The sequence below is a fragment of the Streptomyces sp. NPDC044002 genome, from assembly GCF_056434525.1.
The window spans coordinates 1-56,236 of record NZ_JBWKEZ010000046.1; the positions used below are offsets into that span (position 1 = coordinate 1).

Genomic DNA, 56,236 nt, shown 5'->3' on the forward strand with positions numbered 1-56,236 from the left:
GGCACCCGGCACCCGGCACCCGGCACCCGGCACCCGGCACCCGGCACCCGGCACCCGGCACCCGGCACCCGGCACCCGGCACCCGGCACCCGGCACCCGGCAGCGGGAACACCAACCCAGAACTACCAAGAAGGCGGCAGCACATGGGTATGACGACTCCCCAGGTCGTCGTCCACCGGGACAAGGAGCTGATGGCCCAGGCCGCAGCGGCCCGGCTCATCACGAAGATCGTGGACGCGCAGGCCGCCCGCGGCAGCGCCTCGATCGTCCTGACCGGCGGCCGCAACGGCAACGGCCTGCTCGCGGCCCTCGCCGCAGCCCCCGCACGGGACGCGATCGACTGGTCCCGGATCGACCTCTGGTGGGGCGACGAGCGCTACGTCCCCGCCGACGACCCCGAGCGCAACCACGTCCAGGCCCGCGAGGCGCTGCTGGACGCCGTCCCCGTGGATCCGGCCCGCGTGCACGCGATGCCCGCCTCCGACGGCCCGTACGGCGACGACGTGGACGCCGCCGCGGCCGCGTACGCCGCCGAGCTGGCGAAGGCGGCCGGGCCCGAGGACCACGGCCCGGTCCCCAGGTTCGACGTGCTGATGCTGGGCGTGGGCCCGGACACCCACGTGGCGTCCCTGTTCCCCGAGCACCCGGCGGCCCGTGAGACCGAGCGCAGCGTCGTCGGCGTCCACGGCGCCCCGAAGCCGCCGCCGACGCGCGTCTCGCTCACCCTCCCGGCGATCCGGGCGGCCCGCGAGGTCTGGCTGCTGGCGGCCGGCGAGGACAAGGCCGGAGCGGTCGCCATCGCCCTCGGCGGCGCCGGCGGGGTGCAGGCCCCGGCCGCGGAGGCGTACGGCCGCAGCCGCACCCTGTGGCTGCTGGACCGCGCGGCGGCGGCCAAGCTGCCCGCCGGGCTGTACCCCCCGGCCTCCGCCTGAACCGGACGAACGGGAAGCGCGAAGGGCCCCGCACCGGATCCTGTCCGGTGCGGGGCCCTTCCCCATGCGTCAGGCCGGGTCAGCTGCGGCCGCGCAGCTCGCGGTACGTGGCCACCAGTGCCCGCGTCGACGGGTCGAGGCTCTCCACGTGCGAGCCCTCGGTCAGCGCCGGCTCCACGCGCTTGGCGAGGACCTTGCCGAGTTCGACGCCCCACTGGTCGAAGGAGTCGATGTTCCACACCGCGCCCTGGACGAACACCTTGTGCTCGTAGAGGGCGATGAGCTGGCCCAGCACCGACGGGGTCAGTTCACCCGCGAGGATCGTCGTCGTCGGGTGGTTGCCCTGGAAGGTCTTGTGCGGGACGAGCGCCTCGGCGACGCCCTCCGCGCGGACCTCCTCGGCGGTCTTGCCGAAGGCGAGGGCCTGGGTCTGGGCGAAGAAGTTCGCCATGAGCAGGTCGTGCTGGGCCGCCAGCGCCGGTGACAGCTCCGCCACCGGGCGGGCGAAGCCGATGAAGTCCGCCGGGATCATCTTGGTGCCCTGGTGGATGAGCTGGTAGTAGGCGTGCTGTCCGTTGGTGCCGGGCGTGCCCCACACCACCGGGCCGGTCTGCCAGTCCACCGGATTGCCGTCCCGGTCCACGGACTTGCCGTTCGACTCCATGTCGAGCTGCTGCAAGTACGCGGTGAAACGGGAGAGGTAGTGGCTGTACGGGAGCACCGCGTGCGACTGCGCGTCGAAGAAGGCCCCGTACCAGACGCCCAACAGGCCCAGCAGGAACGGGGCGTTGGCCTCCATCGGCGCGGTGCGGAAGTGCTCGTCCATGGCGTGGAAGCCGCCGAGCAGGTCGCGGAAGGAGTCCGGGCCGATGGCGATCATCAGGGAGAGGCCGATGGCGGAGTCGAAGGAGTAGCGTCCGCCGACCCAGTCCCAGAAGCCGAACATGTTGGCCGGGTCGATGCCGAACTCGGTGACCTTCTCGGCGTTGGTGGACAGGGCCACGAAGTGCCGTGCCACGGCGGCCTGGTCCCCGCCGAGTCCCTCGAGCAGCCATTCCCGCGCCGAGGTGGCGTTGGTGATGGTCTCGATGGTGGTGAAGGTCTTCGAGGCGATGATGAACAGGGTCTGGGCCGGGTCGAGCCCGCGCACGGCCTCGTGGAGGTCGGCGCCGTCCACGTTGGAGACGAACTTCAGGGTCAGGTCGCGGTCGGTGAAGGCGCGCAGCGCCTCGTACGCCATGGCGGGGCCGAGGTCGGAGCCGCCGATGCCGATGTTGACCACGTTCTTGATGCGCTTGCCGGTGTGGCCGGTCCACTCCCCCGACCTGACGCGGTCGGAGAAGGCCGCCATCTTGTCGAGGACCTCGTGCACGCCGGGGACGACGTCCTCGCCGTCCACCTCGACGACGGCCTCCCGGGGGGCGCGCAGCGCGGTGTGCAGGACCGCGCGGTCCTCCGTCACGTTGATCTTCTCGCCGCGGAACATGGCGTCCCGCAGCTCGGCCACGCCGGTGGCCGACGCCAGTTCGCGCAGCAGCCCGAGCGTCTCGTCGGTCACGAGGTGCTTCGAGTAGTCGATGTGCAGGTCCCCGACCCGCAGCGTGTAGCCGGTGCCCCGGTCCGGGTCCGACTCGAACAGCTCCCGCAGATGCGTCTGCCCCAGCTCTTCCCGGTGCTTGCCGAGTGCGTGCCACTCGGGCGTCCGGTTGAGCCTCGTACGGCTGTCTGCGTTCATCTCGGACATCAACCCACTTCTTCCGTCCTGTTGTGCCCCGCCAGCGTCCAACCTAAGGGATCGGAAGGGGGACAACGCACACAAAGGGGCCCGGCCCGCGGGATTCGCTCTCCCGCGGGCCGGGCCCCAAGGCGCTCTTGAGCGCGGCGCGTCGTGTTCGGACGGGCGGGCTCAGATCTCGCCGCGGAGCTTGGCGAGGGCCTCGGCGAGGATGGCTTCGCCGTCGGCGTCGGTGCGGCGCTCGCGGACGTACGCGAGGTGCGTCTTGTACGGCTCCGTGCGCGGCGGCGCGGGCGGGTTGTCCCGGTCCTGGCCGGCCGGGAACCCGCAGCGCGGGCAGTCCCAGGTGTCCGGCACCTGCGCGTCGCTGGCGAAGCTGGGCTGCGTCTCGTGCCCGTTCGAGCACCAGAAGGAGATGCGCAGGCGCGGTGCGGATTCACCGCGCTCGGCCTCGCCCATCGGCCCGGCTCCGACCCGACTTCCACGAATCGCGTTGCCACTTGCCACGGTCGTAACTCCCTGCGTGATGGTGCCGCGGAGCGTGCGGGATGTCCGCTGCGGGCGCCCCAGTCTACGTAAGGCCCAACGCGCGTCCAGTAACCGGAGTTACTCGCTCCAGGCGCGGACGCAGGTCCTCATGATAGGCCGGGCGCGACCGGCGGGACGGCCCGAATGGCCAGAACCGTCAGGAGCCGTTGGACTTCATGAGCAGGCCGAGCGCGACGATGCAGGCGAACCACAGCAGGCCGACGACGACCGTGATGCGGTCGAGGTTGCGCTCGGCCACGGAGGAGCCGCCGACCGAGGACTGCATGCCGCCGCCGAACATGTCGGAAAGGCCGCCACCCTTGCCCTTGTGCATCAGCACGAGCAGCATCAGCAGAGCGCTGAAGACGATCAGGGCGATCGAGAACCCCATAACCACGGCTGATTCCTACTTTCTGGGCTTGCTGGGAGGAAGCGGGGGCCGGCTGCCGCGCGTACGCGGCCCCCGGCCCCCGCAAGGGTACGACGGATCGGCCCTACCGCATACTCACTGGTCGCGGAAGCGGACGATCTTGACGAACTCGTCCACGTCGAGCGCCGCGCCGCCGATCAGGGCGCCGTCCACGTCGGGCTGGGCCATGATCGCGGCAATGTTGCCGGACTTGACCGAGCCGCCGTACTGGATGCGGACCTTGTCGGCCAGCTCCTGGGAGTACAGCTCCGCGAGGCGGCCGCGGATCGCACCGCAGACCTCCTGCGCGTCCTCGGGGGTGGCGACCTCGCCGGTGCCGATCGCCCAGACCGGCTCGTACGCGATCACGATGGACTCGACCTGCTCCGCCGGGACGTCCTTGAGGCCGCCGTCGACCTGGGCCAGGGTGTGCGCGACCTGGTTGCCGGCCTTGCGGACGTCGAGGCCCTCGCCGACACAGAGGATCGGGGTGATCCCGTTGCGGTAGGCGGCCTTGACCTTGGCGTTGCAGACCTCGTCGGTCTCGCCGTGGTACTGGCGGCGCTCGCTGTGGCCGACGGCGACGAAGGTGCAGCTCAGCTTGGACAGCATCGGGCCGGAGACCTCGCCGGTGTAGGCGCCGGAGTCCTGGGCCGAGATGTCCTGGGCGCCGTACTTGATCTTCAGCTTGTCGCCGTCGACCAGGGTCTGCACCGAGCGCAGGTCGGTGAAGGGCGGGAGCACCGCGACCTCGACGGCGTCGTAGTCCTTGTCGGCGAGGGCGAAGGCGAGCTTCTGGACGTGGGCGATGGCCTCAAGGTGGTTGAGGTTCATCTTCCAGTTGCCCGCCATCAGCGGGGTGCGGCCGTTGACAGTGGTCATAGGGGTTCAGCCCTCCAGGGCGGCGAGGCCGGGGAGCGTCTTGCCCTCGAGGTATTCGAGGCTGGCGCCACCACCGGTGGAAATGTGACCGAAGGCGTTCTCGTCGAAGCCGAGGATGCGGACCGCGGCGGCGCTGTCGCCACCGCCGACCACGGTGAAGGCCTTGCTGTCGACGAGGGCCTGCGCGATCGCGCGGGTGCCGTTCGCGTAGTCGGGGTGCTCGAAGACGCCGACCGGGCCGTTCCAGAAGACGGTCTCGGCGTCGGCGATCTTCGAAGCGTACAGCTCACGGGTCTTGGGGCCGATGTCCAGGCCCTCCTTGTCCGCGGGGATCCCGTCCGCGTCGACCGTCTCGAAGGTGGCCGGGGCCTTGGTCTTCAGGTCCGGGAAGTCGGCCGAGACCAGGACGTCGACGGGGAGGACCAGCTCGACGCCGGTCTTCGCGGCCCGCTCCATGTACTCCGTGACCTTGGGCAGCTGGTCTTCCTGGAGCAGGGAGATGCCGACCTCGTAGCCCTTGGCCTTGAGGAAGGTGTAGGCCATGCCGCCGCCGATGAGGATGCGGTCGGCCTTGCCGAGGAGCTCGTCGATGACGGCGAGCTTGTCGGAGACCTTGGCGCCGCCGAGGACCACGACGTAGGGGCGCTTGACGTCGGCGGTCAGCTTCTTCAGGACGCCGACCTCGGTCGCGATGAGGTAGCCGGCCGCGTGCGGGAGGCGCGCGGGCAGGTCGAAGACCGAGGCGTGCTTGCGGTGGACGGCGCCGAAGCCGTCGCCGACGTAGACGTCGGCCAGCTCGGCGAGCTGGTCCGCGAAGGCGCCGCGCTCGGCGTCGTCCTTCGAGGTCTCGCCCGCGTTGAAGCGCAGGTTCTCGATGACGGCGACCCGGCCGTCGGCGAGGGCCGCGACGGTCTCCTTGGCGGAGGCGCCGACGGTGTCGGTGGCGAAGGCCACCTCCGCGCCGAGCAGCTCGCCGAGCCGCTTGGCGGCCGGGGCCAGCGAGAACGCCGGGTCCGGGGCGCCCTTGGGGCGGCCCAGGTGCGAGGCGACGACCACGCGGGCGCCGGCCTCGGCGAGCTTGGCGATGGTCGGCAGGACGGCGCGGATGCGGCCGTCATCGGTGATCTCACCGCTCGCCAGCGGAACGTTGAGGTCCGCGCGGACGAAGACCCGCTTGCCGGCGACGCCCTCGGCGAGCAGTTCGTCGATCGTCTTCATGTGTTTCCTACTCCTTGGGAGACCTTCGCCCGGTGGGCGAGGACGGGAGGGCCAGGCAAGCAACAGGGCCCGAACGGCGCCTCATCGCGCCGAGCGGACCCTGTGCTCACATCGTGTTGCCTATTGCCTTGCCCTACGCTTTTGGGATCTGACGGCCTTAGAGCTGACCGCCGACGAAGACGGTGAGGTCGACGAGTCGGTTGGAGTAGCCCCACTCGTTGTCGTACCAGCCGACGACCTTGACCTGCTTGCCCTGGACCATGGTCAGGGAGGAGTCGAAGGTGCAGGAGGCCGGCCAGTTCACGATGTCGGAGGAGACGATCGCGTCCTCGGTGTAGTCGAGGATGCCCTTGAGCTGGCCCTCCGCGGCCTTCTGGAAGGCGGCGTTGATCTCGTCCTTGGTGACCTCGCGGTCGAGCTCCAGGACGAGGTCGGTGACCGAGCCGGTCGGGACCGGGACGCGCATGGCGATGCCGTCGAGCTTGCCCTTGAGCTGCGGCAGGACCAGCGCGGTGGCCTTGGCGGCACCGGTGGAGGTCGGGATGATGTTCTCGGCGGCGGCGCGGGCGCGGCGCAGGTCCGAGTGCGGGAAGTCCAGGATGCGCTGGTCGTTGGTGTAGGCGTGGACCGTCGTCATCATGCCCTTGACGATGCCGAAGTTCTCGTCGAGGACCTTGGCCATCGGCGCCACGCAGTTGGTGGTGCAGGAGGCGTTGGAGATGACGTGGTGGCTGGCCGCGTCGTACTTGTCCTGGTTGACGCCCATCACGATGGTGATGTCCTCGTCCTTGGCCGGGGCCGAGATGAGGACCTTCTTCGCGCCGGCCGCGAGGTGCTTGGCGGCGTCGGCCTTCTTCGTGAAGATGCCGGTGGACTCGATGACGATGTCGGCACCCAGCTCGCCCCAGGGGAGGTTCGCGGGGTCGCGCTCGGCGAAGGTCTTGAAGGTGTTGTCGCCGACGGTGATGGTGTCGTCAGTGTGGGAGACCTCGGCCTTGAGGCGGCCCAGAATGGTGTCGTACTTGAGCAGGTGCACCAGGGTGGCGTTGTCCGTCAGGTCGTTGACACCGACGATCTCGATGTCCGCTCCCTGCTCGAGAAGAGCCCGGAAGTAGTTACGGCCAATTCGGCCAAAACCATTGATGCCTACGCGGATCGTCACGAACCGATCTCCTCGTTGGTGCGCCGGCCTGTCCCGCCGGCGAGCTGTATGGGATGTCCCCGACCGCTTACGACCCTACCTCTCTGTGAGCTTTTGAGTGACATCGGTCGGAGCCTGACACTCCCCGCTCTGCGCGGGGGACATGCCCCGGGCCCTGTACCAATGGCCGCGGCACGGGACCTCGGGGACTTTGGTCCCCGTCACCGAGAGTGAACGGGGACCGGGTCGTGGATCAGTGGTCCAGGGACCTGAGCGCCTTGCCGAGCAACGCGGCGCGGTCGGCCGGGGTGCTGACGTGCTCCAGCCCGAAGCCGAGGAGCACCGTGTCACGCGTAGTGACCGAGGCGTAGGACTTGAACAGCTCTCCGGTCCTGGACCAATCTCCCGGAACGTCGGGACTTCCGGCGGGCGCCGGCTGCGCGGTCCACGTTCCGAGGGAGCTCTCGAAGCCCTCGGCGGGCTGGTCCGCGCCGCCGACGGACACCCGCGCCTCGTCGGCGAAGACGCCGCGGCCGCCCGAGCCGGGGTCGGTGATGGAGGCGAGGGAGACCTCCACGGTCTTGCCGGCGTAGGCGCTCAGGTCGAAGGCGACCTGCTTCCAGCCGCCGGAGGAGCCGGTGAAGCTGTTCCACGCTCCGCTGCTGCCGGACGCGGTGCAGCCGCCGCCGGCGAGGGTGAGGTAGCGGCGCAGGAACGGGTGGCCGTTGACGAAGAATCCCGCCTCGCATTCCGCCGGGACTGTGGCGGAGCTCAGCCCGCCCGCGTCCGGGAGTGTGGTCCAGTCGTCCCCGCCGGCCGTACGGGCCTCCAGGACGGCGTGGTCGTAGCCCTCCTCGGTGTTCCAGTTGAGGGCCATCTTCAGCTTCGGCTGGTCGGCGGCGGTCACCTTGGTGAGGTCGATGGTGCGCGTGAGGCGCTTCCAGTCGTCGTCGTCATGGGTCGCCGACGCCATCCCGGTGCCCGCGTAGGGGGCGTACGGGTTCGTCACCCCGGCGTACTGGCCCGCCTGGGCGCTCTTGAACTGCGGGAACTGCGCCGCCGGGAGCGCGTCGGAGGTGACGGTGTAGGCGCCGGGGGCGTTCAGCGGGTTGCCCGCCGCGTCGCCGAGGGCGCCCTTGGCGCCGGCCAGGGTGCCCGCGCCGGTGAAGCCGGTCGGGCCCTTGACCGAGGCGCGGCCGTAGGCGCCGAGGTAGTACTGGCTGAAGTCGTCGGTCAGGGCTCGGCCGACCTGGGCCCGGCCGCCGGCCAGTTCACCGGCCTCGACGAGCCTGCCGCCCTCGTTGAGGAAGTCGCGGACCGCCAGCTGGACGGGGCCGCCGGGGGCGGCGGCGCCGGTGTAGTGGACGGCCGTGCGGAAGTGGGAGAGCACGCCGAGGTGGTGCGGGACGCCCTGGGCGGCCACGTCCCACACGGCGGCCGATTTCCCGTTGGCCTGCAGCGCGTCCACGTAGCCCTGGGCGTGCTGCGCCTTGGCGCCCTCCTCGGCGATCACCAGGACGTCCGCGCGCGGCCGCTCGGCCACGGTGTACGTGAAGTGCTCGCTGGAGACCTTCTTGCCTGAGCGGTCACGGCCGGTGAACCAGACCTCGACCTTGTCCCCGGGCTTCGCCCCGTCGACCTCGGCGCGGTATTCGTCGAACCAGTTGTTGTCCTCGCCGCCGTAGACGTCCCCGCCCTTCCAGGCCTTGAGCTCCTCGTCGTGCGTACGGCCGCCGTTGATGCGGAAGTTGAGCTCCTTGTCCTTCAGCGCCTTGCGGGCCGTGACGGCGACCGTCTGGTCCTCGCCCTTGGCCGCGTAGGAGGTGGTGAAGGGGTCGACGGTGAAGTCGGCGGCGCTCAGGCCGACGGCGGAGGAGGGCCGGTCGGGGTGCGCGGCGCTCTCGCCGACGCTCAGCGCGAAGGGGACGTTCTTGGCGAACTCCTGCTGGATCAGCTTCTCGTCGTCCGGGAAGTTGAACCCGGAGGCGCAGTCCTCGGGCTTCCAGGGGTCGTTCGGGTCGATCGCGGACGCCGTCTGGCAGGTGGTCATCTCCGGCGTGAACATCATGACGCCGTTGACGTTGGCCGCGTGGCCGTCCGCCTCGCCGTTGGTCGTGTACAGCTCGGAGGAGATCTGCGGGTAGTAGCCGGGCACGGCCGGGTTCTCGGGGGTGCCGGCCAGCGCCTTGTAGGCGACGTCGTCGGGGGTGGGGGTGGCGACCTGCCAGCCCACGCCGTACAGGATCAGCTCGGACGCCGAGTGGTAGTTGATCGCGTACTCGAAGCCGATGCGCTTCTCGAAGCCGTCGAGGGCGGTGGTCTCGGGCTCGGACTGCGCCTTGGGGCCGCGGAAGGTCTCGCTGGAGGGGCTCGGGGAGGAACCTTCGTTGTCGTAGCCCCACTTGTGGGCGAAGTTGCGGTTGAGGTCGACGCCGTCCACCGCGGTGATCTTGCCGTCCCCGTTGTTGTCGCGGAGGTTCTTGCGCCACAGCCGGGTGCTGTCGGAGGTGAACGTGTGGTCGTAGCCGTCGGGGTTGGCCGAGAGCAGGAACCACAGCTCGGTGGAGTCCACCAGCTTGGTGATCCGCGGGTCCTTGCCGTAGTTGTCGAGGGTGTGGTGCATCAGCCGCCGGGTCATCTCGGGGGTGATCCACTCCCGGGCGTGCTGGTTGGACATGTAGAGCACGGACGGCTTGTCGCCGTCCCTGGTCCGCTTGGCGTCCTTGGTGACCTTGAGGGCGAGGATGTCCTTGCCCTGGACGCTCTTGCCGATGGAGACGACCTTGGTGAGCCCCGGGTTCTGCTGCGCGGTCCGCAGGATCTCCTCCTGGAGTCCGCCCTTGCCGCTGTACGGGCGGAAGACGCCGTCCCCGGCGGCCTTGGCGCGGGCCAGGCCCTGGGCGGGGACCTTGCGCTCGGCGAGCTTGACCCCCTGGGCGGCGAGCTGCCCGGCCTGCTCCCCGGTGAGGAAGAGTTCGACGCGGGCGGTGCCCGTCTCCGGGGCGCGCTCGGAGAGTTCGTGGGCGTCCTGGCCCGCGGCGAGGACGAGCGGGACCTGCTCGCGGGTGATGTCGGCGTCGTAGACCCGTACCTCGTCGGCACCGGATGCCGTGCCGGACGCGGGCCGGGCGTGGGCCTGGGCGTGGGCCGCGACGGGTACCGCGGCCAGTGTGGTTCCGAAGACGAGTGCGCTTGCGGCGAGGATCGAACTCGCGCGGTGCCTCATGTGCCCCCCTGGGCGTCGTCTGACACGAAGGCTTCGGACGCAAGGCTCACGATCCGAAGATGCACATGTCAACAGGACAAACGGGAACGGAACGGGCCCGCACGCGGGTGGGCGTGCGGGCCCGTCGGGAGCGTTCCGGAGAACCGCGGGTCAGCCGGCCATGTTGTCGGCCAGCTCCTCGCTGAGGTCCAGGTTCGACTCGGTGCCCGGGATGCCGAGGTCCTGGGCCCGCTTGTCGGCCATCGCCAGCAGGCGGCGGATCCGGCCGGCGACGGCGTCCTTGGTCAGCGGCGGGTCGGCGAGCGCGCCCAGCTCCTCCAGGGAGGCCTGCTTGTGCTCCATGCGCAGCCGGCCGGCCGCGGCGAGGTGCTCGGGGACCTCCTCGCCGAGGATCTCCAGCGCGCGCTGGACCCGGGCGCCGGCGGCCACCGCGGCCCGTGCCGAGCGGCGCAGGTTGGCGTCGTCGAAGTTGGCGAGGCGGTTGGCGGTGGCGCGCACCTCGCGCCGCATCCGCCGTTCCTCCCAGGCCAGCACCGACTCGTGGGCGCCGAGGCGGGTCAGCAGGGCGCCGATCGCGTCGCCGTCGCGGACCACGACCCGGTCCACGCCGCGGACCTCGCGCGCCTTGGCGGCGATGGAGAGCCTGCGGGCGGCGCCCACCAGGGCCAGGGCCGCCTCCGGGCCGGGGCAGGTGACCTCCAGGGAGGAGGAGCGTCCCGGTTCGGTGAGGGAGCCGTGGGCCAGGAAGGCACCGCGCCAGGCCGCCTCCGCGTCACAGGTGGCGCCGGAGACCACCTGCGGGGGGAGGCCCCGGATGGGGCGGCCGCGGCCGTCCACGAGGCCCGTCTGGCGTGCCAGCTGGTCCCCGCCCGCGACGACGCGTACGACGAAGCGGCTGCCGCGGCGCAGGCCGCCCGGGGCCATGACCACCAGGTCGGAGGAGTGGCCGAAGATCTCCAGGATGTCCTTGCGCAGCCGCCGGGCGGCGATCCCGGTGTCCAGCTCCGCCTCGATGACGATGCGGCCGCTCACCAGGTGCAGGCCGCCCGCGAACCGCAGGATCGCCGACACCTCCGCCTTCCTGCAGCAGGTCCGGGTGACGGGGAGGCGTGAGATCTCATCCTTCACCGCGGGCGTCATCGCCATGGGCCGATCCTTCCATGCATCCGAAAAATACGGTCGTACGCGGCGGCCAGCAGCTCCGGATCGTGCTTCGGAGAGCCGTCCTGCCTGGCCACGGGCGCCAGCTCGACCGCGGCACCGAACCGTTTCGCGGCATCGGCGAGGGACTCGCGGTCGGGCACGGCGGCCTCGTCGGCCAGCACCACGTCCAGGGCGAGTTTAGGGGCGTGTCGGGCCAAAACCTCCAAATGACGCTGCGGAGAGAAGCCCTCGGTTTCACCGGGCTGCGGCGCCAGGTTCAGCGACAGGACCCGCCGGGCCTTGGTCTGTACCAGCGCGTCCAGCAGCTCCGGCACGAGCAGGTGCGGGATCACGGAGGAGAACCAGGACCCGGGGCCCAGCACCACCCAGTCCGCGTCGAGCACGGCGGCGACGGCCTCCGGCACGGCCGGCGGGTCCGTCGGCACGACCTGCACGGAGAGGACCTCGCCGGGGGTGAGCGCGACCGTGGCCTGCCCCCGGACGGTGTCGACCTCGTCCGGGCGCGCCGGGTCGTGGCCCCTGACCAGGGCCTGGAGCTCCAGCGGCACCGCCGACATGGGCAGCACCCGGCCCTGCGCGCCCAGCAGCTTCCCGACCAGGTCGAGGGCTTGGACGGGGTCGCCGAGCTGCTCCCACAGGGCGACGATCAGCAGGTTGCCGACCGCGTGCCCGTGCAGGTCCCCCTCGGACTGGAAGCGGTGCTGGATGACCCGGGCCCAGGTCTGGCCCCAGTCGTCGTCGCCGCACAGCGCGGCCAGCGCCTTGCGCAGGTCGCCCGGCGGCAGCACGCTCAGCTCCTCCCGGAGCCGTCCGCTGGAGCCGCCGTCGTCCGCGACGGTGACCACGGCGGTGAGCTCGCCGGTGATCCGGCGCAGCGCGGCGAGGGAGGCCGACAGGCCCATGCCGCCGCCGAGGGCGACGACCTTGGGCGCGGCCACCTTCGACGCCGCGCGGCGGCCGGCGCGGCCCGCGCCCTCCTCGCCCCGTCCGGGGGTGAGGCGGCGCAGGCGGCGCAGCCGCAGGGTGCGTCCGGTCACTCGCGCCCCATGTCCCGGTGGACGACGACGGTCTCGACTCCCTCGGAGGCGAGGCGGGCGGCGAGCTTCTCGGACATGGCCACGCTGCGGTGCTTGCCGCCGGTGCAGCCGACCGCGATGGTCACGTACCGCTTGCCCTCGCGGCGGTAGCCGGCGGCGATGAGCTGGAGCAGCTCGGTGTAGCGGTCGAGGAACTCCTTGGCGCCGGGCTGGCTGAAGACGTAGCCCGACACCTCCTCGTTGAGCCCGGTGAAGGGGCGCAGCTCGGGGACCCAGTGCGGGTTGGGGATGAAGCGGCAGTCGACGACGAGGTCGGCGTCGACGGGCAGGCCGTACTTGAAGCCGAAGGACATGACGGTGGCCCGCAGCTCGGGCTCCTCGTCGCCCGCGAACTGGGCGTCCATCTTGGCGCGCAGCTCGTGCACGTTCAGGCTGGAGGTGTCGATGACCAGGTCGGCGTCGCCGCGCAGCTCGCGCAGCAGGTCGCGCTCGGCGGCGATGCCGTCGACGATGCGGCCGTCGCCCTGGAGGGGGTGCGGGCGGCGGACCGACTCGAAGCGGCGGACCAGCGCGTCGTCGGAGGACTCCAGGAAGACGATGCGCCGGGTGACCCCGCGGGACTCCAGGTCGGAGAGGGACTCGCGCAGGGCGTCGAAGAACTGGCGGCCGCGGACGTCGACGACGACGGCGATCCGCGCGACGTTGCCCTGGGAGCGGGCGCCGAGCTCCACCATGGTGGGGATCAGCGCCGGCGGGAGGTTGTCGACGACGAACCAGCCGAGGTCCTCCAGACACTTGGCCGCCGTACTGCGGCCGGCTCCGGACATCCCGGAGATGATCACCAGCTCGGGGATGGCGGTCTCGGCGTTGTCGCCGGGCTCCACGGTCGTGCCCGTACTCACCTGTGCTCCGTCTCGGTCGTGCTCGTTCGTGTGCTCGGTCGTCTGTGCGGTCTGTGCGGTCGCGTGCTCGGTCATGGCGCGGTCCCCCGTTCGGACGATGTCTCCGCAGGTGCGGAGGCCTCGTCCTCAATGATCTCTCCTGTCGCCGTGTTGACGGCAGGACCGGCGGGAACCGCCCCGGCGAGGGCGGCGGCCACGGTCTCCGCCGTCTTGCGGCCTATGCCCGGGACCTCGCAGATCTGGTCGATTGTCGCCTGTCTCAGCTTCTTCACCGAACCGAAGTGCTTCAGCAGGGCCACCTTGCGGCTCTCTCCGAGGCCCGGGACCTCGTCCAGCGGGCCCGCCTTCAGGCGCTTTCCGCGCTTGTTGCGCTGGTACTGGATGGCGAAGCGGTGGGCTTCGTCACGTACCCGCTGGAGCAGGTAGAGGCCCTCGCTGGTGCGGGGCAGCACGACGGGGTCGTCCTCGCCGGGCAGCCAGACCTCCTCCAGCCGCTTGGCGAGCCCGCACACGGCCACGTCGTCGATCCCGAGCTCCTCCAGGGCCCGCTTGGCGGCCGCCACCTGGGGCTGCCCGCCGTCGACGACGACGAGCTGCGGCGGGTACGCGAAGCGCTTGGGGCGTCCGTCGTCCTCGGGGACCTCCCCGTCCTCCGCGTCCCACTCCCCCGTCTTGAGCTTCTCCTGGAGGTAGCGGCGGAAGCGGCGCGAGACGACCTCGTGCATGGAGCGGACGTCGTCCTGCCCCTCGAAGGTCTTGACCTGGAACCGGCGGTACTCGCTCTTCCTGGCGAGCCCGTCCTCGAAGACGACCATGGACGCCACGACGTCGTCGCCCTGGAGGTGGGAGATGTCGAAGCACTCGATGCGCAGCGGCGCGCCGTCCAGCTCCAGGGCGTCGGCGATCTCCTCCAGGGCCCGGGAGCGGGTGGTGAGGTCGCTGGCGCGCTTGGTCTTGTGCAGGGCGAGGGACTGCAGGGCGTTGCGGTGGACGGTCTCCATCAGCGCCTTCTTGTCCCCGCGCTGCGGGATGCGCAGGCTGACCCCGGACCCGCGCCGGCCGGCGAGCCACTGGCCGAGGGCGGGCGCGTCCTCGGGCAGCGCCGGTACGAGCACCTCCTTGGGCACGGCTTCGCCCTTCTCCTCCCCGTACAGCTGCTGGAGGGCGTGCTCGACGAGCCCGGCGGTGTCGACGGCCTCGACCTTGTCGGTGACCCAGCCGCGCTGGCCGCGGACCCGGCCGCCGCGGACGTGGAAGATCTGCACGGCCGCCTCCAGCTCGTCCTCGGCGACCGCGATGAGGTCGGCGTCGGTGGCGTCGGCGAGGACGACGGCGTTCTTCTCCATCGCGCGGCGCAGGGCGCCTATGTCGTCGCGGAGGCGGGCGGCCTTCTCGTACTCCATCTCCTCGGCGGCCTCGTGCATCTGCTTCTCCAGCCGGGAGAGGTAGGTGCCGGTGCGGCCCGCCATGAAGTCGCAGAAGTCCTCGGCGAGTTCCCGGTGCTCCTCGGGGGTGACCCGGCCGACGCAGGGCGCGGAGCACTTGCCGATGTAGCCGAGCAGGCAGGGGCGGCCGATCTGCGCGGACCGCTTGAACACCCCGGCGGAGCAGGTGCGCACCGGGAAGACGCGCAGCATCAGGTCGACGGTCTCGCGGATGGCCCAGGCGTGCCCGTACGGGCCGAAGTAGCGCACGCCCTTCTTCTTGGGGCCGCGCATGACCTGGACCCGGGGGTATTCCTCGTTCATCGTCACGGCGAGGGAGGGGTAGCTCTTGTCGTCCCGGTACTTGACGTTGAACCGGGGGTCGAACTCCTTGATCCAGGAGTATTCGAGCTGGAGCGCCTCGACCTCGGTGGACACGACGGTCCACTCGACGGAGGCGGCCGTGGTGACCATGGTCGCGGTACGGGGGTGCAGGCCGGCGATGTCCTGGAAGTAGTTCGCCAGGCGCTGGCGCAGGCTCTTGGCCTTCCCGACGTAGATCACCCGGCGGTGCTCGTCGCGGAACTTGTAGACCCCCGGGGAGTCGGGGACCTGCCCGGGCTCGGGACGGTAGCTGGAAGGGTCGGCCATGCCAACCACCCTACTGGCGGGGGCCGACAACCCTCCGCACCCCGGCACCATACTCAGCCCCGGCCGACACCATCCGGCCCCGCCGGCAGAATCCAGCCCCGCCGCACCCTCCAGCCCCGCCGGCGTTTGAGGCGCGGGGTCTGGGGCGGAGCCCCAGGGGGGTCCGGGCGCAGCCCGGGGAACGGTGGAAGGGCGGGTAGGGGACCAGCCCCGCAGGGCCCGCCCCACCCCGCCCCACCGCCCGGCCAGGGCACCGGCAGGGCCCGCCCACCCCGCAGGGCGGCCGGACCCCGCGGAGCGGAGGGGCCAGGGGCTACCCCCGGAGGGTGCGGCGCCGCCGGAGCAGGACGACCGCCCCGCCCGCGCCCAGCGCCAGCGCCCCGGCGCCGGCCGCGACCGGCAACCCGCCCGCACGCCCGGCCCCGGCGGGGGGCTCGAAGCCGCCGGCCCTACCCCCCTCGGCGTACGCCGACCCGGGCAGCTTGTCCCCGTACAGTCCCGTCACCCGGGCCCGGTATCCGGCCAGCGTCGTCCCCCGGTCCCCCACGGCCCGCGCCGCGTCCTCGTCCAGCGGCAGGACCCTGTCTCCCCGGGCCACGTACCAGGCGTCGATCTGCGGCTCGCGGAACACGGTCCCGCCGGGCAGTTTCTCCGCGCCCAGCCGGGCGTAGCGGAACTCGTCGTCGCCGGTGGCGATGTTCACCACCTGCCAGCCCGCCCCGGTCTTCGCGGTCCACAGGGCCGCCTTCTGCCCGTCCGAGGAGACGGCCGCGCTCGCCAGGAACTCCAGCCGCGCGACCGGCGCCCCGGCCTTCCCCGCGACGAAGTCCGGCGACAGGTAGCTCACCGGGGTCGCCTCGCCCTCGATGCGGGGCTGCGCGGCGGCGGCCGACACCTTCCCCTCGCGGGCGAAGAACCGGGAGAGGGTGGCCAGGGTGTCGGGTGCGGCGGCGGCCTCGTGGGCGGCCGCCCGGTTCTCGGCGGTGGCGGTCTGCGGCTGCGGTACGGGAGCGGCGGCGGCCTGGCCGCCCGTGGCCAGTACGACGGCTGTGGTGGCGGCGGCCGTGAGGAGCGCGGCCGCGCAGGCGCGGAGCGTCATGGCGGTCACGCCCCGATCCGGTAGAGGGAGTGGGTCCAGGAGAAGGTGCTGTTGTCCACGTACCAGGCGTGGGAGGCCCAGTTGTAGCGGTCGCTGGAGGGCCAGGGGTCGCCCCAGTAGACCCAGCTGCTGGCGGTGTCGTAGCCATAGATCACGTGCATGTGGCCGCCACCGTTGGACCACTGGATGCGGGTCTCGACCGGGCGGTCGGCGTTGATCTCGGTCTGCACGGTGGAGTACTGGAGCCAGCCGGTCACGTAGCTCCCGGAGTTGATGCCGGCCCAGCGCAGTGCGGTCTGCACGTTGCCCAGGGTGGCCTGGTTGTTGGGGCACTCGGTGCCCTGCTGGCGGTTGAAGGCGGCGTTGCAGAACTGGTTCTGGCTGTAGTTGCGGCCGAACCAGCTGGCGATGGTGTTGCCGCCGGCGGCCCAGCACCAGTTGTTCTTCTGCTGGGCCTGCATGGTGATGCCCAGCCGCTTCCAGGCCAGTGCGGTGCTCGGGGCGTCCGCGCCCGTGGCGGTGGCCGTGGCCGTGGCCGTGGCCGTGGCCGTGGCCGTGGCCGTACCGGCGGCGGTGGCGGTACCGGCGCCGCTGCCCACGGGCAGCAGGACGAGGAGCAGGGCGGAGATCAGGGCGGAGATGAGCGAGGCGGCCAGGGACGGCCGCCCTCTTCTGTTGCGCATCGCGTTCCTCCCGAATGGGGACCCGAGGTGGGGACTCGGGGTGTGTGGGGGTGGAGGAGCGCGTCCGGACGCTGTGGAGGAGCATCAGGGTGTTGTCGCGATCAGGTCAACACGCTTCAATACGCGGTGACATTGCAGTGTGAACGGTGGGGCTGCGGTGTGAACGGTTACTGCCGTTCCACCAGGTCCCCCGGCACCACCGGCCCGGCCCCCCACCCGGCGCGTGTGAACGTTCACAGAGGAGTCGCCATGCGGCCCACCGGCGACCCGCCAGACGCGCCGGACGCCGCGCAGCTCGGACGGCTGCTGCGCGGCGGCCCCTTCCACGCCGCCCTGCGGGCCGCCATCGCCGCCCGCGGCCTGCCCCTGCAGCGCCTCCAGCACCGGCTCGCGGCGCGCGGCATCAAGCTCGGGGTGACCAGCCTCAGTTACTGGCAGCAGGGCGCCCGCCGGCCCCGCCACCCCGAGTCCCTGCGGGCGGTCTCCGCCCTGGAGGAGATCCTGGAACTGCCCGGCGGCTCCCTGCTGCGGCTGCTGGCCGGCCCCCTCCCCGCCACCGGCCCGCCCCGCCCGGCCGCCCGCTCCTACCGGGCGCTGGTGAGCGTGGGCGCGGCGGTGGAGGGGCTGCTGGCCGGCATGGAGCTCCCTGCGGACGGCGGCCTGCACACGGTCGGCCACCACGAGCGGGTCCGCATCGGCCCGGGCGGCGAGCTGTGCACGCGGGAGTCGCAGCAGATCGTCCGGGCCCACCGCGACGGCGTCGACCGCTACCTCGCCGTCCACCACGGCGATCCGGGGTGCGACGCGACGCGGGTGGAGGTGGCGGCGTACGAGAACTGCCGCACGGGCCGCGTGCGCCGCCACCCGGAGGCGGGGGTGGTGGTGGCGGAGCTGCTCTTCGACGCGCGGCTGCGGCGCGGGGACACGTACGTCTTCGGCTACGGGATCGCGGACGGCACGGGCGGCCGCAGCACGGAGTACGTGCGCGGCTTCAGCTACGCGGGCGGGCAGTACATGCTCCAGGTCGCGTTCGACGAGGCGGCCCTCCCGGTCCGCTGCCGCCGCTTCGCCCGCACGGGCCCAGGAGCCCCCCGCACCGCCCTCGGCGACCTCACCCCGAGCGGCCGCCACCGCGCGGTGCACCTGCTGGAACAGGACGTGCGGCGCGGGATCCTGGGCATCACCTGGGACTGGGAGTAGCCCCGGGACCGGTCCTAGCCCGCGATCAGCTTGCCGTTCTCCACCTTGACCGGGACGGCCGGGAGCGGGTCGGTGGCCGGGCCGCGCAGGACCTTGCCGGTGGTGACGTCGAAGCGGCTGCCGTGGCAGGGGCAGTTGCCCTCCCCCTCGACGATCTTGTCGAGGACGCAGCCGGCGTGCGTGCACTGGGCGCTGAACGCCTTGTACTGGCCCTCCGCCTGGCAGCTGACGACGACCTTGCGCTCGCGGAACAGCTTCGCGCCGCCGACCGGGACGTCGGCCGCGCCGCCGAGCTCCACCGGCTCCTTCGGGACGGCCGGGCTGCCGGCGCCGCTGTTGGTCTCGGTGGAGCAGGCGGTGAGCGCCGTCCCCGCGCCCACGGCCCCGGCGAGCGCGGCGGCGCCCTTGAGGACGGTACGGCGGGCGGCGGGCTGCTGCGCGGACATGCGGTTCTCCTGGCACGAGTGGCGGGCCCCGGGTGCGGGGTCCACGGGTCGACCCGACGATACCGGCGTCCGATGGGATACCTTCCCCCGCGTGATCGTCGTCGGCGGAGAAGCCCTGATCGACCTCGTGCCCGTCGAGCGGCCGGCGGGCGCCCTGCTGCCCCGGCCCGGCGGCGGGCCCTACAACACCGCCCTGGCGCTGGGCCGGCTCGGGGCGGAGGTCGCCTTCTGCTCCCGGGTGTCGGCGGACGGCTTCGGGGAGAGCCTGCTGGCGGGGCTGCGGGCCGCCGGGGTGGACCTCTCGCTGGTGCAGCGCGGGCCCGAGCCGACCACGCTGGCCGTGCCCTCGCTGGGCCCGGACGGCTCGGCCGTGTACGGCTTCTACGTCGAGGGGACCGCCGACCGGCTGTTCGCCCTGCCGCCCGCGCTGCCCGCGGGGGTACGGGCCCTCGCGCTCGGGACCTGTTCGCTGGTGCTGGAGCCGGGCGCGTCCGCGTACGAGGCGCTGCTGCGCCGGGAGTCGCGGCGCGGGCTGCTGACCCTGCTGGACCCCAACGTCCGCCCGGCGCTGATCGCGGACCCGGAGGCGTACCGGGAGCGGTTCCGGGGGTGGCTGCCGTACGTGTCGGTGCTCAAGCTCTCGGAGGAGGACGCGGCCTGGCTGGGCGGCCGGGTCGGCGACTGGCTGGCGGCCGGCCCGTCGGCGGTGGTGCTCACCCGGGGCGCGGCGGGTCTGACGGTGTGGACCGCGGACGGTGCGGAGCACAGCGCGGCGGCCCTCCCCGTCACCGTGGCGGACACCATCGGCGCGGGCGACACCGTCAACGCGGCGCTGCTGCACCGGCTCGCCGGGGCCCCGGACGCCGGCGCCGCCGACTGGCCGGACGTCCTGGCCTATGCGGCCCGCGCGGCCGCGCTGACCTGCACCCGGGCGGGCGCCGAGCCCCCTTACGCGGCGGAGCTGTAGCCCGGCGGCTCAGCCGATGGCCGCCCACAGGGTCCGGGCGAGGGCCGGGGCGAACTCCTCGACCGGCTGGACCACGTCGGCGCCGGAGAAGTGCAGGAAGAAGGCCCGCTGGAAGCAGGCGCCGAGCAGCAGCGCGGCGGCGGCCCGGGGGTCGGCGTCCTCGCGGAGCCGGCCGGCGGCGAGCTCGCGGCGCAGCCGCCCCTCCAGGGCGTCCAGCACCACGTGCGGGCCTGCGCCGATCTCCCGGACCCCCTCGCGGTGGCGGCTGAGCAGGGCGGGTTCGGCGAAGAGCGAGGCGGCCATCGGCATGGCCTCGGCGTAGAAGAGCGAGGCGTGCCGGGCGATGGCGGTGAGCGCGGGCTCTCCCCCGCCCTCGTCGGGGTCGGCGGCGAGGGCCGCCATCAGCGGGCCGGCGTTCGGGGTGCGCTCCAGCAGCACGCGCACGAACAGCTCTTCCTTGTTGGCGAAGTGCTTGTAGAGCGCCGCCTCCGAGCAGCCCGCCTCGCGGGCGATCGCCTTGGTGGTGGCGTTGGCGAGGCCGACGGTGCGCATGAGGCTCTCGGCGGCGTCCAGCAGGCGCTCGGGCGTGGGACGGCTTGACGTAGGGGTGGGCATTCACTCACCCTAGTGGACAGAGGGGTGAGTGAGCACTCACCCACCATCCTGGACGGGGGTCCCACGATGAAGATCACGGTGTTCGGAGCGACGGGCGGCGTCGGCCGCGAGGTGGTCCGGCAGGCGCTGGACGCGGGCCACGAGGTGACGGCCGTCGTCCGCGACCCCTCCCGGCTGGACGTGCCCGCGCACGACCGGCTGCGGGTGGCGGTGGTGGCGGACCTGACGGACGAGGAGGCGCTGCTGCCGGTCCTCGCGGGGCGGCAGGCGGTGGTCTCGGCGCTCGGCCCCGCGAACAACAAGCAGGCCCGGCTGACCCCGATCGCCGGACCGGCGCTGCGGGCGATCGTCTCCGCGATGGACCGGGCCGGGGTGAGCCGGCTGTCCGCGGTCAGCGCGGCACCGCTGGCGCCGGAGCTGCCGGAGGACGGGGTGCTGACGAGGGTGGTGGTCTACCCGCTGCTGCGGAGGCTGCTGCGGGACCTGTACGCCGACCTGGCGGTCATGGAGGCGGCGATCGGCGCGAGCCGGACCGAGTGGACGGTGGTCCGCCCGCCGCGGCTGCTCAACCGGCCGCGCACGGGGGCCTACCGGCGGGCGCTGGACGCCAATGTGCCGGGCGGGAAGGTGATCGCCCGCGGGGATGTCGCGGACGCGCTGCTCAGTGCCCTGAGCGATCCGGCGGTGGCGGGCCATGCCCTTGGCGTCGCCGCCTAGGGGGTGTCCGCGGCCGGGAGTGCCGCTGCGCGGGGCCGGCCCCTCCCCGCCCTTCCACCGTTCCCAGGGGCTCCGCCCCTGACCCCGGTCCTCAAACGCCGGACGGGCTATACATAGCCCCGCCGGCGTTTGAGGCGCGGGGGTCTGGGGGCGGAGCCCCCGGGGAACGGGCGAAGGGCGGGGCGGGGAGTGGCCCGCGCAGCGGTGCCCCCCGCCCCTGAGCGGGAGCGCTACGCCTTGCGGGTGCGGGGCGCAGCCTTCTTCGCCGGGGCCGCCTTCTTGGCCGCCGCCCGCTTCCTCGCGGGAACCGCAGCCGGAGGCGCCCCCGCGTCGGAGATCCGCTCCGCCCCCAGGATGTCCCGCAGGAACTTGCCCGTGTGGCTCGCGCCCACCGACGCGACCTGCTCGGGCGTGCCCTCGGCCACCACCAGGCCGCCGCCGTAGCCGCCCTCGGGGCCCATGTCGACGACCCAGTCCGCGGTCTTGATGACGTCGAGGTTGTGCTCGATGACGATCACCGAGTTCCCCTTGTCCACCAGCCCGGACAGCACCTTGATCAGCTTCGAGATGTCCTCGAAGTGCAGACCCGTCGTCGGCTCGTCCAGTACGTACACCGTCCGGCCCGTCGACCGCTTCTGCAGCTCCGACGCCAGCTTCACGCGCTGCGCCTCGCCACCGGACAGGGTCGGCGCGGACTGGCCGAGGCGGACGTAGCCGAGCCCGACCTCGTTCAGCGTGCGCAGGTGCCGGGCGATGGTCGGCACGGCCTCGAAGAAGTCCAGCGCCTCCTCGATCGGCATGTTCAGGACTTCCGCGATGGACTTGCCCTTGTAGTGCACCTCCAGCGTCTCCCGGTTGTACCGGTCGCCGTGGCAGACCTCGCACGGGACGTACACGTCCGGCAAGAAGTTCATCTCGATCTTGATGGTGCCGTCGCCGGAGCAGTTCTCGCACCGGCCGCCCTTGACGTTGAAGGAGAAGCGGCCCGGCAGGTAGCCGCGGACCTTCGCCTCCATCGTCTCCGCGAAGAGCTTGCGCACGTGGTCGAAGACGCCCGTGTACGTCGCCGGGTTGGACCGCGGGGTCCGGCCGATCGGCGACTGGTCGACGTGCACGACCTTGTCGACGAGGTCGTCGCCGTCCACCCGCGTGTGGCGGCCCGGCACCGACCGGGCGCCGTTCAGCTCGCGCGCCAGGTGCGTGTAGAGGATGTCGTTGACCAGCGTCGACTTGCCGGAGCCGGAGACTCCGGTGACCGCCGTGAGCACGCCCAGCGGGAAGGACACGTCGATGTCCCGCAGGTTGTTCTCCTTGGCGCCGTGCACCGTCAGCCTGCGCTCGCCGTTCACCGGGCGGCGTACGTCCGGGACGGGGATCGACTTCTTGCCCGACAGGTACTGGCCGGTCATCGACTCGCCGTTCTCCAGCAGCTCCTTCAGGGAGCCGCTGTGCACGACCTTGCCGCCGTGCTCGCCGGCGCCGGGGCCGATGTCCACGACCCAGTCGGCCACCTTGATGGTGTCCTCGTCGTGCTCGACGACGATGAGCGTGTTGCCCATGTCCCGCAGCCGCACCAGCGTCTCGATCAGCCGGTGGTTGTCGCGCTGGTGCAGGCCGATGGACGGCTCGTCCAGTACGTACAGCACGCCGACCAGGCCGGAGCCGATCTGCGTGGCCAGCCGGATGCGCTGGGCCTCGCCGCCCGAGAGGGTGCCCGCGGCGCGGTTCAGGGAGAGGTAGTCCAGGCCCACGTCCACGAGGAAGCGGAGGCGTTCGTTGACCTCCTTGAGGACCCGCTCGGCGATCTTCTTGTCGCGGGCGTCGAGCTTCAGCTGCCCCAGGAAGTCGGCGCACTCGCTGATCGACATCGCGGCGACCTCGGCGATGGAGCGCTCCATCACCGTCACCGCGAGCACGATCGGCTTGAGCCGGGTGCCCTCACAGGTCGGACAGGGCACCTCGCGCATGTAGCCCTCGAAGCGCTCGCGGCTGGCGTCGCTCTCGGACTCTGCGTGCCGGCGCTTGACGAACGGCACGGCGCCCTCGAAGGCCGTCGTGTACGCCCGCTCGCGCCCGTACCGGTTGCGGTAGCGGACCTCGATCTGGGTCTTGTGGCCGTGGAGCAGGGCCTTCTTCGCCCGCTGCGGCAGCCCGGCCCACGGGATGTCGGTCCGGAAGCCCAGCTCACCGGCGAGGGCGCCGATCAGCCGCTGGAAGTAGTCCTTGGTGTGGCCGAGCGCCCACGGCGAGACCGCGCCCTCGTCCAGGGACTTGTCCTCGTCCGGGACGATCAGCTCCGGGTCGACCTCCATGCGGGTGCCGATGCCGGTGCACTCGGGGCAGGCGCCGAAGGGCGAGTTGAAGGAGAAGGAGCGCGGCTCCAGCTCCTCGAAGGAGAGGTCGTCGTAGGGGCAGTAGAGGTGCTCGGAGTACATCCGCTCGCGCTCGGGGTCGTCCTCGGCGAGGTCGACGAAGTCCAGGATCACCATGCCGCCGGAGAGGCCGAGCGCGGTCTCGACGGAGTCGGTGAGCCGGCGCTTGGCGCTGTCCTTGACGGTGAGGCGGTCGACGACCACCTCGATGGTGTGCTTCTCCTGCTTCTTCAGCACGGGCGGTTCGGAGAGCTGGATGGTCTCCCCGTCCACCCGCGCCCGGCTGTAGCCCTTGGTCTGGAGGTCGGCGAAGAGGTCGACGAACTCGCCCTTGCGCTCGCGGACCAGCGGGGACAGCACCTGGAAGCGGCTGCCCTCGGGGAGCGCCAGGACCTTGTCGACGATCGCCTGCGGCGACTGCCGGGAGATCGGGCGGCGGCACTCGGGACAGTGCGGCTTGCCGATGCGGGCGAAGAGCAGGCGGAGGTAGTCGTAGACCTCGGTGATCGTGCCGACGGTGGAGCGGGGGTTGCGCGAGGTCGACTTCTGGTCGATCGAGACGGCCGGGGAGAGGCCCTCGATGAAGTCCACGTCGGGCTTGTCCATCTGCCCCAGGAACTGCCGGGCGTAGGAGGACAGCGACTCGACGTAGCGGCGCTGCCCCTCGGCGAAGATCGTGTCGAAGGCCAGGGAGGACTTGCCCGAGCCGGAGAGGCCGGTGAAGACGATGAGCGAGTCGCGGGGCAGGTCGAGCGAGACGTTCTTCAGGTTGTGCTCGCGAGCGCCACGAACGATGAGACGGTCGGTCACGCCGGTCGCACCTTTCTTGAGTGAGCGGGGGCACGGGCCCCGACTGTCCAGGGTATGGGGGGCGCCTCTGCGATGGGATGGAGTCTGGCTTCCGAGCGTATAGCACGCACATTCGATTTACGGCACTCCCGAGACCGCTTCACCCGATCGTGTGGCGGGCCCCCGCGAGCACTAGGCTCGGAACCATGACTGATCATGTGCACGACCTGGCCTCTGTACGTGAAGCCACGGACCGGCTGCTGACCGCGGTCGCGAAACTGGACAACGCCTCCCTCTCCGAGGAGTCACACCTCCCGGGCTGGACCCGCGGCCACATCCTGGCCCACCTGGCACGCAACGCCGACGCCCTCGTGAACGTCCTGGAGGGCCGCCCCATGTACGAGAGCGCCGCCGCCCGCGACGCGGACATCGAGCGGGACGCCGGGCGGCCCCTGGAAGAACACCTGACGGACCTCCGTGATTCCGGGGCCCGCTTCCTCGCCACCACCGAGCCCGCCCAGGACTGGCAGCGCACCGTCGAGCTGCGCAACGGCGTCACCGACCTGGCTGCCAACGTGCCCTTCCGGCGCCTCGTGGAGGTCGAGCTCCACCACGTCGACCTGAACGTGGGCTACGAGCTCTCCGACCTCCCGACGGAATTCGCCGACCGCGAGATCGCCTTCCTCGCCGACCGCTGGTCCGGCCGCCCCGACGTCCCGCCGGTCACCCTCCAGTTCTCGGACGGCACCTTCGTCGCGCGCACGGGCGGCACCGAGGGCACCCCGGTGACCCTCAGCGGCTCGCGGGAGGACCTGCTCGGCTGGCTGGCCGGCCGCGGCTCCAAGGGCGCCCACCTCGCCATCGAGGCCGGGGACGCCGTGCCCGAACTCCCCGCGCTCTAGGATTCCGACATGACGTACAGCGGAGCGGTCAAGGTCGGCGGTCCGGCCGACGTGCACGAACTCGCGGACCTGATGATTTCCAAGGTCGCGGTCGGTTCCATGAACAACAACGCGTACCTGCTGCGCTGCCGGGCCACCGGCGAGCAGCTGCTGATCGACGCGGCAGCCGAGGCGAGCACCCTGCTGCACCTGATCGGCGACGACGGCATCGCGTCCGTCGTCACCACCCACCAGCACGGCGACCACTGGAGTGCGCTCCAGGAGGTCGTCGACGCCACCGGCGCGCGCACCTACGCGGGCGAGTACGACGCCGAGGGCATCCCCGTCCCCACGGACGTCCTGGTCCAGGACGGCGACACGATCACCGTCGGACGGGTCACCCTGACCGCCCGCCACCTGGTCGGGCACACCCCCGGCTCGATCGCGCTGGTCTACGACGACCCGCACGGCCACCCGCACGTGTTCACCGGCGACTGCCTGTTCCCGGGCGGCGTGGGCAACACGTGGGGCGACGCGAAGAACTTCGCCAGTCTCATCGACGACGTCCAGCACAAGCTCTTCGAGCAGCTGCCGGACGAGACCTGGGTCTACCCCGGCCACGGGAACGACACCACGCTCGGCACCGAGCGCCCGCACCTCGCGGAGTGGCGCGAGCGCGGCTGGTAGCGAGCGCCGCTGGTCGCGGGCGCGGCTCGCGGCGGCCGCGGCCCGGGGCGGCCTCCGGTCAACACCGCGGGTCCGTGCACTCCTTCCGGTCGACCTTGACCGAACGCATGTCCTGGGGGCGCGGGTTGGGGTAGTTGCTGCACCATGCAACAACACCCCTCCCCGCCCCCCGCCACTTCCCCGGCCTCCCCCTCGATGCTCCGGCTCGCCACCGCCTCCCTGGTCGGCACCGCCATCGAGTTCTACGACTTCTTCGTCTACGGCACGGCCGCCGCCCTGGTCCTCGGCCCCCTCTTCTTCCCCTCCTTCTCACCGCTCGCCGGCACCCTCGCCGCCTTCGGCACGTTCGGCGTCGGCTTCGTCGCCCGCCCGCTCGGCTCGGCCCTCTTCGGCCACATCGGCGACCGCTACGGGCGCCGCCCCGTACTGCTCGGCTCGCTGCTCCTGACCGGCATCGCCACGGTGGCCGTCGGATGCGTGCCCTCCTTCGCCTCCATCGGCATCGCCGCGCCGGTCCTGCTGCTCCTGCTGCGCTTCCTCCAGGGGCTGGGCCTCGGCGGCGAATGGGGCGGGGCCGTACTGCTGACCGCCGAGCACGCCCCCGAACGGCGGCGCGGGCTGTGGTCGAGCTTCCCCCAGATGGGCCCAGCGGCCGGATTCCTGCTGGCCAACGGCCTGACATTGGGGCTGTCCGGGGCGCTGAGCGAGGCCCAGTTCGCCTCCTGGGGCTGGCGGGTGCCGTTCTGGGCGGCCGGGCTGCTGGCGCTGGCCGGGCTGTGGCTGCGCCGGTCGGTCGAGGAGACCCCGGAGTTCCGCGGCCTCGCCGAGGCAGGCCGGCAGGCCGACGCCCCGCTCGCCGAGGTGGTGCGCGGCCACTGGCGGCTGCTCCTGCTGACCGGCGGGGCGATGTCGGTCGGGTATGCCGTCTTCTACACGGTCACCACCTGGTCCCTCGCGTACGCCACCGGCCGGCTCGGCGTAGACCGGACCGTGATGCTGGCCATCGTCATGGCGGCGGTCCTGCTCAAGGGGCTGGTCACCCCCGTCCTGGCGGTGCTCGGCGACCGCTGGGGCCGGCGGCCCCTCTGCCTGGCCGGCAGTGCGGCCTGCGCGCTGTGGATGTTCCCGTTCGTCGCCCTGCTGGACACCGCGGACCCGCTGCTGATGACGGTGGGCTGCGTCGGCGCGCTGCTCGCGATGGTGCTGATGTTCGCCGTGGTCGGCGCCTACCTGCCCGAGCTGTACGCCCCGCGGCTGCGGTGCACGGGTGCGGCCGTCGGCTACAACCTGGGCGGCGTGCTGGGCGGGGCGCTGACCCCGGTCGTGGCGACGGCCCTGGCGGACGGCGCGGGCCCGCCGTGGGGCGTGGCGGTGTACCTGACGGGGGTCTCGCTGGTCAGCCTGGGCTGTTTCGCCCTGCTCCCGGACACCCGGCCGGCCCTGGCCCGGGCGGCGAGCAGCGAGCCCGCGGTGGCGTGAGGCGGGGTGCCGCGAGAACGGCGAAGGGCCCGGGAGCGGCTGCTCCCGGGCCCTTCCCGTACGGGCGGCCGGTCAGGCGTCGACGCTCTTCGGCTCCGCGGCGGCGGCCTCGGCCTCGGCCTGCTTCTTCGAGGCGATCAGGCTGGTGATGGTGGTGATGACCAGGACGCCGCAGATGACGCCCAGGGAGACCGGGATGGAGATCTGCGGGACGTGCACCCCGGACTCGTGCAGGGCGTGCAGCACCAGCTTGACGCCGATGAAGCCGAGGATCACCGACAGGCCGTAGCTGAGGTGGACCAGCTTCTTGAGCAGGCCGCCGATCAGGAAGTACAGCTGGCGCAGGCCCATGAGGGCGAAGGCGTTCGCGGTGAAGACGATGTACGGGTCCTGGGTGAGGCCGAAGATCGCGGGGATCGAGTCCAGGGCGAAGAGCACGTCGGTGGTGCCGATGGCGAGCATCACGACCATCAGCGGGGTCAGGACGCGCTTGCCGTTGCTCCGGATGAAGAGCTTGGTGCCGTGGTAGCGGTCGGCGACGCCGAACTTCTTCTCGATCGACTTCAGGAGGCGGTTCTCCTCGAAGTCCTCTTCCTCCTCGTCCTTGCGGGCTTCCTGGATCAGCTTCCAGGCGGTGTAGATCAGGAAGGCGCCGAAGATGTAGAAGACCCACGAGAAGGTGGTGATGATCGCGGCACCGGCCGCGATGAAGATCGCGCGCAGGACGAGGGCGATCAGTACGCCCACCAGCAGGACGCGCTGCTGGAGGTGGGAGGGTACGGAGAACTTCGCCATGATCAGGACGAAGACGAAGAGGTTGTCCACGCTCAGGGACTTCTCGGTGATGAAGCCGGCGAAGAACTCCTGGGAGGCCTGGGCGTTGCCGAAGAACAGCAGGCCGAGGCCGAAGAGGGCGGCGAGCACGATCCAGACGACGGTCCAGATGCCCGCTTCCTTGATCGAAACGTCGTGCGGTTTGCGGCCGATGAGGAAATCGGCGCCGATGAGGATGCACAGACCGGCAACGGTCAGCACCCACAAGGTCAACGAAACGTCCACGGTAATTCACGCCTCCGGCAGATGGCTCAGCACATGGTCAGCGTCATCGCTGCCGGAGGTCTCTTCCACCCGGCGGCCGTCAGGCCGCGGGCCGGCGCCCCGGGACTCACTGCGTCAGATCACCACAGTGGTCCGTATTGACGGGCACGCCGCGCAGGAAATAGCAGGAATACTCCCCTCCGCGGGTCCCAGGGTACCCGCGAAAGAGGTAAAAGGTAAAGGGCTCCCCAAGAAGAGGTCACCCACCGGTCATGGTCCGCTCATGGGCGGGTCGTGCGCCGCGCCTCCCGCACCCGCTCCAGAGCCCGTTCGAGCACCGTGCTCCCCTGCGGGGGCAGGTCCGGCTCGAAGGTCCAGGCGTGCTGGACCCAGGGGTCGGCAAGGTGGCCGTCCGGCACCGGGGACAGCCGCATCAGCGAGCGCCACAGCGGGTCCAGCAGCGGCCCGTACGCGGAGGCCTCCTCCCGGTCCGCGACCATCAGCAGGTGCACCCCGACCGACGGCCCCTCGTCGGCCAGGTAGCGCAGCTGGGTGACCGCCCGGTCGTCGAAGCCGTGCGGGAAGTCGTGCACGATCAGCAGCTGCTCCGCCCGGTCCACGTCCGCGGGCAGCTCCTCGGGGGCACCGGCCCGCAGCGCCATCTGTACGAGGTCCACGCGCCGCGTGAGCTGCGCCAGGGTCCGGCCGACCCCCTCGGCGCCGGCGGCGGGCGGTGCCGCCAGCACCCCGGCCCGCACCAGCGGGGCCAGGGAGGCGGCGCCCGCCCCTGCGGCGTCGATGACGTGGACGGAGATGCGGTCGGCGGGGTGCACCGCGAGCAGCCGCACGGCGTGCGCGACGGCCATGTCCATGGCGGCGCGGCGCAGCCGGTCGGTGTCCATGGCCATGGCGGCCTCGGAGCCGGTGCGGCCGTTGTCGATCCACAGGCCGCGCTCCAGCGGGACCCGCATCAGCATCGGGATCCGCAGGCCCGGCATCTCGGGCAGGCTCAGGTTGCCCAGGCGCAGCGCGAGCGGGGCCTCCTCGGGCACGCCGCCGCCGTGCCAGACCGGGTTGTCCCAGCGGGCGTACGCGGCCGGCAGCGCGGGTTCGACCACTTCGGACTCGGCGACCAGCTGGGCGAGGTCCCGGTCGAGGACGGCCCGGGCCTGCGCGACCAGGTCGTCCCGGCGGGCCCGGGCGGTCTCGCGGGCGGCGTCCCCGGCGCCGCCGATGCGGTGGCGCGGGTCGGACAGGGCCTCGTCCAGTTCGCGGTCCTGCCGCGAGTCGGCGAAGTCGACGGCGCTGCGGTAGGCGGCGACGGTGCGGGCCAGGTCCTCGAACATGCCCCAGACCTGGTTGTAGAGCCGCTCGTCCATGGACCAGCCGCTGGCGTCCCCGGCGACCGGGGCCGGGGGCCGGCCGGGGTCGGCGGCGGGAGCGGGCCGGGGTGCGGGCTCGGGGGCTTCGGCGCTGGTGCGCCGACGGCGCGGGTGGGCGTAGTCGATGGTGGGCGGGCCCTGCGTCGCCGCGGTGTCCCCCGGGGCGGAGGGGGCGGGGCCGGGCGTGCCCGGGTAGGGGACGCCGGAGACCGGGACCGGGCCGGGCGGTTCGGGGGCGGAGGCCGGAGCCGGGCTGGCCTGCCGGCCGGGGTGCGGGGTGCCCTGGGCCTGCGGGGGCAGGGCGGCGAGGGCGCGGTCGCCCCCGGCGGCCCCCGCGGGCCCGCGCAGGGCGGCGGCGGCCAGCTCGGCGGCCTGCGGCGCGGGCAGACCCCCGTCGGTGAGCAGGGCGCCGAGGCCCTCGGCGTACCCCTGGCCGACGGCCCGGACCTTCCAGGCGCCCTGGCGCCGGTAGAGCTCCAGGGCCACGACGGCGGTCTCGGCGCCGAGCCCGGTGAGGGTGAAGCCGGCGAACTCGGGCCCGTCCGGCGGGGCCACCGCCGCGTGCGGGGCGGGCACGGAGCCGAAGCCCGGCGGCCCGCCGGGCGGCAGGACGAGGAGCAGGCCGATCCGGTGGACCTCCGCGGCCACGGCTTCGAGGTCGACGGCCAGCGTGTGCCGGTCGGCGGCCTCCTGCGGCAGCCGGAGCCAGGCGGGGGCCGGGGCGCCCGGCCGGGCCAGCGCCCCGGGGCCCGCCAGACGGCCCTCTTCGTCGGCCAGGGACGCCAGGGCGAGCACGGGCGTGCCCGCCGAGACCCTGACCTCGACCCTGTCGTGGGGCACGGGGTGGTTCTGCCCCCGGACCAGTTCGGCCGTCATCGTGCAGCCCCTCCCCCGTGCCTTCTTCTCTTGTCGGTACTGCTCTTACAGGTGCGGCAGGATCGCCGGCATCAGGTCCTGGAAGGTCCGGCCGTTGGCCGGGTTGCCGAGGGCCGTCATCTTCCAGCCGGTGCCGGACCGGGACACCTTCGCCATGATCTGCGCGGTGTACTGGCCGCCGCCGTCGAGGGTGTAGCGGGCCAGCTCCTGGCCGTTGGTCTCGTCGACGATGCGGCAGAAGGCGTTCTGCACTTCCTGGAAGGTCTGGCCGGTGAACGAGTTCACCGTGAAGACGATCGTGTCGATGTGGACCGGGACCCGCTGGAGGTCGACGAGGATGGCCTCGTCGTCCCCGCCCTGACCCACGCCGCCGACCAGGTTGTCACCGGTGTGGCGGACCGAGCCGTCGTCGCTCTGCAGGTGCCGGAAGAACACCACGTCCACCGGCTGCGTGTCGGCGAAGAGCACCGCCGACGCGTCCAGGTCGATCTCCCGCGTCCGCGAGCCGAACAGCCCCCGGCGCTTGGCCGCCTGCCAGCCCAGGCCCATCCGGACCGCGGTCAGCGTGCCGCCGTCCTGCTTCTGCAGACTGATGGCCTGACCCTTGGTCATGTTGACCGTCACGCGTGTTCCCCTCTCCATAGCCCGCCCCTAAAGGCCCGCAGCGTGCACCTGCGGCGTTTCCACACCCTACTGACCGCCCCGGGGTCAGGCGAGGCCCGCTTCCCTCATCTGACGGAGCTCCTTCTTGAGCTCGCCCACCTCGTCCCTGATCCGGGCGGCGACCTCGAACTGGAGCTCGGCGGCCGCTCCCCTCATCCGCTCGGTCATCTGCTCGATGAGCGCGGCCAGTTCGGCGGCGGGCCGGTCGGTGGGCGCGGCGGCGGCGCCCTTGGCCGCCTTGCCGCCCTTCCCCTTGGCCGGGGCCGCGGCCTTGCCGCCGAGCGCGGGGACCGGGGCCTTGGCGGCCTTGCCGTCCTTGGCCTGCCGGTAGCCGGTGCCGAGGAGCTCCTCGGTGTCCAGCTCCTCGCGGGCGATGGTGGCGACGATGTCGTTGATCTTCTTGCGCAGCGGCTGCGGGTCGATCCCGTTGGCCGTGTTGTAGGCGATCTGCTTCTCGCGGCGCCGGTTGGTCTCCTCGATGGCCTTCTCCATCGCCGGCGTCATCTTGTCCGCGTACATGTGGACCTGGCCGGAGACGTTGCGGGCGGCGCGGCCGATGGTCTGGATGAGGGAGGTCCCCGAACGCAGGAAGCCCTCCTTGTCGGCGTCGAGGATCGCCACGAGCGACACCTCGGGCAGGTCGAGGCCCTCGCGCAGCAGGTTGATGCCGACCAGCACGTCGTACTCGCCGGCCCGCAGCTCGCGCAGCAGCTCGATGCGGCGCAGGGTGTCGACGTCGCTGTGCAGGTAGCGGACCTGGATGCCCAGCTCCAGGAAGTAGTCGGTGAGGTCCTCGGCCATCTTCTTGGTGAGGGTGGTGACCAGGACCCGCTCGTCCTTCTCCACGCGGCCGCGGATCTCGTGCACGAGGTCGTCGATCTGGCCCTCGGTGGGCTTGACCACGACCTCGGGGTCGACGAGGCCGGTGGGGCGGATGATCTGCTCGACGAACCCGTCGCCGCGGGAGAGCTCGTACTTGCCGGGGGTCGCCGACAGGTAGACGGTCTGGCCGATGCGCTCCTGGAACTCCTCCCACTTCAGCGGCCGGTTGTCGAGCGCGGACGGCAGCCGGAAGCCGTGGTCGACCAGGGTCCGCTTGCGCGAGGCGTCGCCCTCGTACATGGCGCCGATCTGCGGCACGGTGACGTGCGACTCGTCGATGACGAGGAGGAAGTCCTCGGGGAAGTAGTCGATGAGGGTGTTCGGGGCCGAGCCGCGCTCGCGGTCGTCCATGTGCAGCGAGTAGTTCTCGATGCCGGAGCAGGAACCGATCTGGCGCATCATCTCCAGGTCGTAGGTGGTGCGCATGCGCAGCCGCTGGGCCTCCAGCATCTTGCCCTGCTTCTCCAGCTCCGCGAGCCGCTCGGCGAGCTCGGCCTCGATGCCGGCGATCGCCTTCTCCATGCGCTCGGGGCCGGCGACGTAGTGGCTGGCGGGGAAGACGTAGAGCTCGCGGTCCTCGCTGATGACCTCGCCGGTCAGCGGGTGCAGGGTGGACAGGGCCTCGATCTCGTCGCCGAACATCTCGATGCGGACGGCCAGTTCCTCGTAGACCGGGAAGATCTCGATGGTGTCGCCGCGCACCCGGAAGGTGCCGCGCGTGAAGGCCAGGTCGTTGCGGGTGTACTGGATGTCAACGAAGCGGCGCAGGAGCTGGTCCCGGTCGATCTCCTCGCCCACCTTGAGGGGGACCATCCGGTCCACGTACTCCTGCGGGGTGCCGAGGCCGTAGATGCAGGACACGGAGGCGACGACGATCACGTCGCGGCGGGTGAGCAGCGAGTTGGTGGCGGAGTGGCGCAGCCGCTCCACCTCCTCGTTGATCGAGGAGTCCTTCTCGATGTAGGTGTCCGACTGCGGTACGTAGGCCTCGGGCTGGTAGTAGTCGTAGTACGAGACGAAGTACTCGACGGCGTTGTTCGGCAGGAGCTCGCGGAACTCGTTGGCCAGCTGGGCGGCCAGCGTCTTGTTCGGCGCCATCACCAGCGTGGGGCGCTGGAGCTTCTCGATCATCCACGCCGTGGTGGCGGACTTGCCCGTGCCGGTCGCACCGAGCAGTACGACGTCCTTCTCACCTGCGCGGATGCGCTTCTCCAGCTCGGCGATGGCCGCCGGCTGGTCACCGCTGGGCTGGTACGGGCTGACGACCTCAAAGGGTGCCACCGTGCGTTCGATCTTCGATACGGGCCGCATGAGTCCACCGTACGACCCCGCACTGACACTCACGCCCTTCCGCGGGGCCGCGGGGCCCTGCGACAGGCCCGGCGGGCGGAGCGGATCTCCTCCTTTCCGGTCTGTTTGTCGTAGTTCGGTGGCGTCCCGGTGATCTTCGCGCCGATGATCGCCGTGAACGCTCCGCCGTGAAGTGCACCGCCGCAACGGCTCCCGCTCCGCACCCGTCTGACGCAGGACCAGGGCTCACGACCCGAGGAGAGACCACATGTACGTCCGACCCGCCACCGCGGCAGCCGCCGCGATCCTGGGTTTCGCCCTCACGCTGCTGGGCGGGACGGCCTCCCCGGCCGCCACCGGCCCCGGCTCCCCCGACGCCGCGGGCGGGGTCCTGGGCCCCGTCGTGTACGCCCACCGGGGGGCTTCCGCGTACGCCCCGGAGAACACCCTCGAAGCGATCGACCTGGCCGGGCGGCTGGGCTTCGACTGGGTCGAGAACGACGTCCAGCGGACCAGGGACGGCGAGCTGGTGGTGGTCCACGACGACACCCTCGCCCGCACCACCGACGTCGAGCAGGTCTTCCCCGGCCGGGCGCCCTGGCGGGTCAAGGACTTCACGGCGGCGGAGATCGGACGGCTGGACGCGGGCAGCTGGTTCGCGCCGCGCTTCGCGGGCGCCCGGGTGCCGACGCTGCGCGCGTACATGGAGCGGGTCCAGGAGAACCGGCAGAAGCTGCTGCTGGAGATCAAGAAACCGGAGCTCTACCCCGGGATCGAGGGGGAGACGCTGGACCTCCTGGGCCGGCTGGGCTGGCTCGACGAGGACCACGTCGCGCGCCGCCTGGTCGTGCAGAGCTTCAGCGCCGACTCCGTGCGGATCGTGCACGGCCTGCGCCCCGACCTGGTGACGGCCTTCCTGGGCACCCCGGCCGTGGCCGACCTGCCCCGCTACGCGGAGTTCACGGACCGGATCAACCCGTGGCACACGACGATCACGGCGGACTGGGTGACGGCGGTGCACGGCCTGACGGGGGCCCACGGCAAGCCCATGGAGGTGGACACCTGGATCGTGGACGACGCCGCCACCGCCCGCAAGGTCCGGGACATGGGCGTGGACGGGATCATCACGAACGCGCCCGACGTGGTGCAGAACGCCGTGATCGGCTTCTGACGCGGGAACGCCCCCTGGGGTCCGGAAGCCGTCCGCGCTGTCGGTGGCGGGCCGTACCGTGGAGCCGTGGACAGCACCGAGCGGCCCCGCGGGCCGCACCTCGAATGGACCGTCGTCCCCAGTGACATCGGCCCCCTGCTCCTGGCCGCGACCCCCGAGGGTCTGGTCCGGGTCGAGTTCCACGCGCGCCCGGACCGGGCCGCCCGGATGATCGGCTCGCTGGTCTCCCGGCTCGGCGCGGACGCGTGGCGGCCGGACCCGGGCGAGGAGGTGCTGCTGGCCGAGCCGATACGCCAGCTGGAGGCGTACTTCGCCGGTTCGCTGCGGCGCTTCGAGCTGCCGCTGGACTGGCGGCTCAGCTCCGGCTTCAACAAGCAGGTGCTGCTGGAGCTCGACCGCTCGGTCCCGTACGGGTCGGTCGTCGGGTACGGGGAGCTGGCCGCCCGCGTCGGGCAGCCGGGCGCGGCCCAGGCCGTGGGCAACGCCATGGGCTCGAACCCGCTGCCCGTGGTGGTCGCCTGCCACCGCGTGGTGGAGAACGACGGCGGGATCGGGGGCTTCGGCGGCGGGGTGGAGACCAAGCGGATCCTGCTCGCGCTGGAGGGCGTGCTCCCGCAGCCACTCTTCTGACCTGCGGATTCCGTCGGGGCGGTGACGGCGGGTGGCCGGCCGGCCCCGGGCCGCGATACCCGGTTCCCCCGCGCGGCCGACGGTGGGAAACTGCCGCCGTGACCACTCCCTCCGCTCCAGGCCCCGTCCCGTCCGGTCCCGCCGCACCCCCGCGCCGGGGGTGTCCGGCGTGAGCACCTCCCCCGACGCAGCCCCCGGCACCGACGCCGGCGGCACCGGCGCGGCCGTACCGGTCGACGCCGCCGACCTGCCCCGGCTCCAGCGCCGGACGTCCGCGGTGCTCATGGCCAGCCAGATCCTGGGCGGCCTGGGCGTGCCGATCAGCATCGCCCTGGCCCCCGTGCTGGCCACCGAGATCAGCGGCACCGAGGCCCTGTCCGGCTTCGCCTCCACCGCGGCGGTGATCGGCACCGCCCTGGTCTCGCTGCCGCTCGCCGCCCTGATGACCGCCCGCGGACGCCGCCCGGGGCTCGTGGTGGCGTACGCCATCGGCACGCTCGGCGCGGCCCTGGTGGTCCTGGCCGCCTCGGTGAAGAGCTTCCCGCTGCTGATGCTCGGCATGGCCGCCTTCGGCGCCGCCTCCTCCGCCAACCTCCAGGCCCGCTTCGCCGCCGCCGACCTGGCCGCGCCCGACCGGCGGGCCCGCGCGATCTCGCTCGTCGTCTGGTCGTCCACCCTGGGCGCGGTGCTCGGTCCGAACCTCTCCGCCCCCGCCAGCGACAGCTTCGCCGGCACCTCCATACCCCAGACGGCGGGCCCCTTCGTATGGGCCGGCGCCGTCTTCGTCCTCACCGGCACGCTGCTCGCCGTCTTCCTGCGGCCCGACCCGCTGCTGACCGCCCGGGCCCTGGCCGGGGCCGGCGAACAGTCCCGTCAGGCCCGCTCGCTGCGCGCCGGCGTGGCCGCCGTCAAGGCCTCGCCGCGGGCCAGGCTCGCGCTGCTGACCGTCGCCGTGTCCCACACCGCCATGGTCTCGATCATGGTGATGACCCCGATGGACCTCGGCCACCACGGTGCCGGGCTGCGCCTCGTCGGCCTGGTGATCAGCGGCCACATCGCGGGCATGTTCGCCTTCTCCCCCGTCATGGGCTGGCTCGCCGACCGCCTCGGCCGGCTGTCCGTGATCGGGCTCGCGGCCGGGCTGCTCTCCCTCGCCGCCCTGCTCGCCGGCACGGCCCACGGGAACCACGCCCAGAGCGCGGCCGGCCTCTTCCTGCTCGGGCTCGGCTGGTCCGCCGGCATGGTCTCCGGCTCGGCGCTGCTGACCGACTCGGTGCCCCAGGCCGCACGGGCCGCCGTACAGGGCCTGAGCGACCTGACGATGAACACCGCCGCCGGTGTCGGCGGAGCCGCCGCCGGACTGGTCATGTCCCAGGCCGGCTACGGCTGGCTCAACGCGATCGGCGCCGCGCTCCTCCTGCCCATGGCGGCCCTCGCCCTGTTCACCGCCCGGCGCCACCCGCAGCCGGCGAAGCCGGGGGGCCTCAGCAGTTGATGTGGTAGGCCTTGCGCAGCGTCTCGTGGACCGTCCAGGTGGTCCGGTCGCCCTCGCGCAGCACGCAGGCCGAGCCCGGACCCACCTCGAACGTCGCGCCGCCCTCGACCTCGATGGTGGCGCGGCCGCTGACCACCACGAACAGCTCGTCGGCCTCGGTGTCGGTGACCACACCGGGGGTGATCTGCCAGATCCCCCGGATCTGCGAACCGTCCGCCGACTCCCACAGCACCTTGCCGGTCACGGCCGGCGTGCCGGAGACGATCTGCGCGGGGTCGAGCTCCTCGGCCTCCAGCTCGGTGTCGGGGACGTCCGCGACGGAGACGGCGAAGGAGGCGGGGGCGCTGTGGTCACTGGTGCTCATGGTGCGTCAGCCTAGGGCCGCCGCCCCCGCCCGCGGGGTCACCAGAGCGTCCAGCGCGGGCGCGTCCGGCACGTCATTCCGTCGAGCGCGTCCGCACCACCGGCCGGCGCGCGCCGAGGACGGGCTGGTGGAAGCCGGTGTCCTCGGCGGGATGCCAGACCGGCTCGCCGAAGCCCGCCCGCCGCACGTACCCGGACGTCTCCTCCTCGGGCAGCGCCCAGTACGTGGCGGTCGACGTCCGCGTGCTCCAGCTCGCGCCGGACGGCAGCAGCTGGAAGAGCTCCACGTCGTAGCGCTCGCCGTCGGCGTGCCAGTGCCACAGCTGGAAGGTGACGGTCCGCCCCTCCGGTCCGGTCCGCACGTACGGGGCCTGGCTCTCGGGACGGGTCCGGCGCAGCTCTCCGTACGGGCGGGTGGAGAGCAGCAGCAGCCCGCCGGGGCGCAGCACCCGGCGGCTTTCGGCCAGTGCGGCGGCCACGTCCTCGGCGGTCAGCAGGTGCGGAAGCGCGTTGTCGGCGCACACCACGGCGTCGAAGGAGGCGTCGGGGAAGGGCAGCGCGCGCATGTCGGCGGCGGCGACCGGCAGCGTCAGACCGCGGGCGGCCGCCTCGCGCGCCGCGCGGGCGGCGGCGAGGGGGCTGAGGTCGGTGCCGGTGACCCGGTGGCCCAGGCCCGCCAGGCCCAGCGCCTGGGTCCCGATGCCGCAGGCGCTGTCGAGCACGGTGTGCGGCCCCGGGCCGAGCGAGGCCTTGAGCAGGGCGTCCAGGGCACGGCCCTGGCGGGCGATGCTCGCGTCCCAGTCCGCGTACATGAGGTCGTAGCGCGGGGCGAGTTCGTCGTAGAAGGTCCGGGTGTCCATCCGGGCACGCTACTCGGACAGGTTCGCGCCGGAGCGTGAGGGGCGTGTTTGGGGGCGTGAATCCCGTGCCAGGGATGGGGACATGCCACAGCACAGAGCATCCGAGATCCCGGTCCTGTCGGAAGAGGTGCGCGAGGCGCTCGCCGCTCGCCGGCCCGTCGTCGCCCTGGAGTCGACGATCATCGCGCACGGCCTGCCGCGCCCCCGCAATCTGGAGGTGGGGCTGGAACTGGAGGAACTGGTCCGGGCGGAGGGCGCGGTTCCGGCGACCGTCGCCGTGCTGGACGGGGTGCCCAGGGCGGGCCTCGACAAGGCCGCGCTGGAGCGGATCGCCGCCGGCGAGGGGGTGCGCAAGCTGGGCCACCGGGACCTCGCGCCCGCCCTGGCGGCCGGGGCGACCGGGGCGACGACGGTGTCGGCGACTGCCTTCCTGGCCGCGCGGGCGGGGCTGCGGGTGTTCGCGACGGGCGGGCTGGGCGGCGTACACCGGGAGTGGACGCTCTCGCAGGACGAGTCGGCGGACCTGTCACTGCTCGCCAGGACCCGGATCACGGTCGTGTGCGCGGGGGTGAAGTCGATCCTGGACGTGCCGGCCACGCTCCAGCGCCTGGAGACGCTCGGGGTCGGCGTCGTCGGCTACCGGACGAAACGCTTCCCCGGCTTCTACCTGGCCGACTCGGGAGAGCCGGTCGACTGGACGGTGGAGGAGCCGGAGGAGGTGGCGGCGGTGATGGCCGCTCAGGACGCCGTCGGCGGGCCGGAGTCGGCGCTGCTGGTCGCCAACCCGGTGGCGGAGGCGGAGCAGCTGGATCCGGCGCTGCACGACCGGGTCCTGGCCGAGGCGCTCGCCGAGTGCCGGGAGCGGGGCATCACCGGGCAGGCGGTGACGCCGTTCCTGCTGGGGTTCCTGGTGCGCGCGACGGGCGGCGCCTCGCTGGAGGCGAACCTGGCGGCGGTACGCGGCAACGTGCGGCTCGGCGCCCGGATCGCACGGGCCTGGGCGGCCCGCGCATGACGGCGGCGCCGGCGGCGGAGGCCGGGTCGGGGGCATTGCCGGGTGCGCTGCCGGGTGCGCTGCTGGTGGTCGGCGACGTGGTGACGGACGTGGTGGCGGTGCACCGCGAGCCCCTGGCCCCGGCCACCGACACCGCCGCCCGCATCCGCACCCTCCCCGGCGGGGCCGGGGCCAACGCCGCCTGCTGGGCGGCCCGTACGGGCGCGGCGGAGGTACGCCTGCTCGCGCGGGTGGGTTCGGAGTCGGCCCGCTGGCACGAGCGGGCGCTGGTCGACGCGGGGGTACGGCCCCGGCTGGTGGTGGATCCGGCGGAGCCGACCGGGACGGTGGTGGCGCTGGTCGGCGAGGACGCGGAGCGGACCTTCCTGACCGACAGCGGGGCCTCGCTGCGGCTGTGCCCCGCCGACTGGGTGCCCGCGCTGCTGGACGGTGCCGGGCACCTGCACCTGTCGGGCTACCTGTTCTTCTCGGAGTGCAGCCGGGAGCTGGCCCTGGTCGCGCTGCGGGCCGCCCGGACCCGCGGGGTGCCCGTGAGTGTCGACCCGGCCTCGGCGGGGTTCCTGGCCGAGCTGGGCCCCGAGCGCTTCCTGGCCGCCGTGGCGGGGGCCGGGGTACTCCTGCCGAACGAGGACGAGGCCCGGCTGCTGGCGGGGGTACGGGAACCGGCCCGGGCGGCGGAGGAGCTGAGCCGGCGGGTGCCGGTGGTGGTGGTCACCCGGGGCTCGGGCGGCGCGATCGTCGCCGAGGGCGGCCGGATCACCGCCGAGGTCGAGGCGGAGCCGGCCGAGGCGGTGGACACCACGGGTGCCGGGGACGCCTTCGCGGGCGGCTTCCTGGCGGCCCGCCTCGCGGGGGCGACCCCCGCCGAGTCCGCCCGCGCCGGCTGCCGCGCGGCCGCCACCGCGGTCACCCACCTGGGCGGCCGCCCCCCTTCTTGACGCGCCGGCCTCCGGCCGTCGGACCCGGGGCGGGGCCGGTTCCCGTGGCCGGTGCCGGTGCGTCGTCTGCGGGTGGGTGGGCCGCTGCGCGGAGCCGGTCCCCTACCCGCCCTTCCACCGTTCCCCGGGCGCTGCCCGGACCCGCGCCTCAAACTCCCCCAGCTACCGCTGGGAGGTGCCCCCAGGCGGGGCTGAGAGACCGGGCGCTGCGCGCCCGGTGCGCTCAAACGCCGCGCGGGCTGGATACATCCAGCCTCGCCGGCGTTTGAGGCGCGGGGGTCTGGGGGCGGAGCCCCCAGGAGGGGTCCGGGCGCAGCCCGGGGAACGGGCGAAGGGCGGGTAGGGGACCTCGCCCCGCGCAGCGGCCGACCCGCCCCACCCCTCGGCCCCCGCGCGGCAGCGCAGCGGCGCAGCAGGGTGACGGCCCGCGCCCGGGCGGGGCTAGGACGGCGGGAGGCCGGTCCAGGCCGGGTGGCGGGGGTCGTCGGCGCGGACGAGGACGTCGGCCGCCGAGGCCGGGTCCGTGTCCCGCGCGTAGCGGGCGAACGCCGGGAGGGTCCACCGTTCGGACTCCGGCGTACGACGGCCCAGCGCCCCCGCGGACAGGCTGACGTGCACGCTCAGGTCGAACGGGAACCAGTGCCCCAGCAGCAGCGGCCCGTGCACGATCAGCACCCCGCCCGGCGGCAGTTCGGTGTACGGGCTGCGGGTGGCCCGGTCGGTGACGGGGTCCCACAGGTCGGGCAGGACCCGCCCGCTGCCGCCGGGGTCCGTCGGACCGAACACCTCGCGCCACAGCGCGCCCGTGTCGTACCAGCCCTGGAGGTACGCGTCCACGTCCTGGCGCCCGTACTCGAACCGCAGCGAGGCCGGCCGCAGGAACCCCCCGGCGGCCACGACGAGCACCGCCCGGCCTTGCGAGCGCAGCGCCCCGGCCAGTTCCTCCGCGAGGACCCCGGTGTCGGCCGCCGGCGCGCCGTCGATGCCGACCCGTTGCCAGGTGTCGCCCCCCGCGGGCGCGTCGAGGTGGCCGGCGAGCCGCTCGGCCATCCGCTGCCAGGTGATCGCTTCCAGCTTCACGAGCCCATTGTCAGTGGTGCGTCCTAACGTTTTTCACGAGGGATCACCGGTGGCAAGGAGCCGGCGGCCCTGCTCTTGGGGAGGGGTCTGTCATGGCTCGGGAGACGACGTATCTGGAGCTGTCGCAGGAGGACGGCGCGGCGCACAAGTTCTACGAGGTGATCGTGGACGGCGCGACCGTCTCGGTGCGCTACGGCCGCATCGGCGCGGCCGGCCAGTTGCAGAGCTCCTCGTTCCCGACGGCCGAGAAGGCCCGCGCGGCCGCCGCCAAGAAGATCGGCGAGAAGGTCCGCAAGGGGTACGCGCCGGCGGTGCAGGGGGCGCGCGCCGCCCGGTCGGTGACGCGGCGGCAGGTGGCGTCGGCGCCGTCCACGGCCCGCGCGGTGGCGCCGGTGCTGTGGCGTTTCCGCACCGGCTCCTCGGCCTTCGGGATCCACGTGGACGAGGACCGCTGCTGGGTGGGCAACCAGGCGGGGGACGTCTACACGGTGAGCCACGGCGGCGAGGTGCTGGCCCGCTACTCCCTGCCGGACGGGGTGAAGTGCCTGGTGGCGGACGAGTTCTGGATATACGCGGGCTGTGACGACGGCACGGTGTACGACCTGTCGTCGAAGGTGCCGTTCGGTGCGTACGGGATAGCCGCGGACGTGGACATCTACTGGCTCGACATCCACGAGGGCGTGCTCAACGTCTCCGACGCCAATGGCGGCCTGACGGTCATCGACCACGAGGACGAGCACCAGTGGTCGCGGAAGTCCTCCGGTACCGGTGCCTGGATGGTCCGGGCGGACGAGCGGGCCGTCTACCACGGGCACAGCGCCGGTGTGACGGCCTACGCGGCCGACGGTACGGGCCAGTTGTGGCACACCGCGACGCCCGGCGGGGTGCTGTTCGGCTGGCAGGAGGAGCACGCGGTGTACGCGGGCACGGTGCGCAACACCGTGCAGCGCCTGTCGAAGGCGACGGGGCGGGTCGAGGCCTCGTACCCGTGCGACTCGGCGGTGTACTCGTGCGCGACGTCCCCGGACGGCCGGCACGTCTTCGCCGGTGACTCCTCCTCGTCGGTGTACTGCTTCGACGCGGACGGGCGCCGGCTGTGGAAGCTGGGTACGGGCGGGGGTTCGGCCCTGTCGATGCAGTACCTGGACGAGCGGCTGTACCTGGTCACCACGGACGGGTCGCTGGTGTGCGTGGACGCGAGCGAGGCGGCGATCGCCGCCGCCCAGCAGGGTTCGGTCCCGACCGCGGTGGACGTGAAGTCGGCGGCCGCGCTGCCGGTGTTCACCCCGGCGGCTTCCGCTTCGGCGGTGGCGACGGTCTCGGTGGCCGCGGTACCGGCCGGCGGTGTGGTGGTGGAGTGCGTCCAGCAGGGCGGGCGGATGCGGGTGCAGGTGGTCTCGCAGGGCTTCGAGCACGGCTGGAACGTGCAGTTCCCGCGCGGGATCCGGGAGGTGGGCGCCCGTTACGTGGTGGACGGGCTGCACGCGGCGAGCGGGGGCTTCTACCGGGTGCGCGGGGAGATACGCCGCCTGGTCTGACCCCGCGGGACGCTGTCTAGGGGCAGGCGCAGGGCACGGCGCCCCGCGGGGCGGGGGCGGCCACCGACCAGGGGTCGTCCTCGGTGAGGGCGCAGGTGATCTGGAGGACGACGGGCCGGGTCCCGAGGTTGCGGCCGAGGTGTACGTTGCCGGCGCCGGCCGGTTCGACGAAGGTGGCGCCGGCCGGGTGCACCTCCACGGTGCCGTCCGACAGGACGCGGGTGAGGGTCCCGGACTTGACCACCGCCATCAGCGGGACGTGGTGGTAGTGCCATCCCGTGCAGCCGCCGGGGGCTATGACGACCTCCCGGCCCGTGAGGCCCGAGGGCGCCGTCCGCCTCGCCGCTGCCGCGGTTCTCGGGCGCCGTACCGTCGCCTGTCGTCCACCCATGTGCTCCTCCTTGCCAGGGGCTCACGGTAGACAGACCTGACGACATCCAGTCGGATTTTATGAAAGACCAACAACCCTTCCGCGTCAGGTGATACAGGGCTCGGCGGGCGGTATCACAACGGCATGAGTCTCGTCGTCTTCGAGTCACTGAAGCCGATCCACTGCGCCGCCTGCCGGCGGGGGCCGCTGCGGCACCTCGTCCGCGAATCCGGCGTGCCCCGCTGCCTGGACTGCGCCGACCTGGGCCATCTCGTCTACCTGCCGCGCGGCGACGCGGCGCTCACCCGCCGGGCGCGGGAGGGCAGTTCGCTGCACGCCGTCGTGGTGCGCCGGCACAGGGGCCGCCGCCGCTACGAACGCCAGGGGCTGCTGGTGGAGGACGCCGCGCTGGCCCGCGCCGAGCGGGCCTGCCTAGCCGACGCCGATGCCCGGGCCCGCAGCCGCGATCGGGCCCGGGTGCGCCGCGCGGCCGAGGACGTCCGCTTCACCGCCGCCTTCGCGGCCGAGATACTGCGGCTGTTCCCCGGCTGTCCGGCCGACCGCGCCCGGGCGATCGCCGCCCACGCCTCGCTGCGCGGCAGCGGCCGGGTCGGGCGTACCGCCGCCGGCCGGGCGCTCGACGAGCAGGCCGTGTCCGTCGCGGTACGGGCCGCGGTGCGGCACACCGACACCGAGTACGACGCGCTGCTGATGGCGGGGGTGCCCCGGTTCGCGGCCCGGGCCCGGCTGGCGGCGCGGATCGACGCGATCCTCGACGGCTGGCGTGCGGGGGCCGTCAGTTGAGGCGGAAGCGGCGGTAGAGGAGCGCCCCGCCGAGCAGCAGGGCGCCGCTGCCGGGCAGCAGGTAGCCGAGCCCGTCGGAGCCGGTGTGGGCCAGGGCCGAGGGGTCCCGCGGCGGAGCGGGCCGGGTCGGCGGGGCGGGCGGGGTCACCGGCCGCTGGGAGACCGGCGGCTGCACGGCGGGCGGCTGGGCCGGCTTGCCGCCCGTCGGGGTCTCGCCGTTCACGGCGGTGTTCCCGTGGGAGCCGTTGCCGACGCCGACGACGTTCACCGAGTTGCCGCTGACGTTCAGCGGGAGATCCACGGGGAGCTGGACGCCGTTGCCGGACAGCAGCCCGGGGGAATCCTTTCCGCGCCCCTCGGCGCTCGCCCCTCCCCCGTGGCCGCCGGACCCGGGTTTCGACGGATGGGAAGGCCGCGGGTCCGGATTCCCCCCGCCCGCAGCGGTGTTGGTACAGCTGTTGCCGGCAGCGGGATTGAGCACGCCGACCACGCTCACGGTGTTCCCGCACAGGTTCACCGGGGCGTGCACGGGCAGCTGCACCAGGTTCCCGGAGAGCAGCCCCGGGGAGCGCTCGGTCTGCCCGCCCGCTTCGGCGTCGGCGTACGCGAAGCCGCCCACCCCCGCGACCGCCAGTCCGCCACCCGCGACCATCGCCGCGATCAAGCCGTTCCGACGAGTGTGACGCATCAGATTTCCTGCCTTCCGGAGGGTTTCAGGGCCATCGGGCCCGTACCGGAAACAACGCGGTAAACCCGTTCGGGTTATAGAGCCGGTAGGCATTTCACTCCATCGTGTACTGGGTACTGCCTACTTCATGACTGAACGACCGCTCCTGCTGCTCGACGTGGACGGCCCGCTCAACCCGTTCCGGTCCCTCTTCGCAGGTCTGCGCGGCTACACCAGCCACCGGATGCGCCCGGACGTCTGGCTCTCCTACCGCGACCCGGAGTCCCGCAAGGCCCGGCGCGGCGTCCGGGTGCGCCTCCACCCCTCCCACGGCGCCCGGCTCCAGGCCCTGCCCTTCGAGCTGACCTGGGCGACGGCCTGGACGCACCAGGCCAACACCCTGATCTCCCCGCACATCGGGCTCCCCGCCGACCTGCCCGTGGTGGAGTGGCCGGAACTCTTCGCCAAGGACCCCGACGGCCTCTCCTGGAAGACCCGCCCGCTGCTCGACTGGGCGGCCGGCCGGCCCTTCGCCTGGGTCGACGACATGATCACCCCGCAGGACCGCGCCTGGGTCCGCGCCCACCACCCGGCCCCGAGCCTCCTGCTGCGCATCCATCCCCGCCACGGCCTGCGCGACCGGGACTTCGCGGCCCTGTCCGCCTGGGCGGGCGAGGTCAGCGCAGCAGGGCGGTGACCGGATCCGGCGACGGGGCACCGGTGGGCCACCAGTCGTCGGCGTCCGGGCGGGACTCGTAGGCGTACCAGAGGCCCTCGCGGCCCAGGCGGAGCTGGCGGCTGCGGGCGGTGAGCCGGTTGCGTTCGGGGCGGAAGGGGCCCTGCCCGGCGGCGAGCAGGGCGGGCCGGGCCCGGTCGAAGGGCCCGGCCGGGGGGTCCCAGGGCTCGTCGAGCGCGGTGAGCGCGGGCAGGCCCCCCTGCCGCCAGGCCGCGGCGGCGCGGGCCAGGTCCGTCGTGCTGCGGCCGGTGGCGCGGGCCAGGTCCCGGTACAGGGTGCGGGCGGTGCCGGTGAGGCCCGAGGTGGGGTGCGCCGAGGCCAGCCGGACGGCGTCCTGCCAGAGGGTGAGCCCGCCGACGGGGTCCTCGGCCGTGGCGAGCAGGGCCAGCGCGCGGGCGGCCGCGTCCGTGGCGAGCTGCTCCAGCGCCAGCGGGTCGGGCGCGGCCGGATCGGCGGGGTAGGCGGGCGGCGGGCCCGCGACGGCGGGCGCGGCGAGCGGGGCCGGCAGCAGGGGCAGGCCCGTGCGGGCGAGCGCCGCCCGGGCCGGGACGCCGGGGAAGTCCGGCGCGGCATCGGGCTGTTCACGCGCCGCGTGGGCGGCGTTGCGCCGGGCCAGCTGGTCGACGAGCTCGCGCTCGCCGCGGCCGCGCAGGAGCAGCAGGACGAAGGGGTCGGCGTCCAGGAGCCGGGCCGCCCGGTAGCACAGGGCCGCGGCGTGCTTGCAGGGCGGCAGCACCATGTCCGGGCAGGAACAGCGCGCCGCGAGCTCGCCCGCGCCGGGCAGCACGGTCTCCGCGAGGGACTGCGGGACCTCCCGCTCCAGCAGCGCGGCGAGCGCCGACGGGTCGGCGGCCAGCGCCTCCAGCAGGGCCGACCACTCGGCGTCCGCGAAGACGGGCAGGGTCAGCTCGGTGCGGTAGGGGCGGGCCCGGCTGCCCCGGACGTAGGCCACGATCCGGCCCGGCGTGACCGTGACCGCGTCGACGTGCCCTTCACCGGCGTACGCCTGCCCGCGCCGGAGGCGGGCCGCGTCCTGCGCGCGCTCCTCCAGCGCGGCCACCCAGGCCCGGCCCCACCAGGTCGCCGCCTCCACCCCGGCGGGCAGGGACTCGAAGGTGCGGCGGCGGTCGTCCCGCGCGGTGATCACGCAGGCCTCCGCAGGGAGACGAGGTCGGCCAGCTCGCGGTCCGTCAGCTCGGTCAGCGCGGCCTCACCGGAGCCGAGCACGGCATCGGCCAGCGCCCGCTTGGCCTCCAGCAGTTCGGCGATGCGGTCCTCGACGGTGCCCTCGGCGATGATGCGGTGCACCTGCACGGGCTGGGTCTGGCCGATGCGGTAGGCGCGGTCGGTGGCCTGCTCCTCGACCGCCGGGTTCCACCAGCGGTCGTAATGGATCACGTGCCCGGCGCGGGTGAGGTTGAGTCCCGTCCCCGCGGCCTTGAGGGACAGCAGGAAGACGGGGACCTCACCGGACTGGAAGCGGTCGACGAGCTCCTCGCGGCGGGGCACGGGGGTGCCGCCGTGCAGGAGCTGCGAGGGGATGCCGCGGGAGGCCAGGTGCCGCTCCAGGATCCGGGCCATGGTCACGTACTGGGTGAAGACCAGGACCGAGCCGTCCTCGGCCAGGATCGTGTCCAGCAGCTCGTCGAGCAGGGCGAGCTTGCCCGAACGGTGCGCGAGGCGGGGCTCAGCCTCCTTCAGGAACTGCGCCGGGTGGTTGCAGATCTGTTTGAGCGAGGCCAGCAGCTTCATGATCATGCCGCGCCGCTCCATGCCCTCGCTGCCCTCGATCACGGCCATCGCCTCGTCCACCGCGGCCTGGTAGAGGGAGACCTGCTCGCGGGTCAGGGACACCGGGTGGTCCGTCTCCGTCTTCGGGGGCAGCTCGGGGGCGATGCCGGGGTCGGACTTCTTGCGGCGCAGCAGGAACGGTCGGACCAGCGCGGCCAGCCGGGCCACCGCCGCCTCGTTGCCCCCGTCCTCCTCCTGCTGGTGCTCGACCGGGCGGGCGTGCCGGGCCCGGAAGGTGGTGAGCGGGCCCAGCAGTCCCGGCGTCGTCCAGTCGAGCAGCGCCCACAGCTCGGAGAGGTTGTTCTCGACGGGCGTCCCGGTCAGGGCCACCCGGGCCGGCGACGGGATGGTGCGCAGCGCCTTCGCCGTCGCCGAATGCGGGTTCTTGACGTGCTGGGCCTCGTCCGCGACGACCAGGCCCCAGCTCTGCCCGGCCAGCCGGGCGGCGGCCGCGCGCATGGTCCCGTACGTGGTGAGGACGAAGCCCCCGTCCAGCCCGTCGAGGCTGCGGCCGGCGCCGTGGAAACGGCGCACGGGGGTGCCGGGGGCGAACTTCTCGATCTCCCGCTGCCAGTTGCCCAGCAGCGATGCCGGGCAGACCACGAGGGTGGGCTCGGGGCGGGCCCGGTGCAGGTGCAGGGCGATCAGGGTGACGGTCTTGCCCAGGCCCATGTCATCGGCGAGGCAGCCGCCCAGCCCGAGCGAGGTCATCAGGTCCAGCCAGGCCAGCCCGCGCAGCTGGTAGTCCCGCAGGGTCGCCTTCAGGGCCGCGGGCGCCTCGACCGGGGGAAGTTCCCCGGTGAGCCGGTCCCGCAGGGCGGCCAGCGCGCCGACGGGCACCACCGGCACGGCCTCCCCGCCGACCTCGGCCTCGCCGCTCAGTACGGTGGCCAGCGCGTCGACCGGGTCCAGCAGACCCAGCTCCCGCTTGCGCGCCTTGCGCACGAGCTCGGGATCGACCCGCACCCACTGGTCACGCAGCCGCACCACGGGCCGGTGGGCCTGCGCGAGCGCGTCCATCTCGCCCGGGGTGAGCCGGTCCCCGCCGAGCGCCAGCTCCCAGGAGAAGGCGAACAGGGCCGCCGCGTCGAAGAAGGCGGTGCCGTCGGTCGCGGAACCGGGCGCGGCCGGCCGGACGACGGCGGTCGCCGAGAGCGTACGGGCCAGCTCGCGCGGCCAGTGCACCGGCACTCCAGCCGCCGCCAGCCGGGTCGCGGCGGTGCCCAGCAGGTCTTCCAGCTCGGGGTCCGACAGCGGGAGGGCGTCGGGCACCGGCTGGTCGAGCAGGCGCAGCAGCGGCGGCCAGACCCTGGCCGCCCGGCGCAGCGCGAGCACGGCGTCGATCCGGGCGCGCGGGCCGAATCCGGCGGCCGCCGCACCGGCCCACAGCAGCGCCGCGTCGGTGACCAGGGTCGGATCGGCCAGGCTGTGCACCTGGACCACGGCCGCTCCGGCACGGCGGACGTCCTCCGGCTCGGCCTCGTCGAACAGGCGGAAGGAGGACAGGTCGAGCCGGAGCGAGATCCCCACCCCGGCATCGGCGCCGGCCGCGACCTGCGCCGCCCACTCCTGTATCCCCGGCACCCGCTGCGGCTCCCGGGCCGCGAACGGCCGCCCCGAGGCGAAGGGCGCGGCCGGCGTGCGCGGCAGCACGTCGGCGACGGCGTCGAGGAAGGCCCGGACCAGGGCCTCGGGCTCGGGCAGGGCCGTCGGGCGGCGTCCGGCGAGCGGGGTGGCGTACGCCTCGTACGGCAGGGCGGCGGCGACGGCGCGCAGGTATCCCACGTCCTCGGCGTCCAGCGGCCCGGCACGCCAGGCGTCGACCCCGTCCGCGGTGAGCCCGGGCAGCAGGCGGCCCCGCGCGGCGAGGGACAGCGCCTGCGTGGCGGCGGTGCCCCAGGCACGGGTGGCGGGATGCGCGGCGGGACTGCGGGCGGCCCGCACCAGCACGGGCAGGGCGGCGGCCACCGACAGCGCCACCGCGGGGACCGTGCGCGTGCGGACGCCGTCGCCGTGCGGCCGGACCACCTTCAGCGGATGCGGGGTCCCCAGCCCGGGCAGCGGGTCCCCCTCCGGGCACCAGAACGCCACCCGCCCCTCCCGGGGCACGGCGGCGGGGAGGAACACGGCGGCGCGGCGCAGCAACGACTGCTGCGGCGGCTGCGCGGTCACGGGGTCCCCCTCCCTGGCGTTCGGCTCCGCCCGGTCATGGCGGATCCACTGCCGCCGAGTCTAGGCGGGCCCACTGACAACCGGCGCTGACCTGCGGATACGCCCAGCCGGCGGGGGCGGTGGTCAGCGTGACCAGCGGCCGAGCTCGCCCGCGAAGCCGTACTCGGGCCGGCCCGTGGCGGCACTGGTGCGCCAGGGCACGCCGTCGTCGTCCAGGCGGAGGGTGCCGGACCCGCCGGGTCCGCTCCAGCGCAGTTCGAGGTACCAGTCGCAGTCGCAGCCCGTGGCGGCGGCGGTCACCCGGAGCACGGCCGGGTCGGACGCCGAGACGCGCAGCGGGAAGGCCGGGGCGGGGAGCCGGGTCCCGGAGTCGTTGCCCGCGACGGGCCGGGCCAGGGGCCTCGGCGCGTCCAGGTTCACGGCGAAGCCGGCCGGCGTGAGGCCCCCGCCGCAGCCCGGGGACATCTGGTAGACGTTCCAGGCCGGCGGGGTCCGGCGCCCGGTGACCCGCACCTCCAGCCCCTGGAGCACGACGGCCTGGTCCCCGGTGCCGTGCAGGGTGACCTCGACGGTCTGGGTCCCGGCGTGCACGGCCCGCTGCGCCCGCGCCCAGGCGGGCGCGTCCGCCTCCACGGGCGGCGCGGGGACGGACTCGGGGGCCCGCTCGGAGAGGTAGGCGTGGTCACAGCCGGCGGCCCACAGGTGGGACCGGACGGCAGCCTTGAGCGGCGTCACCACCGGCCCGGGCGGGGTCGTCGGCGCGGGCGCGGCCGTCCCGCCACTCCCGGAGGGGGCCGGGGCGGGCGGGGTCGTCCCCTGCGGGCCCGCACTCACCGAGGCGGTCGGCCCGCCCGGTGCGGCCGAGGACGCCGGTCCGGCCGGACGGCCTGCGGACTCCGCCCCGGACTCCACCCCGGGCCCCGCCACCGGCCCCGTCTCCGGAGCCCGCTGCTCGGGCCCGGCCGCCGCGAGCACGGCGGCGGCCACGGCGGCCGCCACCACCCCGGCCACCCCCAGCCCCACCGCCCGCCGCCGGTACCACGCCCCACCCCGCCCCCGGCCCACGCCGTCCGGCCCCCCGGCACCGCCCCCGGCACCGCTACCGGACCCAGCCCCGGGAACCGCCACGGCTTCCACCCCGGCACCAGCCCCGGATCCGGCCACAGCTTCCACCCCGGGATCCGCCCCAGCCCCAGCCCCGGCTTCCACCCCGGCACCAGCCCCGGATCCGGCCACGGCTTCCATCCCGGGATCCGCCCCAGCCCCAGCCCCGGATCCGACCCCGGGATCCGCCCCAGCCCCGGCCCGGGCGTCCGCCCAGGATCCGGCCCCGGCACCCTCCCGCGCGGCGTCGCCGTCCCCGGACGCCACCCCGACGCCGTCCCGACCCCCGACTCCGCCTCCCGCCCCGGCACCCGCACCCGGCACAGCCCCCGCACCGCCCGCCCCCGGGCCACCGGCCCAAGACGCAGCCCCGGAACCGGCCTCCACACCGACGCCGTCCCGACCCCCGGCACCGGCCCCGGCACCGGCCCTGGCACCCGGCACGGCCCCCGCACCGGACGCTCCCGGCCTGCCGACCCCGCCCCCGGCCGCAGCCCCGGGCCCGGCATCGGCATCGGCATCGGCATCGGCCGCAGCCCCGCCCCCTCCGTCATGCCCGGCCCCGTGGCCGTCGCCGGCCCGGCGCCCGGCTGCGTCCCCCGGGGCAGCCGCAGCCCCGGCATCCGGACCGGCCCCCGCCCCCGACGGGCCCCGGCCCGGTGCGCGGCGGCGGGCGTCGGCCAGGAGCCAGGCGCGGTGCAGGGCCAGCGCCTCCTCCCGCGCGGCCCCGCAGGCCCGGGCGAAGCGGTCCACCACGGCGAACTCCACCGGCACCGCCTCCCCCGCGCAGTACCGGTGCAGCGTCGAGGTGCTCGTGTGCAGCCGCCTCGCGAGCACCCCGTAACTCAGTCCCCCGCGCTCCTTCAGCTCCCGCATCAGGCGCGCGAATTCCTCGGTCTCCGGCTCGGCCACGCCGCTCCCCCGTCCCATGACTCCGTTCCACCCCAGGGGTGTTCCCCCAGGTGACGGCACGTACAGCCGTTCCAGTGTCCCGGTTCCGCCGCAAACCGTGGCCCAACGCCCCCGGCCGGGGAAGGCTGTTCGCACAACGACCGCACGTACCGCTACCGCTCTTACGGGGAGACACCGTGTTCCGACGTACCGACACCCGCACCACCCGTACCACCCGAACCACCCGCACCCCTGCCCTCGTGGCCACCGCCCTCGCGGCCGCAGCCGCACTCGCCCTCACCGCCTCCGGCACGGCCACCGCCGCCACCGCCCCCGGCTTCCTGAACGGCACCGACCTGCCCCCGCACCCCTCTTCCCCCTGGTACCCCGGCAAGATCACCAAGGGGCTGCCCGAGGACGCGCCGTTCTGCCTGGACGGGGTGCTTCCGGCGGCCGGCAGCTGGCACCGCGCGTTCGGCACCGAGTTCGACACCGGCGCCGTCCAGATCTCCGTGCGCGCCGCCTCGGAGGCCGCCGCCGCGAAGCTCGCCACCGCCCTGGAGCGCAAGGTCGCCGCCTGCGCGGCGGACTGGCTGCGCGCGAACCCCGGCGGCACGGCCTCCTGGCAGGACTACGGGAAGCTGGCCGTCGAGGAGGGCGCGCACGTCTACGGCGTCGGCGCCTCCGTCCCGGAATCGGAGCCGGGCGTGCACCTGTACGGGATCGGACGCGACGGCTCCACCGTGACCGTCGTGAAGTGGGGCCAGATGGGCAACCTGCCCGACGCCCCCGTGTCCGCCTTCAAGAAGACGACCACCACGGCCGTGAACAAGCTCAACCCCTGAGCCCAGGGGCCGCCCGCCACCCCCCTTGGTGGGACCATGGAACCGAGGCCTCTACCCGAGGTGAGGCGATGGCCATGCGTACCGGGAACGAGCCGGTGACCGCCCGCAGTCCGCTGCGGCTGCGGTTCTGGCTGAGCCTGTGGGGGCTGGTCTGGGCCGCCGCCGGGGCGGCCGCGTTCTCGCTGGCCGGCCGTCCCGGATGGGCGGCCGCCTGCGCGGTGCTCGCGCTGGTGGCCGCCGTCGACCTGGCCGTCGTGGTCCGGCACATCCACCAGGGCCCGCACTACCAGCCGGGCCGGGACGTCCCCCCGTACGAGCCTCCGCACACCCGCTAGGAGATGCGGTCTAGCCGTCGAAGCGGGCTGCCGCCAGGTACTCGGGCTGCGGGTCGAGGGCGGCGGCGAGGCGGAAGTGGCGGCGGGCCTGCTCGGGGCGCCCGGCCCGCTCGTGGGTGCGGGCGAGCGCGAAGTGGGCGAAGGCGTTGTCCGGCTCCCGCTCCAGCACCAGCTCGAACTCCAGCTGTGCGGGCCGCAGCTGCGCCGACGCGAAGAAGGCCCGGGCGCGCAGCAGCCGGGCGGCGGTGTTCTCGGGGTGCGCGGCTATGACGGAGTCGAGCAGCCGGACCGCGCCGCGGGGGTCCCGGGCTGCGAGGAGCTGCTCGGCGGCCCGGTAGTCGATGACGTGCGTCTCGGGGCTCGCGAAACCCGACGGCCCGCCGGATCCGGATCCGGATCCAGGTCCGGGTCCGGGTCCGGTGGACGGCGGCGGCGGGGGCGTGGTGTCGGACACGTTGTCTTCCCTTCCCTCTACGGGCGCGTTCAACGCCCTCCGCCGCTGCGGCTATTCCGCGGCGGCGCGCGCGGTGAGCTCCTCCCAGACCTTGCGCACCTGGGGCTCCAGCGCCTCCAGCGGCCCGTCGTTGTCGATCACGAGCGTGGCCACCGCCAGCCGCTGCTCCCGCGTGGCCTGGGCGGCCATCCGGGCGCGGGCCTCCTCCTCGGCCATCCCGCGCAGTGCGGTCAGCCGGGCCAGCTGTGTGGCCGGGGCGGCGTCCACGACCACGACGAGGTCGTACAGGGGGGCGAGGCCGTTCTCCGTGAGGAGCGGTACGTCGTGCACCACGATCGCGTCGGGTCCCGCGGCCCCCTCCAGCTCGGCGGACCGGGCTCCGACGAGCGGGTGCACGATGGCGTTGAGGATCCGGAGCTTCGCCGGGTCGGAGAAGACGACCGCCCCCAGCTTGGGGCGGTCCAGCCGCCCGTCGGCGGTGAGCACGGAGTCCCCGAAGGCCTCCACCACGGCCGCGAGCCCGGGCGTGCCCGGCTCGACGACCTCCCGTGCGATCCGGTCGGCGTCGACGACGACCGCCCCGTACCCCGCCAGCAGCCGCGAGACCTCGCTCTTGCCGGCACCGATTCCGCCTGTCAGGCCCACTTTCAGCATGGTCAGCACCCTAGGCGGTGTCCCCCTCCCGAGGAACACCGCCGGGGGGACGGGCGGCCCTAGCCCTAGCCCTCGCCCTCGCGCTCCGCCAGGAACCGCTCGAACTCGCGGCCGATCTCGTCCGCCGACGGGATCTCGGCCGGCTCGGCGATCATGTTGCCCCTGGTCTCGGCGCCGGCGGCGGCGTCGTACTGGTGCTCCAGGCCCTGGACGAGGGTGACGAGCTCCTCGTCGCCCTCGCGGATCTGCCGGTCGATCTCCGTCTGGGTGCGGTGCGCCTCGGTGCGCAGGGCGTGCGCGACGGCCGGCAGGACCAGCCCGGTGGCGGCCGTGATGGCCTCCAGGGCGGTCAGTGCCGCGTCCGGGTACGGGGAGCGGGCGACGTAGTGCGGGACGTGGGCGGCGACGCCGAGCACGTCGTGTCCGGCCTGGGCGAGGCGGAACTCGACCAGCGATTCCGCGCTGCCGGGCACCTGGGCCTCGTCGAAGGGGCTGCGGTGGCCGGGCATCAGGTCGGTCCGGTTGCCGTGCGGGGTGATGCCGACGGGCCGGGTGTGCGGGACGCCCATGGGGATGCCGTGGAAGTTGACCGAGAGGCGGACGCCGAGGCGCTCCACGATCTGCCGGACGGCGACGGCGAAGCGCTCCCATTCCACGTCCGGCTCGGGGCCGGAGAGCAGCAGGAACGGCGCTCCGGTGGCGTCCTGGACCAGGCGCACCTCCAGGCGGGGCTCCTCGAACTCGGTCCAGTGGTCGCGCTGGAAGGTCAGCAGCGGGCGGCGGGCCCGGTAGTCCACCAGCCGGTCCGCGTCGAAGCGGGCGACCACCTGGTGGGGCAGGGTGTCGAGGAGGCGTTCGACGATCTGCTCGCCGGTCTCGCCCGCGTCGATGTACCCCTCGAAGTGGTACAGCATGACCAGTCCGGCCGAGTCCTGGGTGAGCGCCAGGTCCGCCACCGCCAGACCCTTGGCATCCCATTCGTACAGACCCTGTGGATCAAGCACCGTCACCACTCCTCCCTCGCGCCGTGTTCCCTGCGAAGAACGTCCGGGACCGCGCGGCCATTCCCGGGTGGGCGGCATTAACACGAACGCAACGCGACGGCGGGCGGACCCACGGTGCCGGGGGCGCGCCCCGCAGCCGGGGTCCGGGAACGCGGCGAGGCAGTCCGGGAACGCGGCGAGGCCCGCCCCCCGAAGGGGACGGGCCTCGTCGTTCAGCTCAGCTCAGCCTGCTCTCACACCGGAGTGTGAGCGCGCTGCGATCAGCTCTGGCCGCCGGCCAGCTTCTCGCGGAGCGCGGCCAGGGCCTCGTCCGACGCCAGGGCGCCGGAGGTCTCGTCCGCACCCTCGGAGGAGTACGAACCACCGGAGACGCCCGCACCGGCGTTGCCACCGGCGGCCGGGGCGGCAGCGCCCTCGGCGGCAGCGGCCTCGTCGGCCTCGCGGCTCTTGATGACCTGGGCCTGGTGCTGCTCGAAGCGGACCTGCGCCTCGGCGTACTGGCGCTCCCACGTCTCGCGCTGGGTCTCGTAGCCCTCGAGCCAGTCGTTGGTCTCGGGGTCGAAGCCCTCGGGGTAGATGTAGTTGCCCTGGTCGTCGTAGGACGCGGCCATGCCGTACAGGGTCGGGTCGAACTCGACCGACGCCGGGTCGGCACCGAAGGACTCGTTGGCCTGCTTGAGGGACAGCGAGATCCGGCGACGCTCGAGGTCGATGTCGATGACCTTGACGAAGATCTCGTCGTTGACCTGGACGACCTGCTCCGGGATCTCCACGTGGCGCTCGGCCAGCTCGGAGATGTGGACCAGACCCTCGATGCCCTCGTCCACGCGGACGAACGCACCGAACGGAACCAGCTTGGTGACCTTACCCGGGACGACCTGGCCGATCTGGTGGGTCCGGGCGAACTGCTGCCACGGGTCTTCCTGCGTCGCCTTCAGCGACAGGGAGACGCGCTCGCGGTCCATGTCCACGTCGAGGACCTCGACGGTGACTTCCTGACCGACCTCGACGACCTCGGACGGGTGGTCGATGTGCTTCCAGGACAGCTCGGAGACGTGGACGAGACCGTCGACGCCGCCCAGGTCCACGAAGGCACCGAAGTTGACGATCGAGGAGACGACGCCGGAGCGGACCTGACCCTTCTGCAGGGTGGTGAGGAACGTCTGGCGAACCTCGGACTGGGTCTGCTCGAGCCAGGCACGGCGGGACAGGACCACGTTGTTGCGGTTCTTGTCCAGCTCGATGATCTTCGCCTCGAGCTCCTTGCCCACGTAGGGCTGGAGGTCGCGGACGCGGCGCATCTCGACGAGGGAGGCCGGCAGGAAGCCGCGGAGGCCGATGTCGAGGATGAGACCACCCTTGACGACCTCGATGACGGTACCGGTGACGATGCCGTCTTCTTCCTTGATCTTCTCGATCGTGCCCCAGGCACGCTCGTACTGAGCGCGCTTCTTGGACAGGATCAGGCGGCCTTCCTTGTCCTCCTTCTGGAGAACCAGGGCCTCGATCTCGTCGCCGACCTTGACGACCTCGTTCGGGTCGACGTCGTGCTTGATCGAGAGCTCGCGGCTCGGGATCACGCCTTCGGTCTTGTAACCGATGTCGAGCAGGACCTCGTCCCGGTCGACCTTCACGATGACGCCGTCGACGATGTCGCCGTCGTTGAAGTACTTGATCGTCTCGTCGATCGCGGCCAGGAAGGCTTCCGCGTTACCGATGTCGTTGACCGCTACCTGCGGAGGGGTGGTGGCGGTGGTCTCGGTGCTGCTCGTCATGTGGGAAAGGGCTCCGGTTACGGACAGAAAGTCGTAGGTACTGCTACGCCGGGAGCCCTTATCGGCACCTGCCGAAGAAGCCGGACAGCCAAAGAAGCCCCAAGATCCCCTGAAAGGGGGAAGGGCCTCGAAAACCGAGGGGACATTCAACAGATGCAAGCGCAGCCTGCTAGGTCTGAGGAGCACAGGCTCGCAGCGCAACTTGTAGCATACGGGGGCAGCCGGACAG

49 protein-coding genes and 1 pseudogene are annotated in these 56,236 nt (G+C 73.3%); 17 read left to right on the plus strand and 33 right to left on the minus strand.

Translation table 11 applies throughout. The annotated features are described in order from the left end of the window. Positions 1 to 149 precede the first annotated feature (149 nt). Positions 150 to 932: a 6-phosphogluconolactonase gene (pgl, locus tag AC07A6_RS28555; protein ID WP_362468546.1), complete on the plus strand. Its 783-nt coding sequence runs from the start codon at positions 150 to 152 to the stop codon at positions 930 to 932. Positions 933 to 1,011: 79 nt separating this feature from the next. Here pgl and pgi read toward each other — a convergent pair whose 3' ends face one another. From pgi to AC07A6_RS28620, 13 genes are all read right to left on the minus strand, one after another. Then, positions 1,012 to 2,667: a glucose-6-phosphate isomerase gene (gene pgi, locus AC07A6_RS28560; RefSeq protein WP_478779087.1), complete on the minus strand. Its 1,656-nt coding sequence runs from the start codon at positions 2,665 to 2,667 to the stop codon at positions 1,012 to 1,014. Between the two features lie 171 nt (positions 2,668 to 2,838). Next, positions 2,839 to 3,174, minus strand: coding sequence for an RNA polymerase-binding protein RbpA (locus AC07A6_RS28565; RefSeq protein WP_007263454.1), 336 nt, complete (start codon positions 3,172 to 3,174; stop codon positions 2,839 to 2,841). 178 nt (positions 3,175 to 3,352) lie between these two features. After that, complete coding sequence (gene secG / locus AC07A6_RS28570) at positions 3,353 to 3,586, minus strand: preprotein translocase subunit SecG (protein WP_362468578.1); 234 nt, start codon at positions 3,584 to 3,586, stop codon at positions 3,353 to 3,355. Positions 3,587 to 3,700: 114 nt separating this feature from the next. Then, the gene (gene tpiA / locus AC07A6_RS28575; protein ID WP_362468544.1) at positions 3,701 to 4,486 is read right to left on the minus strand and encodes a triose-phosphate isomerase; all 786 of its coding nucleotides are present in this window, start codon (positions 4,484 to 4,486) and stop codon (positions 3,701 to 3,703) included. Between the two features lie 6 nt (positions 4,487 to 4,492). After that, the gene (locus tag AC07A6_RS28580) at positions 4,493 to 5,704 is read right to left on the minus strand and encodes a phosphoglycerate kinase (RefSeq protein WP_362468542.1); all 1,212 of its coding nucleotides are present in this window, start codon (positions 5,702 to 5,704) and stop codon (positions 4,493 to 4,495) included. A gap of 157 nt (positions 5,705 to 5,861) precedes the next feature. Further along, positions 5,862 to 6,866 (minus strand): type I glyceraldehyde-3-phosphate dehydrogenase, encoded by a 1,005-nt coding sequence (gap, locus tag AC07A6_RS28585; RefSeq protein ID WP_362468540.1) that lies wholly within the window; start codon positions 6,864 to 6,866, stop codon positions 5,862 to 5,864. Between the two features lie 232 nt (positions 6,867 to 7,098). Further along, positions 7,099 to 10,071: a M14 family metallopeptidase gene (locus AC07A6_RS28590; protein WP_478779064.1), complete on the minus strand. Its 2,973-nt coding sequence runs from the start codon at positions 10,069 to 10,071 to the stop codon at positions 7,099 to 7,101. Positions 10,072 to 10,221: 150 nt separating this feature from the next. Next, entirely contained in the window at positions 10,222 to 11,217 is a 996-nt protein-coding gene (whiA, locus tag AC07A6_RS28595; protein ID WP_030237199.1) for a DNA-binding protein WhiA, read from the minus strand. Continuing rightward, the gene (locus tag AC07A6_RS28600) at positions 11,208 to 12,272 is read right to left on the minus strand and encodes a gluconeogenesis factor YvcK family protein (RefSeq protein WP_125817124.1); all 1,065 of its coding nucleotides are present in this window, start codon (positions 12,270 to 12,272) and stop codon (positions 11,208 to 11,210) included. The genes whiA and AC07A6_RS28600 overlap by 10 nt, the downstream gene beginning before the upstream one ends. After that, positions 12,269 to 13,249 (minus strand): RNase adapter RapZ, encoded by a 981-nt coding sequence (gene rapZ, locus AC07A6_RS28605; protein WP_385768682.1) that lies wholly within the window; start codon positions 13,247 to 13,249, stop codon positions 12,269 to 12,271. The genes AC07A6_RS28600 and rapZ overlap by 4 nt, the downstream gene beginning before the upstream one ends. Continuing rightward, positions 13,246 to 15,249: an excinuclease ABC subunit UvrC gene (uvrC, locus tag AC07A6_RS28610; RefSeq protein ID WP_478779065.1), complete on the minus strand. Its 2,004-nt coding sequence runs from the start codon at positions 15,247 to 15,249 to the stop codon at positions 13,246 to 13,248. Before uvrC ends, rapZ begins: the two co-directional genes overlap by 4 nt. 313 nt (positions 15,250 to 15,562) lie before the next feature. Next, positions 15,563 to 16,348, minus strand: coding sequence for a hypothetical protein (locus AC07A6_RS28615; RefSeq protein ID WP_478779088.1), 786 nt, complete (start codon positions 16,346 to 16,348; stop codon positions 15,563 to 15,565). A gap of 5 nt (positions 16,349 to 16,353) precedes the next feature. Continuing rightward, a complete protein-coding gene (locus AC07A6_RS28620) occupies positions 16,354 to 17,031 on the minus strand; it encodes a papain-like cysteine protease family protein (protein WP_478779066.1) in 678 nt (225 codons plus the stop codon). A gap of 249 nt (positions 17,032 to 17,280) precedes the next feature. Between AC07A6_RS28620 and AC07A6_RS28625 the strand changes: the two genes are divergently transcribed. Beyond that, positions 17,281 to 18,231 carry a hypothetical protein gene (locus tag AC07A6_RS28625; protein ID WP_478779067.1) on the plus strand — a complete coding sequence of 317 codons (951 nt, stop codon included), beginning with the start codon at positions 17,281 to 17,283 and terminating at the stop codon, positions 18,229 to 18,231. A 14-nt stretch (positions 18,232 to 18,245) separates the two neighbouring features. Here AC07A6_RS28625 and AC07A6_RS28630 read toward each other — a convergent pair whose 3' ends face one another. Next, positions 18,246 to 18,677, minus strand: coding sequence for a Rieske (2Fe-2S) protein (locus AC07A6_RS28630; RefSeq protein ID WP_362474718.1), 432 nt, complete (start codon positions 18,675 to 18,677; stop codon positions 18,246 to 18,248). 91 nt (positions 18,678 to 18,768) lie between these two features. Between AC07A6_RS28630 and AC07A6_RS28635 the strand changes: the two genes are divergently transcribed. After that, positions 18,769 to 19,644 (plus strand): carbohydrate kinase family protein, encoded by an 876-nt coding sequence (locus AC07A6_RS28635; RefSeq protein WP_386274078.1) that lies wholly within the window; start codon positions 18,769 to 18,771, stop codon positions 19,642 to 19,644. Positions 19,645 to 19,653: 9 nt separating this feature from the next. Here the strand turns inward: AC07A6_RS28635 and AC07A6_RS28640 are convergent, their stop codons facing one another. Continuing rightward, positions 19,654 to 20,259, minus strand: coding sequence for a TetR/AcrR family transcriptional regulator (locus AC07A6_RS28640; RefSeq protein WP_478779068.1), 606 nt, complete (start codon positions 20,257 to 20,259; stop codon positions 19,654 to 19,656). A gap of 24 nt (positions 20,260 to 20,283) precedes the next feature. On the opposite strand from AC07A6_RS28640, the gene AC07A6_RS28645 reads away from it, so the two are divergent. Further along, complete coding sequence (locus tag AC07A6_RS28645; RefSeq protein WP_478779069.1) at positions 20,284 to 20,976, plus strand: NAD(P)-dependent oxidoreductase; 693 nt, start codon at positions 20,284 to 20,286, stop codon at positions 20,974 to 20,976. 230 nt (positions 20,977 to 21,206) lie between these two features. Here AC07A6_RS28645 and uvrA read toward each other — a convergent pair whose 3' ends face one another. Next, a complete protein-coding gene (gene uvrA, locus AC07A6_RS28650; protein WP_478779070.1) occupies positions 21,207 to 24,158 on the minus strand; it encodes an excinuclease ABC subunit UvrA in 2,952 nt (983 codons plus the stop codon). Between the two features lie 185 nt (positions 24,159 to 24,343). Here uvrA and AC07A6_RS28655 point away from each other — a divergent pair, with 185 nt between their 5' ends. The 3 genes from AC07A6_RS28655 to AC07A6_RS28665 all read left to right on the plus strand — a co-directional run bounded on the left by AC07A6_RS28655 (position 24,344) and on the right by AC07A6_RS28665 (position 27,184). Beyond that, the gene (locus tag AC07A6_RS28655; protein WP_362459418.1) at positions 24,344 to 25,039 is read left to right on the plus strand and encodes a maleylpyruvate isomerase family mycothiol-dependent enzyme; all 696 of its coding nucleotides are present in this window, start codon (positions 24,344 to 24,346) and stop codon (positions 25,037 to 25,039) included. A gap of 9 nt (positions 25,040 to 25,048) precedes the next feature. Beyond that, positions 25,049 to 25,705, plus strand: a complete 657-nt coding sequence (locus AC07A6_RS28660) for an MBL fold metallo-hydrolase (protein WP_478779071.1) — start codon at positions 25,049 to 25,051, stop codon at positions 25,703 to 25,705. A 195-nt stretch (positions 25,706 to 25,900) separates the two neighbouring features. After that, complete coding sequence (locus AC07A6_RS28665; RefSeq protein WP_386274358.1) at positions 25,901 to 27,184, plus strand: MFS transporter; 1,284 nt, start codon at positions 25,901 to 25,903, stop codon at positions 27,182 to 27,184. Between the two features lie 72 nt (positions 27,185 to 27,256). Here AC07A6_RS28665 and AC07A6_RS28670 read toward each other — a convergent pair whose 3' ends face one another. The 4 genes from AC07A6_RS28670 to uvrB form a co-directional block, all read right to left on the minus strand. Further along, complete coding sequence (locus AC07A6_RS28670; protein WP_362459408.1) at positions 27,257 to 28,243, minus strand: TerC/Alx family metal homeostasis membrane protein; 987 nt, start codon at positions 28,241 to 28,243, stop codon at positions 27,257 to 27,259. Positions 28,244 to 28,503: 260 nt separating this feature from the next. Next, positions 28,504 to 30,480: a TerD family protein gene (locus AC07A6_RS28675; RefSeq protein ID WP_478779072.1), complete on the minus strand. Its 1,977-nt coding sequence runs from the start codon at positions 30,478 to 30,480 to the stop codon at positions 28,504 to 28,506. A 45-nt stretch (positions 30,481 to 30,525) separates the two neighbouring features. Then, on the minus strand, positions 30,526 to 31,104 hold the full coding sequence (locus AC07A6_RS28680) for a TerD family protein (RefSeq protein WP_362459403.1): 579 nt from the start codon (positions 31,102 to 31,104) through the stop codon (positions 30,526 to 30,528). Between the two features lie 84 nt (positions 31,105 to 31,188). Then, the gene (gene uvrB, locus AC07A6_RS28685) at positions 31,189 to 33,336 is read right to left on the minus strand and encodes an excinuclease ABC subunit UvrB (protein ID WP_362459400.1); all 2,148 of its coding nucleotides are present in this window, start codon (positions 33,334 to 33,336) and stop codon (positions 31,189 to 31,191) included. A 247-nt stretch (positions 33,337 to 33,583) separates the two neighbouring features. Here uvrB and AC07A6_RS28690 point away from each other — a divergent pair, with 247 nt between their 5' ends. From AC07A6_RS28690 to AC07A6_RS28700, 3 genes are all read left to right on the plus strand, one after another. Continuing rightward, a complete protein-coding gene (locus AC07A6_RS28690; protein ID WP_362459396.1) occupies positions 33,584 to 34,486 on the plus strand; it encodes a glycerophosphodiester phosphodiesterase in 903 nt (300 codons plus the stop codon). 66 nt (positions 34,487 to 34,552) lie between these two features. Then, positions 34,553 to 35,116 (plus strand): methylated-DNA--[protein]-cysteine S-methyltransferase, encoded by a 564-nt coding sequence (locus AC07A6_RS28695; protein ID WP_362459393.1) that lies wholly within the window; start codon positions 34,553 to 34,555, stop codon positions 35,114 to 35,116. 247 nt (positions 35,117 to 35,363) lie between these two features. Continuing rightward, positions 35,364 to 36,611, plus strand: a complete 1,248-nt coding sequence (locus AC07A6_RS28700; RefSeq protein ID WP_478779089.1) for an MFS transporter — start codon at positions 35,364 to 35,366, stop codon at positions 36,609 to 36,611. Here AC07A6_RS28700 and AC07A6_RS28705 read toward each other — a convergent pair. Beyond that, the gene (locus AC07A6_RS28705; RefSeq protein WP_362459390.1) at positions 36,601 to 36,975 is read right to left on the minus strand and encodes a cupin domain-containing protein; all 375 of its coding nucleotides are present in this window, start codon (positions 36,973 to 36,975) and stop codon (positions 36,601 to 36,603) included. The two genes, AC07A6_RS28700 and AC07A6_RS28705, sit on opposite strands and share 11 nt — an antisense overlap. 73 nt (positions 36,976 to 37,048) lie before the next feature. Next, complete coding sequence (locus tag AC07A6_RS28710; protein ID WP_478779073.1) at positions 37,049 to 37,834, minus strand: class I SAM-dependent methyltransferase; 786 nt, start codon at positions 37,832 to 37,834, stop codon at positions 37,049 to 37,051. 82 nt (positions 37,835 to 37,916) lie between these two features. Between AC07A6_RS28710 and AC07A6_RS28715 the strand changes: the two genes are divergently transcribed. Beyond that, positions 37,917 to 38,849: a pseudouridine-5'-phosphate glycosidase gene (locus AC07A6_RS28715; RefSeq protein WP_362459384.1), complete on the plus strand. Its 933-nt coding sequence runs from the start codon at positions 37,917 to 37,919 to the stop codon at positions 38,847 to 38,849. Beyond that, entirely contained in the window at positions 38,846 to 39,787 is a 942-nt protein-coding gene (locus tag AC07A6_RS28720; protein WP_478779074.1) for a carbohydrate kinase family protein, read from the plus strand. Before AC07A6_RS28715 ends, AC07A6_RS28720 begins: the two co-directional genes overlap by 4 nt. Positions 39,788 to 40,228: 441 nt before the next feature. Here the strand turns inward: AC07A6_RS28720 and AC07A6_RS28725 are convergent, their stop codons facing one another. Beyond that, positions 40,229 to 40,867 (minus strand): nucleoside/nucleotide kinase family protein, encoded by a 639-nt coding sequence (locus tag AC07A6_RS28725; protein WP_478779075.1) that lies wholly within the window; start codon positions 40,865 to 40,867, stop codon positions 40,229 to 40,231. 92 nt (positions 40,868 to 40,959) lie between these two features. On the opposite strand from AC07A6_RS28725, the gene AC07A6_RS28730 reads away from it, so the two are divergent. Next, complete coding sequence (locus AC07A6_RS28730; protein ID WP_478779076.1) at positions 40,960 to 42,405, plus strand: WGR domain-containing protein; 1,446 nt, start codon at positions 40,960 to 40,962, stop codon at positions 42,403 to 42,405. 16 nt (positions 42,406 to 42,421) lie between these two features. Here the strand turns inward: AC07A6_RS28730 and AC07A6_RS28735 are convergent, their stop codons facing one another. After that, positions 42,422 to 42,796, minus strand: coding sequence for a cupin domain-containing protein (locus tag AC07A6_RS28735; protein ID WP_362472228.1), 375 nt, complete (start codon positions 42,794 to 42,796; stop codon positions 42,422 to 42,424). Between the two features lie 123 nt (positions 42,797 to 42,919). Here AC07A6_RS28735 and AC07A6_RS28740 point away from each other — a divergent pair, with 123 nt between their 5' ends. Next, positions 42,920 to 43,579, plus strand: coding sequence for a DUF2293 domain-containing protein (locus AC07A6_RS28740; protein WP_362472225.1), 660 nt, complete (start codon positions 42,920 to 42,922; stop codon positions 43,577 to 43,579). On the opposite strand, the gene AC07A6_RS28745 is transcribed toward AC07A6_RS28740, so the two are convergent. Then, positions 43,572 to 44,267 (minus strand): chaplin, encoded by a 696-nt coding sequence (locus tag AC07A6_RS28745; RefSeq protein WP_478779077.1) that lies wholly within the window; start codon positions 44,265 to 44,267, stop codon positions 43,572 to 43,574. The two genes, AC07A6_RS28740 and AC07A6_RS28745, sit on opposite strands and share 8 nt — an antisense overlap. Before the next feature lie 127 nt (positions 44,268 to 44,394). Here AC07A6_RS28745 and AC07A6_RS28750 point away from each other — a divergent pair, with 127 nt between their 5' ends. Then, complete coding sequence (locus AC07A6_RS28750; RefSeq protein ID WP_362472219.1) at positions 44,395 to 44,943, plus strand: hypothetical protein; 549 nt, start codon at positions 44,395 to 44,397, stop codon at positions 44,941 to 44,943. On the opposite strand, the gene AC07A6_RS28755 is transcribed toward AC07A6_RS28750, so the two are convergent. The 4 genes and pseudogenes from AC07A6_RS28755 to AC07A6_RS28770 all read right to left on the minus strand — a co-directional run. Beyond that, positions 44,924 to 46,129 (minus strand): SWIM zinc finger family protein, encoded by a 1,206-nt coding sequence (locus tag AC07A6_RS28755; RefSeq protein ID WP_478779078.1) that lies wholly within the window; start codon positions 46,127 to 46,129, stop codon positions 44,924 to 44,926. The two genes, AC07A6_RS28750 and AC07A6_RS28755, sit on opposite strands and share 20 nt — an antisense overlap. Beyond that, positions 46,126 to 48,945: a DEAD/DEAH box helicase gene (locus tag AC07A6_RS28760; RefSeq protein ID WP_478779079.1), complete on the minus strand. Its 2,820-nt coding sequence runs from the start codon at positions 48,943 to 48,945 to the stop codon at positions 46,126 to 46,128. The genes AC07A6_RS28755 and AC07A6_RS28760 overlap by 4 nt, the downstream gene beginning before the upstream one ends. A 123-nt stretch (positions 48,946 to 49,068) precedes the next feature. Beyond that, positions 49,069 to 49,956, minus strand: coding sequence for a hypothetical protein (locus tag AC07A6_RS28765; protein WP_478779090.1), 888 nt, complete (start codon positions 49,954 to 49,956; stop codon positions 49,069 to 49,071). Positions 49,957 to 50,766: 810 nt separating this feature from the next. Beyond that, positions 50,767 to 50,979: pseudogene (locus AC07A6_RS28770) on the minus strand (helix-turn-helix domain-containing protein); the annotation flags it as partial. Between the two features lie 158 nt (positions 50,980 to 51,137). On the opposite strand from AC07A6_RS28770, the gene AC07A6_RS28775 reads away from it, so the two are divergent. Both AC07A6_RS28775 and AC07A6_RS28780 read left to right on the plus strand, forming a co-directional pair. Further along, the gene (locus AC07A6_RS28775; protein WP_478779080.1) at positions 51,138 to 51,785 is read left to right on the plus strand and encodes a hypothetical protein; all 648 of its coding nucleotides are present in this window, start codon (positions 51,138 to 51,140) and stop codon (positions 51,783 to 51,785) included. A gap of 74 nt (positions 51,786 to 51,859) precedes the next feature. After that, a complete protein-coding gene (locus tag AC07A6_RS28780) occupies positions 51,860 to 52,120 on the plus strand; it encodes a DUF6343 family protein (protein ID WP_478779091.1) in 261 nt (86 codons plus the stop codon). 10 nt (positions 52,121 to 52,130) lie between these two features. Here AC07A6_RS28780 and AC07A6_RS28785 read toward each other — a convergent pair whose 3' ends face one another. From AC07A6_RS28785 to rpsA, 4 genes are all read right to left on the minus strand, one after another. Next, entirely contained in the window at positions 52,131 to 52,463 is a 333-nt protein-coding gene (locus tag AC07A6_RS28785) for a tetratricopeptide repeat protein (RefSeq protein ID WP_362472238.1), read from the minus strand. 162 nt (positions 52,464 to 52,625) lie between these two features. Then, positions 52,626 to 53,228: a dephospho-CoA kinase gene (coaE, locus tag AC07A6_RS28790; RefSeq protein WP_362472199.1), complete on the minus strand. Its 603-nt coding sequence runs from the start codon at positions 53,226 to 53,228 to the stop codon at positions 52,626 to 52,628. A gap of 65 nt (positions 53,229 to 53,293) precedes the next feature. Next, positions 53,294 to 54,232: a PAC2 family protein gene (locus tag AC07A6_RS28795; protein ID WP_362472197.1), complete on the minus strand. Its 939-nt coding sequence runs from the start codon at positions 54,230 to 54,232 to the stop codon at positions 53,294 to 53,296. Positions 54,233 to 54,492: 260 nt separating this feature from the next. Continuing rightward, positions 54,493 to 56,007, minus strand: coding sequence for a 30S ribosomal protein S1 (gene rpsA, locus AC07A6_RS28800; protein WP_007263497.1), 1,515 nt, complete (start codon positions 56,005 to 56,007; stop codon positions 54,493 to 54,495). Positions 56,008 to 56,236: the final 229 nt, after the last annotated feature.

Bases quoted from the DNA above. Each gene is read 5' to 3' on its own strand.
- AC07A6_RS28735 (WP_362472228.1), bottom strand. From the start codon at position 42,796: ATGGGTGGACGACAGGCGACGGTACGGCGCCCGAGAACCGCGGCAGCG.
- AC07A6_RS28690 (WP_362459396.1), top strand. From the start codon at position 33,584: ATGTACGTCCGACCCGCCACCGCGGCAGCCGCCGCGATCCTGGGTTTC.
- AC07A6_RS28705 (WP_362459390.1), bottom strand. From the start codon at position 36,975: ATGAGCACCAGTGACCACAGCGCCCCCGCCTCCTTCGCCGTCTCCGTC.
- AC07A6_RS28720 (WP_478779074.1), top strand. From the start codon at position 38,846: ATGACGGCGGCGCCGGCGGCGGAGGCCGGGTCGGGGGCATTGCCGGGT.
- AC07A6_RS28740 (WP_362472225.1), top strand. From the start codon at position 42,920: ATGAGTCTCGTCGTCTTCGAGTCACTGAAGCCGATCCACTGCGCCGCC.
- AC07A6_RS28780 (WP_478779091.1), top strand. From the start codon at position 51,860: ATGCGTACCGGGAACGAGCCGGTGACCGCCCGCAGTCCGCTGCGGCTG.
- AC07A6_RS28665 (WP_386274358.1), top strand. From the start codon at position 25,901: ATGCTCCGGCTCGCCACCGCCTCCCTGGTCGGCACCGCCATCGAGTTC.
- AC07A6_RS28655 (WP_362459418.1), top strand. From the start codon at position 24,344: ATGACTGATCATGTGCACGACCTGGCCTCTGTACGTGAAGCCACGGAC.
- AC07A6_RS28745 (WP_478779077.1), bottom strand. From the start codon at position 44,267: ATGCGTCACACTCGTCGGAACGGCTTGATCGCGGCGATGGTCGCGGGT.
- AC07A6_RS28580 (WP_362468542.1), bottom strand. From the start codon at position 5,704: ATGAAGACGATCGACGAACTGCTCGCCGAGGGCGTCGCCGGCAAGCGG.
- uvrC (WP_478779065.1), bottom strand. From the start codon at position 15,249: ATGGCCGACCCTTCCAGCTACCGTCCCGAGCCCGGGCAGGTCCCCGAC.
- pgi (WP_478779087.1), bottom strand. From the start codon at position 2,667: ATGAACGCAGACAGCCGTACGAGGCTCAACCGGACGCCCGAGTGGCAC.
- tpiA (WP_362468544.1), bottom strand. From the start codon at position 4,486: ATGACCACTGTCAACGGCCGCACCCCGCTGATGGCGGGCAACTGGAAG.
- AC07A6_RS28660 (WP_478779071.1), top strand. From the start codon at position 25,049: ATGACGTACAGCGGAGCGGTCAAGGTCGGCGGTCCGGCCGACGTGCAC.
- rapZ (WP_385768682.1), bottom strand. From the start codon at position 13,249: ATGACCGAGCACGCGACCGCACAGACCGCACAGACGACCGAGCACACG.
- AC07A6_RS28590 (WP_478779064.1), bottom strand. From the start codon at position 10,071: ATGAGGCACCGCGCGAGTTCGATCCTCGCCGCAAGCGCACTCGTCTTC.
- AC07A6_RS28620 (WP_478779066.1), bottom strand. From the start codon at position 17,031: ATGCGCAACAGAAGAGGGCGGCCGTCCCTGGCCGCCTCGCTCATCTCC.
- AC07A6_RS28750 (WP_362472219.1), top strand. From the start codon at position 44,395: ATGACTGAACGACCGCTCCTGCTGCTCGACGTGGACGGCCCGCTCAAC.
- coaE (WP_362472199.1), bottom strand. From the start codon at position 53,228: ATGCTGAAAGTGGGCCTGACAGGCGGAATCGGTGCCGGCAAGAGCGAG.
- secG (WP_362468578.1), bottom strand. From the start codon at position 3,586: ATGGGGTTCTCGATCGCCCTGATCGTCTTCAGCGCTCTGCTGATGCTG.
- rpsA (WP_007263497.1), bottom strand. From the start codon at position 56,007: ATGACGAGCAGCACCGAGACCACCGCCACCACCCCTCCGCAGGTAGCG.
- AC07A6_RS28625 (WP_478779067.1), top strand. From the start codon at position 17,281: ATGCGGCCCACCGGCGACCCGCCAGACGCGCCGGACGCCGCGCAGCTC.
- AC07A6_RS28710 (WP_478779073.1), bottom strand. From the start codon at position 37,834: ATGGACACCCGGACCTTCTACGACGAACTCGCCCCGCGCTACGACCTC.
- AC07A6_RS28630 (WP_362474718.1), bottom strand. From the start codon at position 18,677: ATGTCCGCGCAGCAGCCCGCCGCCCGCCGTACCGTCCTCAAGGGCGCC.
- uvrB (WP_362459400.1), bottom strand. From the start codon at position 33,336: ATGCGGCCCGTATCGAAGATCGAACGCACGGTGGCACCCTTTGAGGTC.
- AC07A6_RS28730 (WP_478779076.1), top strand. From the start codon at position 40,960: ATGGCTCGGGAGACGACGTATCTGGAGCTGTCGCAGGAGGACGGCGCG.
- AC07A6_RS28715 (WP_362459384.1), top strand. From the start codon at position 37,917: ATGCCACAGCACAGAGCATCCGAGATCCCGGTCCTGTCGGAAGAGGTG.
- AC07A6_RS28615 (WP_478779088.1), bottom strand. From the start codon at position 16,348: ATGACGCTCCGCGCCTGCGCGGCCGCGCTCCTCACGGCCGCCGCCACC.
- whiA (WP_030237199.1), bottom strand. From the start codon at position 11,217: ATGGCGATGACGCCCGCGGTGAAGGATGAGATCTCACGCCTCCCCGTC.
- AC07A6_RS28675 (WP_478779072.1), bottom strand. From the start codon at position 30,480: ATGACGGCCGAACTGGTCCGGGGGCAGAACCACCCCGTGCCCCACGAC.
- AC07A6_RS28640 (WP_478779068.1), bottom strand. From the start codon at position 20,259: ATGCCCACCCCTACGTCAAGCCGTCCCACGCCCGAGCGCCTGCTGGAC.
- pgl (WP_362468546.1), top strand. From the start codon at position 150: ATGACGACTCCCCAGGTCGTCGTCCACCGGGACAAGGAGCTGATGGCC.